Genomic DNA, 57671 nt, shown 5'->3' on the forward strand with positions numbered 1-57671 from the left:
TTCATTGGTGCACCTGTGTTGTTCTGAGGTGAGCATATCACCTCTGTTCAGGTGGCCAAATTCAGTAAACCACTTCAGAGTGCATAGAGCAGCACTCCAGTAAATTGCTTACCTCTCTTGATTTTTTGCATGCCTTTCATTTGTATTTCTCCAAAAAGTTGAAGGGAGTAGAAGAGTGCGTAGTGTCTGTACCTGCCGTTTGATTACATGCATTTCTGTCAGGGTTGGATCGCTGTCAGGACTTTTACTGTCGAGGTAGGTCAGCAGGCGATTTAAGTCTTGCGAAAGGCGACCAAGCTCTACCCATGCACTTTTATTAATTTCTGGTAATACCAAAGGAAGTTTATTCAGCGAAGCCATCCTGAGCCATTCTCCTTTTTTATAAGAACCTCTTTTTTCTTCTAAAATAGATAATTCATTTTCATTTAATCTGACACTTACACAGTATGATCTGATTTCATCCTCTGGTAGTCGTTCAGTATGAAATTTTCCCCTTCTTGATGTTTTTGTTAAATCAGGCTGTTGTTTTTGAGGATTATAATGCATATAAATACCTAAATTTTAATTGTGTCATAAACCATATATAAAAGATAATAATAAAACGTCAAGTGTGTAATGTTGTAAATATAATATTTGGTAAGCTGGATTTTATAAAATGTAAGTTTTATTTGTCATGCGGAAGTGATTATTTCTAACAGGAGTGTCGCTGTCATTCCAATTTTGTAATGTGCACAAACTGGTTGATATTTTCATGTTTTATAATATAATTTTTATAGAGTAATATGAGATGGATTTAGAAGGAAGAACAATGAAAAAAGACATTAAAGAAATGGAAAGGATGATTGATATCATTAATGCATGTTCTATGGACATAAATTCATATGGTGATATATCTTATAATTTGTTAGTGCATAAAGAAAATTCTTCGAACGATTTATTTAAAAAAATTAATACAATATTGAATACTCGGATACATCTTAAAAAGAAAAATACATTTTATGTAGAACCATCTACTGGGAAAAATTTATCTGACTTGTTAAACGAAGATGATTTAGATAATATTGCTTTTTTGGCAGAAAAGATAACTCATTTACCTGTACGTGGCCGATTATATGATGTGTTGTGGCTTTATAAGAAACCAAGGCAACGTAATTTTGCTTCAGAGGCATTAAATGCTTTTTCATCCTTAGATATCAAGGAAGATAATTGGTATGGATACGTAAAGGATGTTTTCTACAGAGCTCTTTATTTACCAAAGTTCACTCAAGAGTTCTCGGCGTATGATGTGATTGAATCAAAAATAATGGCTTGTTTTCATGAGACTAATAATCCCTACTTGTTCTGTGAAATGGCGGATATAATAACATCAAATAGCATCAAAAATGAAGATGATGTCTTAATCAATAAAGTTATAAGGAAATTTATCTATAAATCAAAAAAATCAAAAGACTATGTGTCTGCTTATCGTTGTCTAACAATATTATATGAGCGGTATAAAAATGATATCTTCCAAGGAAATGGTGATCATAAATGCCAATTAGTGAATTTATACCATGCAAGATTGTTAGATGAAGAAGGAAGGGAGTATCAAGGCCTGCATGCAGTAAATTGCTTTAATGAATCCTTGAAAAAATATAAAGCATCAAAAATTACACTTCGTGGGATCTTTGATGTAGATGAAGCTATTACAGCATTAAAAGCTATGATTAGAAAAGAAGGTAAACATGCATATGAGTCTATGGCAATAATAAAAACAGAACCATTAGACATTTCCGTTGAGGTAAATCGAGCTATAGAACTTGTTTCAGAACAAAAGGATATAATTCATTCTCTTTACAATTTTTGTTTTATTGCCCATCCAGTCAATAAAAAAAGAATGATTAAAGATGCGGTTGACAGTATTAGGAATCACCCATTTCAAAGTATATTTCCTTCCATAGTAACTGATAGAGATGGCAGAGTTCTTGCTAAAACAAACGGTGTTGAAATTGATGAATTGAAAGATGAGGATTATAGCTTAGAGAATATTATAATTCCATTATCACAAGGTTTTTCAATATATATATCGCTACAAATACAGGCAAGAATTGCTCCTGCACTTAAACAAATTTGTGAAGAGTATTATATTGATTATAAAGTTATTAAAGATCTTTGCGAACATTGTGGATTTATACCCGATAGTAAAATAGCCCTTTTCTCGCAAGCCCTGCATTTTGGCTTTGAGTACAATTTTTCTGCATCAGTGCACCTATTAGCCCCTCTTTTAGAAGATATAATTAGAAAGATACTTTATGATCAAGGTGAATACTCTGCAATTATAGATAAGAATGCAAAAAGCACTGAAGTATCTATATCAACTCTTTTAGATAAACCAAAAGCTAAGGAAGTTTTTGACGAGAATTTCCTTTTTGAGTTAAAAATGCTGTTAACTAATAACATTGGCTCTAATCTGAGAAATGCAGTAGCACACGGGTTATTAGATGACGATACTGCCAGTGGGGGGGATGTTGTTTATCTCTGGTGGAGAATATTAAGATGGGTAATGCTATCTGTCGTGATTGGTCATAATGAATATCAGGATCTAAAAAATGCTCCTGTCATTGAGGAATCTGAATGATCAACAGTTAAATTTTATGTTTATATTAATGTTAACCTAAGTTAAATATAGATGGCTATTGTTAAAGCGGTAGCCATATTTATGTGTTTTTGATGGTTGGCTATAGTTCGGTTGACTTTTAATTATTTAGTTAACTGGCTATTGAAGGCGTTTATTTTATTATGGGCTGTAGTATTAAGTAATTAGAATGTCGGATATGTGGCTATTCTTCCTTTTCCAACCAAAGGGCGGAAAAGCAAGGTCAACCCGAAGAAGCATACGCAGTAGCTTCGTAGGGTTAGCCCTTGCTTATGTTATAATTGGCATTACTCATTAAAGAACAATAAGACCTTCGCTTGCACAAGCGAAGCTATAATATAAATCTGGCGATTAATTATTATAAAAATATTTAACCAAAATCTATTGACATAAATATAAAATAAGTTATTTATTAAGTATGCCATAAATAAAAGAGTTTTTATGTCATACGTCTCCTGCACAATGTGCAGTTAATATACTACTTGCCCCATATATGGGGATATTGGAAAGGTTACTTTGTTTTTGAAGTAGCCTTTCGTCCTTCAAGGCTCACCATCGCTTCTTGCTCCCACCGAAGCCAGCCAAGTCGAAGAACTTTTTCTATCTGAAGCGACTTCGAACACCCGGTTAAAGTCCAAAAAATGTATCCCATACGTAGGCCAATGAAAACTACAAGATAATTACTGTATGTTTTTCATGGCATTAGGATGATTTCTCAGGTGCTGCTGCATCATGGGGGTATGAGAATCTAAATTTGCTATTGAAGTCATTGGTTTGTGATGTCCATTTTCTTTAATTTTAATGAGTGAGTGATTTTTATTGTTCTCATTAAGTTTCACGGCGTCTCATTGGATCTCATGAACGTCTGCATATCAGTTCATGACTACATAGAGAGCATGATAACGGACTCTTTATGGCAGGAAAACAAGCGGCAGAGTCTCTGTCGTTTAAAACGCCAGAAATGATGACGTCAGGTGATAAGCGCAACATTGTGATTAGCGAAAATCGGGGCTTGTACATTTCTCGCGGTACAACTGGAGTAGCGTCTTTCATTTGCCGTTACAGCCGCCCTACAACTGACCATCAGATTATATGAAGTCGTGTAGAAACCTTGGTATAATGGTTAGAGATTACACATTCGATAGCTGAGGAACCGCGATGAGCAATAGCAAAAAAACGCAGGCGTATTATGTTAAGCCGTCTCGTGCCGACATCGTTCGCTCGGTAGCTACGTCAACCGCAGTTGAAACGGGTCAATCCTCTGAGAAGATCGAAGCTTCGCTTGAAGCTACGCGCAAAAAATTCGCCCATCTTCGCCTTGCCGTTTAGTCACTGCGCAACGCCGTTTTGACCCAATAGCACATTGGGTTGTAGTCCATCGACATACCTGCATGGATAGCCGAAATGTATTTGGCTTTGTTTTGCTCCCAACTTTGATAATCCAGTGGTTTGTATCCTCCCTGAACCGCCATCACATCGGCTAAAAGTCGCGATAAACGTCCGTTGCCTTCCCTGAATGGATGGATGAGTATCAACTCTACATGGGTTACAGCAATAGCCTCAATGAGTTGTTCCTTGCTCATGTCGGTACAGGGTGTATATCGGGCCAGGTACTTAGTGTCGAATTCGTGTAGTAGTTTTGGCAACTGTGCAGAGGGGGCGAACATAAAGCTACCCTTGCTGATGTTTACCGCTCTTTCTTGCCCAGCCCACTCGTAGATGTTCCCCAGCCAGCGGCGGTGCCAGTTTTTCAGCAGAGCAATGGTGAGCTGTCCTGATGGAAACTGTTCTTCAAAAACAAACCGATAGAGTTGTTCTAACAGGACAAGTTCTGCCTCATCCATCTCATCAGAATGAGTAATCCCCAGCTTGTTTGCCAGAATTTGCTCGCCAGAGTTTTTCTCATACTGTCCTTCACTACCGGAGACATGGTATCGGCTCATGGGAACATCCTGCGTTAATGAGGGAAGAAATCGTTGGAAAACCAGAAAATTATAACGCTGGACGCGTAGGACAACAATTTTTCATAATCAGCTAGTTACAAGATCTCCGGTTAAAATATAGTTTTCTATTTTAATAGAAAAAATCGTTAAAAATCAGTATTAACAGAGTAATGCATCATGGGAGATTTAAAATCTAAATTTGCTATTGAAGCCATTGGTTTGTGATGCCCATAGCCGTTCCCCCCCGCCCAATTTACGGATTAACTGATCCGAATTAATAATCTGCATCTCTCGGTACACCGCTGCATCGGGAAACATTTCGCCATGGCATGATGTTATTTCAGGTCGCAAAATTAATATCGCTGACTATTAATTCCAATTGCATTAATAATAATAGAAGCAAGAATCAAACATGCCCTTAAAATGCAACAAACGGTTCGTTTGAAATATATTCTTTAGCTACCATGATGGGTAATTCTACTAATTATGGTAGTAGAAGTGATTGCCGGGATGGGGTAATGAAATTTATCGCTATTTTAATTTTATTTCATGTAAATCAATGCGATAGGTGTATTTGGTTGCAATGTAAAATGCAAAGAAGACCTTTTAAAAGCCTTTGCCAGGATTAATCCTATAATAGCCTGAAACCCTCTAAATATGGTGGGTAATGGCCAGATAATATTGAATTGACGAAAAGCTTATGTACACTTGTTTCCTGTTTGTTAAAAATTCCAGGATAAAATAGGGCCTTATTCTGTAAGGCTATTGCGGTAGCTATACCCAAATGATAGTAACCCCTATAAAGTATCTGGAATATTCTTAACGATAGCATTCAAATCAAATTTACCTCTCATGTTGATCATTATCTAAATATCGCTACGGAAAAGCATATGAAAATGCGCGTACTGTTTTCACTTCTGTTTGTAATGGCAGTGGCGGGCTGTAAAGCGCCGCAGAAACCTGTGATTACCGACGATACCATTGTTACCAGCCAGGTGAATGGCGTCACGTTAACCCACCGACATGTTGTTGTTCCGCCTGCGGAATTTACGCCAGTGAACGAACCTTATCGCGCAATGTATCCGGCTTCTCTGATGAGCCGCCCAGACTACAGCGGAAAGGTCATCCGTACCCTTGAGACCGGTAAAACCTACACGGTACTGGGACAGGTAGAGTCCTTCTGGATGGCGCTCGCCGACGAGGGCAACGATCAACTGATCGGTTATGTGCCAATGCGGGCCGTGATTAAGGCCGACCAGTATGAGGCGACGGTACGTAAGCAAGCCATGCGACCAAAAGCGCGTAAGAAAACGACCTGCGTAGACGTAGACGGTAACAGCAAAGCCTGCAAAGACAACGCCAACGGGACCTGGATCCTGAACTAAACGGGCTTCACGAGCTTATTTTTATGAATAATAAAAATTTTCACAGGATGTGGTTGGCGTTTTTCGTGGTGCTATTCACCCTGGTTAGCGGTTGTTCATCGTCTTCACACAGCGATCCCTCCCGCTACAATCTGCAGTTTCAGGCCCATCCGCAAATCAATGATTCGGCGCCGCTCAAAGTGAGAGTGCTGCTGCTGAAATCTGATGCGGATTTCATGTCCAGCGACTTTTATTCCCTACAGAACAACGCGTCGGCCACGCTTGGCGCGAATCTGCTTAACAGCGATGTGTTCTTTCTGATGCCTGACCAGCTTTCGAAAACCCTGAGCGGACAAAGCTCGCCTGAAGCACGCTACATCGGTGTGATGGCGGAATACCAGATGCTGGATGGAAAAAAGTGGCGCGTCTCTCTCCCGTTGCCTGTCCCTGGCGAAAATCATCTTTACCAGTTCTGGAAAGGGTCCGCAGACGAACTGCAGGCCAGCGTCTTTCTTGACGTAAACGGGATCCGGGTCATCAGCCAGTAACGCGCTTCATAACAGGAATCACATCATCATGACGAAAGCAGAAAAGGTCGTCTGGACCGAAGGGATGTTTCTGCGTCCACACCATTTTCAGCGGACAGAAAGTTACCTGCTCAACCACGTGCGTGAATGGGGAGCGCTGCAACGATCGTATCTGTGGGGATTTCTCGATGTTGAACTGGACGAGGCGATGCTCCGTCAGGGATGCATTGCGCTGAGCTACGCGAGTGGGCTACTTCCCGACGGCACCTTTTTCCACCTGCGTAATGGCCGCAACGCGCCGCCGCCGCTGAAAATCCCTGACAACCTCACCAATGAAAAGGTCGTGCTGGCATTGCCGGTTCGCCGGGGTGAGCGTGAAGAAGTCATTTTTAGTGAAGAGCAGGCTTCGCTGGCGCGCTTCATGGCCTATGAGCAAGACGTTGAAGACGATAACGCGATGTCGGTAGGCGACGCCACGGTACAGTTTGGTCGGCTGCGCCTGAAGCTGATGCTGGAAAACGATCTGACGGCGGAATGGACCGCTATCGGCGTGGCGTTCGTCACTGAGAAGCGTAACGACAATCACGTGCGGCTGGATAACACCTATATTCCGCCGATGCTGAATGCCAACAACAGCCCGCAGCTTTACAGCATGATTAACGATCTCCACGGTTTACTGGTTCAGCGCAGCCAGCAGATCGGGGGACGTTTGCGCCAGCCTGGGCGTTTTAACACGTCTGAACTGATTGAATTTACGCTGCTGTCGCTGGTGAATCGCCATCTTGGCGAGGTGTCGCATTTCAAAACGCTCCCGCTGCTGCACCCGGAAACGCTCTGGCGCAGCTGGCTGCCGTTTGCCACTGAACTCGCTACCTGGACGTCGCAGCGCACCGCAGAAAGCATACTGCCCGTATACGATCATGACGATCTGGCGGGCTGCTTTAGCAAGCTGATGCTGATGCTCCGTCAGGGGCTGTCGCTGGTGATGGAAGACCATGCGATTCAGTTGCCGCTCAACGAACGCTCCCACGGCCTGAATATTGCCACCGTACCGGAAACGAGCATGGTGCGTGAGTTCGGTTTCGTGCTGGCCGTGAAAGCCAACGTGCCGGGCGAGCAGCTGCAAACCCATTTCCCTGCGCAAATGAAAGTGGCGCCCGTCTCTAAAATCCGCGATCTGGTTCAGCTTCAGTTGCCGGGCATTATGCTGCGCGCTATGCCCGTCGCGCCGCCGCAGATCCCCTGGCACGCTGGCTACAGCTACTTCGAGCTGGAAAAGGGGGGAGAGTTGTGGAACGAGATGGATAAGTCCGGCGCGTTCGCCCTGCATCTTGCGGGGGAGTTCCCTGGACTCGATATGGAGTTTTGGGCTATCCGTAGCCCGACAGAATAATAAGGCGAGCGCTTACTATGCAGGAACGACAGGATCCCGGCAGCGATGCCGCGTTTACCACAGCGAGTGGGAATAACCCGCTGGTGGCGGCCGCCAATCCGCTGCTCAATGCGATTGCGCAAATCCGTCATTCGGTTTCTCACGATGATCAATTGGCGTTGCGCCAGCGCTTAATTGACGAAATTCGCCGCTTCGAAGTGCGCTGCCAGCAGGTAGGATTGCCGTATGAAGTGATCGTCGGCGCACGCTACTGCCTGTGCACGGCGCTGGACGAAGCCGCCGCGCTCACCCCCTGGGGCAGCAGCGGCGTCTGGTCCAGCAGCGGACTGCTGGTGACCTTTCATAACGAAACCTGGGGCGGGGAGAAGTTCTTCCAGCTGTTGGCGCGTCTGTCGCAGAATCCGCGTGAACACCTCCTGTTGCTGGAGATGATCAACTACTGTCTGCTGCTCGGTTTCGAGGGGCGCTATCGGGTGCTGGATAACGGTCGTACCCAGCTTGAAACCATCAAGCAGCGGCTGTGGCAGATGATCCGTGGCGTGCGCGGTAGCTATCCGCCCGCGCTCTCTCCACATCCGGAAGATCGTCCTGTGCTGCGCAAACTCTGGCGGCCGATGGTGCCGCTGTGGGCCTGCGTGGCGCTGGGCGGTTTTATCGCCTGCCTGTTCTATATCATTCTTAACTGGCGCCTTGGTGACAGCACCAATCCGGTGCTGGCGAAGATCTACCAGTCTCAACTGCCGGAAACCACGATTCAACATCCGGCGCCACAGCTGCCTGCGGTGCTGAACCTGCGCGGTTTCCTGAAACCTGAAATTGATGCCGGGCTGGTGGTGGTGAAGGATGAAGCGGATCGCAGCGTGGTGATTCTGAAAGGTGACGGTCTGTTCGCTTCCGCCTCCACGGTGGTGCGTGACCGCTATGAACCGGTCATCGACCGCATCGCCCAGGCGATGAATAACGTCAGCGGCAAAATTCTGGTGGTGGGGTACAGCGACAACCTGCCGATTCGCAGCGCGCGCTTCGCCTCCAACTATGAACTTTCGCTGGAACGCGCACGCTCAGTACAAAAACAATTGCAGGGAAGACTCTCGCAACCTGAACGCGTGAAAGCGGAAGGGCGAGGCGAGATCAATCCCGTCGCGCCAAACAACACGCCAGAAAACCGCGCCCGTAACCGCCGTGTGGAAATTACTCTGCTGGTGTCGCCTGAAAATACCCAGGCTGAGCTGAACGGATTGCCGCAAGGAAACTAAGGATGCTGACAACTCTTCTTTCCATTCTCACCAATCGCGTGCTGTGGAGCCTGCTCGGCGTAACGGCGCTCGCTGCGGTGATCTGGATGATTGGCCCGCTGCTCTCCATCGTGGATACCCGGCCGCTCGAATCTGAACAGAACCGCATCATCAGCATCGCGGTGGTCTACCTGATTTGGGCCCAGAGCCACATTCTGCCGCGTTTGTATAACGCCTGGCTAAACCGCAAGTTGATGGACAAGCTCAATGAGAACACCACCAGCCCGGAAGCGGCGGATCCCCAGAAACGGCTGAACAGCGAGGAGCAGGTCCTCGCAGGACGTTTCGACGAAGCGGCGCAGATGCTGAAAAAAGCCCACTTCAGCAAAGCGGGTAACCGCACCCAGTGGACCCAGCGGTTCAGTACGCAATATCTCTATCAGTTGCCGTGGTATGTGATCATCGGCGCGCCGGGTTCCGGCAAAACGACAGCGCTGGCCAATTCCGGGCTGCAATTCCCGCTGGCGGATCGCTTCGGTAAAACCGCGCTGCGGGGCATCGGCGGCACCCGTAACTGTGACTGGTGGTTTACCAACGAGGCGGTGCTGCTGGACACCGCCGGGCGTTACACCACGCAAGAGAGTGAACAGGTGCAGGATGCCAGCGAATGGCTGGAGTTCATCGCGCTGCTGCGTAAATACCGCCGCCGCCAGCCGATTAACGGCGTCATTATCACCATCAGTATTTCTGACCTGCTGACCCAGTCCGCCGAGGCGTCCCGCCAGCAGGCGGTAAACCTGCGCCAGCGTCTTTCTGAACTGCATGAGCAACTGGGTATTCGCTTCCCGGTCTATGTGATGGTGACCAAGGCCGACCTGCTCAAAGGTTTCCGCGCCTGGTTTGCTGATTACGACAAAGTGCAGCGCGATCAAATTTGGGGCTTTACGCTCCCCTGGGAGCAGACCAAACACGCCGACTTTGATCTGATGGGCAACTTCACCCGGGAGTTCTCGCTTCTGCAACAGCGTCTGGATGCGGGGCTGCCGGAAACCATGCTTAAAGAGCACGATGCGAAAACCCGCGCCGATGCGTATCTCTTCCCGCAGGAGTTCGCCGCGCTGCGGCCGCTGCTGGCGGACTACCTGAGTACGGTCTTCGCCCGTTCTAACTTTGAAACTGAGTTCTCACCGCGCGGGATCTACTTCGCCAGCGGGACTCAGGAGGGGATGCCGTTCGACCGCGTGATGGGCGAACTGAACCGCGCGCTCTCGTTACCGGAAGGCGAGGAAAGCGATAGCTGGGATTCTGTCAGCAAGGCGTCGCCGATCCCGGGCGCGAAAGGCCAGAGTTTCTTCATCAAAAACCTGCTGCAAAACGTCATTTTCCAGGAAGCGGGTATCGCCGGGGAAAACCGTTGGTGGGAACTGCGCAATCGTGCCGTTACCTGGTCTGGCTATGCGGCGATCCTCGCCCTGCTGGTTATCCTTAGCGGGCTGTGGCTCATCAGCTTTAACCGGAACAAAGCGTATCTGGAAGAGGTGGATGCAAAAGTGCCGCACCTGGAGCAGCAGAGCAAAGCGTTGCAAAACCAGCCACAGCGCGATCTGTTTGCCCTCCTGCCACTGCTCAACGATCTGGTGGAACTACCAAAAAGCAACGCATTTGACGTCAACGATCCTCCGGTGACTCGCCGTATGGGGCTTTATCGCGGTGATGACGTCAGCGACGCTTCGCAGTCTCTGTATCAGAAAGCGCTGGATCAGATGCTGTTGCCTGCCGTGGCGATGCACATCACCACCTGGCTGCGTAACGATAACGGCAGCGATGTGGAATACAGCTACGAGGCGCTGAAGGCGTATCAGATGCTCTATCAGCCGAAGCATTACGACGGCAAGTTTTTGCACTCGTGGGTGATGCTGAATTTACAACGCAATCTGCCGCAAAACGTCACGCAGGCGCAGCTTCAGCAGCTCGAATGGCATCTGACGCAACTGCTGGAGCCGCAAATTCAGTCTTCGCCGTATGCCCAGGACGAGACGCTGGTGGCGCGCGAGCGGGCACTGATCAACCAGCAGCCGCTCTCCACCCGTGTCTATGGTCGCCTGAAACGTCTGCTTGAGCATGATGAAAATCTGCAGCCGGTTTCGCTGACGGATCTGGGCGGCCCGCAAAGCGAACTGGTCTTTTCACGTAAAAGCGGCAAACCGGTGAGTGAAGGCGTGCCGGGCCTATACACCCCGGACGGCTACTGGAAAAGCTTTAACGGTCAGATTGACAACGTGACCACCGCTCTACACGAAGATGACGTTTGGGTGCTGGGCGCGACGTCATCGCAGGAAGACAAACCGCAGATCGATAACGCCGTACGCCAGCTCTACATGCGTGACTTTATCGCGAACTGGGATCGCTTCCTTGCTGATATTCAGCTCAACAACAGCGCCGATCTTTCTCAACGCATCAATACGGCGCGCCTGCTCTCCAGCGCTAACTCGCCGCTGCGCCGTCTGGTTCAGAATCTGAGCCAGGTGCTGGATCTGTCGCACAATGCGCCTGCGCCCGAGGATGCCGGGAAAGCCCAGGAGCAGGGCAACCGGGCCACCCGCACGCTGGAAGCGCTGTTTAGCAACAATGACGCAGCGCCGACACAGAGCGCGGTCATGACGCAAACCCCTGAACAGCGGGTTACCGAGCATTATGCGCCGATGATTGAGCTTGCGCAGCCGCTGGAGAAGGGCGGTAAAACGCTCGTCTTTGATGATTTTCTCAAGCAGGTTGATGAGCTTTACCGCTACCTGACGGCCGTCCAGGACGCCGCTAACAGCGGCATGCCGGCACCGGGCGGCGAAGCGATTAGCCGTCTGCAGGCCAGCGCGGGTCGTCTGCCTGGCGGACTGCAAACCATGTTCAGCAATATGGCAGTGGGTGCCAGCAGTGACACCCAACGCCGTGACCTGGAAAATGTCCGCAAGCGGATTAACGTTGAAGTCGGCGGTTTCTGTCGCCAGGCGATTGCCGGTCGTTACCCGCTGGTTCGCAGTGCCGGCACAGAGGTCACGCCTGACGATCTCGCCCGCATGTTCGCGCCGGGCACCGGGCTGATGGACACCTTTTTTCGCGACAATCTGACCAACAAGGTGGATACCACTCAGGCGAACTGGCGCTTTATGCCGGGCATCGATGGCAAAACCCTGCCGGGGAGTGAAGGGTTGCTGCGCCCGTTCCAGCAGGCGCAGTCAATCCGGGACGCGTTTTTCGCCAACGGTGCAACCACGCCCTCTTTCAAGGTGACGGTGCGCACTGTGCGGATGGACAACACCATTCTGAACCTGACCCTGGACGTGGACGGGCAGCAATTGCGCTACAGCCATGGACCCCAGGCGGTGCAGATAATGAACTGGCCGGGACCGGGCGGCACAAATCAGGTGCGTATGCAGTTAGGGCTGGCGAATGGCAGCACGGCCACACTGGTGACTAACGGTGCCTGGGCGCTGAACCGCTTTTTCGATAAAGCGCGCACCAGCCCCGGCGCGGGCAGCCTGAGCCGTCAGGCTACCTTCAGCGTGGACGGTCATCAGGTCACGCTGGAGTTTGCGCCAAACAGCATTCGTAATCCGTTCCAGCTTCCCCGTTTCTCATGCCCATAACCGCAAGGACAGCCGTATGACGAATCCCCCTGCGATGAACCTCTACAGCTGGTATGGCAAATTACCCAGCGCAGGCGACTTTCTGCAGCGTCGTTTTCCTGACGCGTTACAACGCCAGTGGTCCCACTGGTTTCAGGTCGGCCTGCTGGCCTGGCAACAGGAAGAGCAGCGCAGCGGCGAGCGCCAGTTCGCCAAAGCCCCGGTATGGAATTTTGTCGTGCCGCCGATGCTGGGTAGCCAGATGATCCAGATGGGCTGCCTGCTGCCAGCACGAGACAGCGTAGGGCGGCAGTATCCGGTCTGCGCCCAGCTTAGCTTTACGCCTGCTGAGTGGTCGCCGCGTCTGTTGGGGCAGGCCGAAAGCTGGTATCAGCAGCTTGGCCGGGTGGTATTACACGCGGTGCGCAACGGTTACTCCGCCGCGCAACTGGAGGAGGCGTTGATGATGATTCCGCCGCCGCAACCCGTTGAGCCGCAGATGCGCTCCGACATCCTGGATGTGATCGGTTATGCCGAAGACGACCCGATAACCCTGGGGTGGCCGCAGGCGGCAGAGTGCTTCGACCCGCAGCGTCAGGCCAGCTTCTGGTGGACCAACCGCTGCGATGGTTACCCGCTTTACACCCACGTTCACAGCGGAAACTTTACCGGGCAGCTTTTTACGCTGCTGTTCGATCCGGCAGGCGGTGCCCGGCCAGGTCGTCACGGCCTCTATCCGCCGATGTTTGAATAAGCAGGGACTCCATGAATATTGATGAAATTCTCGCGCCGATTAGCCACGAAAACCCCTGCGGCGAAAATCTTGAGTACGACGCTGACTTCCAGGCCATGGGGCAGGCAAGCCAGGGCAAAGCCGAACAGCAGTTCGGCGACACCATTATTCCAGCGGAACCTGCCGACTGGAATACGGTGGAAAAGCTCGCCACCCGCCTGTTGGGGCGTACCAAAGATCTGCGCGTCATGCTGGCGTTAACCCATGCCTGGACACGGCGTCGGGGGCTATCGGGATACGCAGATGGGCTGTTGCTGGTAGAGCAGGCGCTTTCCCGCTACTGGGAACCGCTGTACCCACGGCTGGAAGAGTATGGCGAAACCGATCCGTTCTACCGTATTAACGCCCTCGCGGGGCTGGGCGATAAATCCGATCTCACTTTCGCGCTGCGTAATGCCTCGCTGTTGCGCTCAAACGGCGACGAGATTTCGCTGCGCGATGCCCAGGCGCTGCTCGATGGCAGCAAAACCGAATGCCCGGATTATCCCGGTGGCCGTCCAAGGCTGATTGATGAACTGGCCCGCGGTGGCCAGCCCGGCACCGAGGCGGTTTTCTTGATTAACGAACGGCTACTGGCGATCCGCGATCGGCTGGTCGGGCACCTCGGGGAGAGCGGCGTACCGGAAATGGAACAACTGCTGAAAACCGTTGGGTTGGTGGCCAGCGCCTGTCAGATGACCGATATCAGCACGTTGTTGCCGGGCGCTGAGGCGTCGGTTGAACAAAGCGCAACGCCGCCGACCGCCGCAGTTGCGCCCGTTCAGCAGGTCACGGACTGGCGCAGCGTGCAGGTCACCAGTCGCGCCGACGCGCAGCTGATGCTGGAGAAAGCGAAGCAGTATTTTGCGCAGTATGAACCGAGTCACCCCGCGCCGTTGATGATTGAACGGGTGCAGCGGCTGTCTGAACTCAACTTTATGGACATTATTCGCGACCTGGCGCCGGACGGCGTAAATCAACTGGAAAACATTTTTGGACGCCGCGAATGACGCGTCCAGGCATTATGACGACAGGCACGACGTCTGCCGTTTCACCTTCACCGCGCATCTTTGACGGAGAACATCATGGCATTGAGTAACAGTGGGCAGAAATTCATCGCACGTAACCGTGCCCCCCGCGTGCAGATCGAGTACGACGTAGAGATCTACGGTGCAGAACGTAAAATTCAGCTGCCGTTTGTGATGGGCGTAATGGCCGATCTGGTGGGCAAACCGGTTGAAAGCCTGCCGGCGGTTGACGAGCGTAAATTCCTTGAAATCGACATCGATAACTTCGACGAACGTATGAAAGCGCTGAAGCCGCGCGTCGCGTTCCACGTGGACAACACGCTGACCGGCGAAGGTAAGCTCAACGTCGATCTGACCTTCGACAGCATGGATGACTTCCTGCCGGATGCGGTGGCCCGCAAAGTTGAACCGTTGAACAAGCTGCTGGAAGCGCGTACTCAGCTCTCCAACCTGCTGACCTATATGGACGGCAAAAACGGTGCGGAAGAGCTGATCGCTAAAATTCTGCAGGATCCGACGCTGCTCAAATCCCTGAGCCAGTTGCCGAAAAATGACGATAGCGCGAAAGGTAGCGAGGAATAATCGATGAGCAACCAGACTCAACAACAAGAGCTGCAGGCAGATCAGGCGTTCAGCCAGGACGAATTCAGCGCGCTGCTGAACAAAGAGTTTCGTCCTAAAACCGATCAGGCGCGTTCGGCGGTGGAGAGCGCGGTAAAAACGCTGGCGCAGCAGGCGCTGGAAAATACCGTCACCTTCTCAAACGACACCTACCGCACCATTCAAAATCTGATTGCCGGTATTGATGAGCAGCTCTCGCAGCAGGTGAATCAGATTATTCACCATGACGAGTTTCAGAAACTGGAAAGCGCCTGGCGTGGCCTGAGCTATCTGGTCAACAACACTGAAACCGACGAGATGCTGAAGATCCGCTTTATGAGCATCTCCAAACAGGAACTGGGCCGTACCCTGAAACGTTACAAGGGCGTGGGCTGGGACCAGAGCCCGATCTTCAAGAAAATCTACGAACAAGAGTACGGGCAGTTTGGCGGCGAACCGTTTGGCTGCATCGTCGGTGACTACTATTTCGACCATAGCCCGCAGGATGTTGAGCTGCTGGGGGAAATAGCGCGCATCGGTTCTGCGGCACACTGTCCGTTCATTACCGGTACTGCACCTGGCGTGATGCAGATGGAGTCCTGGCAGGAACTGGCCAACCCACGCGATCTGACCAAAATCTTCCAGAACACCGAATATGCCGCCTGGCGTTCGCTGCGTGAATCGGAAGATGCCCGCTATCTGGGGCTGGTGATGCCGCGTTTTCTGTCTCGTCTGCCGTATGGCATTCGGACTAACCCGGTCGACAGCTTTGATTTTGAAGAGCAAACCGACGGCGCTAACCACAACAATTATTCCTGGGCGAACGCCGCCTACGCGATGGCCGCCAACATCAACCGCTCGTTCAAAGAGTACGGCTGGTGCACCTCGATTCGCGGCGTGGAGTCCGGCGGGGCAGTCGAAAATCTGCCGTGCCATACCTTCCCAAGCGATGATGGCGGCGTGGACATGAAATGTCCGACCGAAATTGCCATCAGTGACCGTCGTGAAGCTGAACTGGCGAAAAACGGTTTTATGCCGCTTATTCATCGCAAAAACTCCGACTTTGCGGCGTTTATTGGCGCGCAGTCGCTGCAAAAACCGGCGGAGTACCACGATCCGGATGCCACCGCCAATGCTCGTCTGGCGTCACGTTTGCCCTACCTGTTCGCCTGCTGCCGTTTCGCGCACTACCTGAAGTGTATCGTGCGCGACAAAATCGGTTCCTTCCGCGAGCGCGAAGAGATGGAACGCTGGCTGAATGACTGGGTGATGAACTACGTGGACGGCGACCCGGCCAACTCCTCCCAGGAAACCAAGTCCCGTAAACCGCTGGCAGCGGCCGAAGTGCAGGTGCAGGAAATCGAAGACAACCCGGGCTACTACGCCGCGAAGTTCTTCCTGCGCCCACATTATCAGCTGGAAGGCCTGACCGTTTCGCTGCGTCTGGTTTCTAAACTGCCGTCGCTGAAGACGCAGGACGCGTAATGAAGATTACCGGCTCTACGGGGCCGGTAATCTATCTGGTAGATATTACCGCCAGTAAATAAGGACATACGATGAAAAGTAATATTTTAATCGCAGCCAGTTTGCTGGCCGCCTCTACTCTGGCGATTGCTGATAGCGAAACCTATTCTTATCCGCGTGCTGATGCGCTACCTCAGGATGACACGTCTAATTTTCTCCGTGATCCCGCTTTATTAACCGGTTTTGATTTGAACCTGAGTGCTGAACGTTTTGCGAAAGCATGGCTTTCAAAAACTAACGAGCGTGAACGTATTAAGGCTGACATGTATCTTCTGGGTGTGGTTGATGCATCAGAGGGCATTGCGTGGTGCAAGGGTAAGCCATTTCTTCCCAATACTCTCCATGAATATCTTTATGCTCGTTTTGCCAGCCTGTCGAAGCAGGAGGGAGAACAACGTGCTTCTAAAGTTATCACTGACGGTATGAAAGAGTTGCGGCCCTGCAAACGGGAGAATAATAAATGAGACCATTATATGAGCAGTTGAAACGCCAGCATTACTCTGCAAACCAGACCCGTGCTGGATTTACATCCGCAGAACAACTTTTTTCAGAAATTGGCTACGATTACTCAACGATAATTAAACAGCAACCCGCTTACGAAAATACATGTGCAGTCCGGATGAGTCTGGCATTATTGAAATGCAATATCGATTTTACGGGGCGCTTACCTGTAAAGTCAGGTCCGTATAAAGGCAAGGCAATTGAGGCTGGTGCAAAATTGCTGGCTGATCAGTTGTATAAGTCACATGTGTTTGGAAAAGCTGAAATTTATACTGACCGTCAGGCGGGCGCGCGATCTATGCTTGGAAGAAAGGGCGTCGTTTTCTTCAATAAGATTGACGGTTACGGTGGTGGACATATCGATCTTATAGAGCCTCTAAGTAGTAATTCGTTTATTTGTAACTCCGATTGCTTTCCTTATTGTAAGGAAATATGGTTCTGGGAATTGGCATGATTCCCGATGTTATTTTTAAATGGAGTTGTCTGTTTCTGGTTTTTATAAGTTTTGTGGCTAATGGCGGCAATAACAATCTATTATCTTGCTGAAAAAATGAAGTCAAGACTTTGACGTGCACCAGCATTTCAGTGAGAAACGAAGACCAAAAATAATTAGAATTAGAAAAGCGATTTTCCCAAAAAGAAGACCAGCAGACATTGCAGTAAATGTCTCAAGTGTAATGACATACCATGCTGACTGAAAAATATCGATAACAGTGAAAATCCCAATAATGAAAAACACGACTGTTAATATTAATGAGGCAATCTTTTTCATTCACTAATTCTTTCTTGTTAAAACGTAATTGAAATTATTCTAGATGATGCAAAGGTTGGTTGTCTAGCACTTAGTCACCGTCATGAATGGCTGGGTATCATTTAGGGTGGTTGCAATCGCTGCCACTCTGGATATTCTGATCGAATATGATTTCGTCAGATTAGAGGCAGAGGTAAAATATGGACGGTTTTATTCAGCCCCATGCTTTCCTGTTTGCCATATAAGTGCTTTTTCGAAAGCAATAATGTTAATCCACGAAGAGTAGATATTATGGCTATTGATATGTTTCTGAAGGTCGAGGGTGTTACGGGCGAATCTAAAGATTCTAACCACACTGGCTGGACTGATATTACCTCCTTCTCCTGGGGCGCGTCCCAGCCGGGAAATATGAGTGTCGGCGGCGGTGGTGGTGCAGGTAAAGTTAATTTTAACGATCTGCACGTCAATGCACTTATCGACAAATCTACCACCGCCGTTTTGAAACACTGCGCGAGCGGTAAGCACCTGAGCAAAGTTGAACTGTCTGTCTGTAAAGCGGGCGGCCAGCAGGTTGAATACACCCGTATCACGCTGGAAGATGTGCTGGTGACTGCGGTTCAGTACACCGGCGCAGACAACGGCGATACCGTTGGCGTGACCTATGCATTCCAGGCTGCGAAAGTGAAACAGCAGTACTGGGAGCAGACCACTGCGGGTGGTAAAGGTGCTGAAAGCAGCGCTGGCTGGAATATCAAAGAGAACAAAGAAGCATAATTTCGCATGTGGCCGGGGAGTAATCCCCGGTCATTTAAATCGTTACCAGAAATTAAATTATTCAAATTATAGGAGGTCTGATGACTGGGCAGTCAAGAGTTGCACCGGGTTACTGTGTGGTTCAACAGCCTGGTACCTTAGATTTTCAGGCTCGTTTATTGTTCAATAATAGCAATAGTGACGCTGCACGATATTTCATGCAGATTAACAAGGATACACCTTGGTTAAAACCAGGCCAGTTACTCATCGTTGCTGATCCCGACAACCAAAATCAGTCCCTGCAACTGAATCACCTCGCTGTAGCTAAGCAAAAAGTTAATACATCATTAGCTTCTGCTAGTCCAACTGTTGCCGACTATCTTAGCGCGAATTACGAAAACATTGCTGCGTTAACTTCATTAGGGGATAAATTAGCTGGTAATGTAGGTGATTTTGGTGAAAAATATTTCAAACAAATAGAAAGCATTCTGATTAAGATTGAAAAGACTTACCAAAATCAGTTTATTACGCAAGGTTCCCTCATCGGCCAGCAGTTTTACGCGGAAAGAAATGCTTTATTTTCGCAGCTAAAGCCCTTACTCAATAAGATAAGTAAGTTAACTCTTAATATTCAGGCTTATGAAAGTATAAAAAAAGCATTAGGGCTTTCTAGTCGCTCCATTGTTCATGAGTGGAGTACGGTTGGTGTTGGTGGAATACCAGGGTATTCGGATTACATAATGCGGTCAGCACGTGCCGCAAGCATTATGAAGGCAGGAGGCTGGATCTCTTTAGGTTTCGCCTTTTTAAATACTTCTAATGAAGTCTATAATGCGTGTACAACAGGTCGTGAAAATGAATGTGGCAAGGTTGCTGTGACTGAATACAGCAAGTTTGGTGGTGGTACACTCGGTGCAGCCGGAGGTGCATGGGCCGCGTCGTTGGGTACAGGAGCGCTTTGTGGTGCAATGGGAATACCTACCTTAGGTACTGGTGCTCTCGTATGTGGAATTGTTGTAGGGCTTGGCGCTACTTCTGCGGGGGCATGGATAGGTACAGAAGGAGGGGCTCAATTAGGTGAAGAGATCAGCAACTTGATATTTTCAGGGGATGAGTGAATGTTTGAATATTTACGTTTAATCTTGCTTTCTTTTGTTTTTTTGGGATTGCTTATTTCTTTGTTTTTTTACTTTTATTTTTATCGTAAATATTCTGCAGAGCTATCAAAATCATTTCATTTTTTGAGTGATAGGCAATGCTTAGATGTAAATGATTATCTATTTTATGAGCAACTTGGCCTGCCCGGCTTTGCGCATCGAGTGTTATTAATGAAAAAGATTCTGTCCGGCAAAGCCACCACAACAAAAGGTAAAATAATTCTTTCTCCGGAGGTAAGTCAGTTAATAGCATCGACTTACAATTTTTCATGGATAAAAACGTTTTACAAAATGACAATTTTTGTAGCATTTTTAATGCTGCTATTGCTTTTAATGGTTGCCACAGGAAAATAAAGGCATGCCATGCTTAAGCTTAACAAATGTAACGTTATTGGCTCTTGTGATTTTGTTTGCCGCTCTTGTTATCATGGACTTCTACAGTTCTTGTTATTTTAGAAAGCACGAAAATGATTATAAATTACTTCTTTCAGAATATCGGCAAAGAGGCTACGATCTCGATCTGATGACAAATTATGCATCATTTTTTGGTTCGCTGGCGAATTATCAAAAAATAATCTGGTTTGTTCGTCTTCGCAAAGGCGTGAAGATGAAGTTTTCCAAAGACAGAAATGTACAGGTTGAAGCCTATCAATTCGTTCAGTCTTTACCGGAAGAGAGAATCAGCTGGATATTGAAACTGCATCGACGCTATAAAGCTCAGGCCTTACTTTTTACATTATGGCTCCTTACCGGCATTATTTTTCTAAATATAGTCAAATAGCTTAAATCAGCTATTAACCCCCAAACGCCGCCGTTCTCACCCTGAGAGCGGCAGCGTTTGAGCGCTAATCATACCAGCAGGAATACGCCATGCGATTCACGATTATTTCGACAAAACCCGGTCATCAGCCGCCGCAGAGCCGCTGTGATTTTTACGCCCCGGGGGGCACCATTGGTCGCGGTACGGATAACAATCTGGTGCTGCCGGACAATGATCGCACCATCTCGCGTCTGCAGGCCATCGTCCATGTGGATGCGCAGGGCGAATGCCGCATGACCAATCGCGGCAGCGTCACCCGCGTGGTGCTGAACGATATTCCGCTGGAGCGGGGCCGTCAGGTTGAGCTTCAGGATGGCGATATTCTCGGTATTGATGATTATCGTATCGAAGTGGCCGATCTTATTCAGGATACCCAGCCGATTAGTCGGATGGCCGCGAGTATCGCTTCCCGTCCAACGGTGACGCCTGTTTCAGCGGCAGAACCGAAGCCGGTCAGTGCGTTGCAACGTGTTGACGCGGCGCCAACCGCCGTACCGACGGAAATCTGGGACAGCCTGATGCAGGAGTTTTCCATCTCCGACAGCATCTCCAGCGGCCGCGCGAAACCGCAACCTGCCGCATCTCACGATCCGTTCTCACAGCCCAGCGAGCCGGAGCGCAATGACGAAGATCCGCTGGCGCTGTTCAGTGACAGCAATCCACAGCTTGAGCGCAAAAACGTCAACACCGATGCGCTGTTTAGCGATGAAGCGCTGTTTAAAACTGAGAGCATCTTTAACGACGTCACGCCAACCACGCTGGTGGCGCCAGAAGACAACAAACCGACATTGCCAAAAGAAGAGGCGTTGGATGAACTCGATCCGCTGGCGCTTTTTGGCGGTTCAGCCAGCGCACCCGCCGCGCGCAATGACGATCCGCTCGGGCTCATGGGCGGCGCGCCGTTAACGCACCCTGACGAAATTATCCCTGAGCAGCCCGTTATGGAGCAGGAAGAAGACGCGCTTGCGGAATCACCGCTGTTTGCGCCAGACGTGCAGGAGGAACCGCGCGCTGAAGAGGAGGCGTTAGGGCGTCAGGATTACGCCGGGTTCACAATGCCGACGCCGCAGGCCGTCGCACGCAGCAACGCCCAGCCGCCAAAAGGACGGTTGCGTATCGACCCGGTAAAAAACGCCGCGTCACCGTCGGCCATCGCCCATAACACCGGGAAGGGCGACGTCCTGCAGGGCGAATTACTGGACGCGTTGCTTGAAGGCATGGGGCTGAGCGAAATGCAGCCGGTGCCGCAGTTCGACCGTGAAAATATGCGCCAGCTTGGCCAAATCCTGGGCATGTTCTCGCAGGGGACGGTGGCGCTGCTCTCATCGCGTTCCATTCTTAAGCGCGGCGTGAAAGCGGATATGACGATGGTGCTCGACGATGCGAACAACCCTTTCAAGCTGCTGCCTTCCGGTAAAACGGTACTGATCCAGATGTTCGGTACCCCGATGCCGGGCTTTATGCCGCCGACAAAATCGGTGCGTGACGCGCTCATCGATTTGCAGGCGCATCAACTGGGGATGATCTCCGGTATACGCGCCATTATTGCCGCCATGCTGCAATCCTTTAACCCGGAGCAGCTTGAAGAGCAGGCAAAACAGAATGGCGTGAGCTCCCGCCTGGCGCTGCCGGGCAGCCGTAAAGCGGCGCTGTGGGACTATTTTGTTCGCAGTTATGGCGAGACGGCCGGTGAAATTGAAGATGACTTCCACACCCTGTTTGGCGAAGCCTTCCTTCATGCTTATGACATGGAGGTGAATCAATACAAAGACTCACAGAGTGGATCGGAAGAAAAATGAAGATCGCAACGGCTTCTCTCTCCCGCCAGGGAACGCGCGCCAGCAACCAGGATCAGACGGGAGAAACCATTGGGGAACGTTCAGCCTGCTTTGTCGTCTGTGACGGCATCGCCGGACTGCCCGGCGGCGAGATGGCCGCTGAGCTTGCCCGTAACAGCATTATCTCCCGCTTTGATGGCGACAAACATCTTAACGCCCAGCATATCCGTGACTACGTACAGACGGCGAACCGCACCATTCTCAGTGAACAGCAGGCTGTGCAGGATTATCACCGGATGGGCACGACGCTGGTCAGCCTGTTTATCGACAGAGATTATCGTCTGGCTTACTGGGCGCACGCCGGGGACAGCCGCCTGTACCTGTTTCGCCGTGGCTGGCTGTGGCAGGTGACAACCGATCACAGCCTGATTCAGCAGATGAAAGACGCCGGTCATCAGACGGAAAACCTGAACAGTAATCTGCTTTATCTGGCGCTGGGTATTGAGAACGGCGGCCCGGAAGCCAGCTACAGCGACGTGGTGCCGGTTGAAGACGGCGATGCCTTTTTGCTCTGCACCGATGGCTTCTGGCATGGCGTCAGCGAAGAACAAATGCAGCAGTCGCTGCATATGGTTAATACGCCGCAGGAGTGGCTGACATTAATGCAGCAAATTATTCAAAAGAACGGCGAACAGGAGGGCAATGCACAGGATAACTACACCGCGATTGCGGTGTGGATGGGAAGTCCTCAGGACACCACCTTGCTGCATACGCTCTCTGACGCAACTCAATTTCTTCCCTGCGGAACTGATTAGACATACAAGGATTGATATGAAAATTTGGCTATCGGGTTTGGCGCTTCTGGCGGTGGCTACCACTGCGCAGGCTGAAAACTACCGCATCGTACAGTCGCCTGCGCAAAAGCTGGATATCTGGATCGACGACATTAAAGACAAAACGCCGCAGAGCTGGTGTAAGTCAGAGGTGGCGTTGCGCATTGTGGCGAACGGCAATAAAGAGGTCACTATCCTCGAAAACTTTGTCCCTCGTCTTGGCGCGTTGCTGAAAAACCAGTGCGGCAAGCTGGATAAGCTGACGTGGAAACTGAACGATCCCGCAGGCGTCACGCTGGCGCGGGGCACGGCAAGCAAGGTGCAGGACTGGGCATTGGTGGTCAAACAAGAGAAGACGGCCGCCGCCCGCGTCGAACTCGTGCCGCCTGAGCTAAACCCGGAGTCGAACTCGGTTGCCGCAGACCGTACGCCGTGGCAGGAATTTACGCTGCAGGATGGCTGTCATCTGCGTACTTTCTGGCAGGGCGGCACCTCCGCGCCAGCGTTGTTTATTCCGGACTCCGACAAAACCCGTTGTGAAAACGGCAGCTGGCTGAGCGGTCATACGGTCATCTCTCAGACCCGTAATGGGGCTAAAAAAGAGATGCCCGTTACCTGGATCCACGGTTTCCCGGTGATGGGATTGAGTGAGAAGGTCGATCCGGAAAAGGCGCTGATCACCTCCGTTAATAAAGAACGCATGGTGTTCAGCACCCAAAACAGCAACCAGAGCTGGATGCTTTTGCCTTACGACCCGGCGCTGGGCGGCTGGAAGATAGACGGCACGGTCGCGGTAGAAATTTCCCGCGAGATGGCCAGCGACGATGCGAAGCTGCAGGCGCGTATTAAAGCGGTCAAGCAGACCTGGAGTCCGTGGCTTGCCCCAGGGACTTCTCTCAATATTGTCCTGATCGACACGCTGCGCCCTCAACTGCGCGATCCCGCTATTGGCGCCTGGCGCGCGGTGAATTAAGGAGCGGCTATGAATACGCTTTATCGACATCTGGCGGGCGAGTTCCTTAACGACGCACTGCTACGCCTTGAATCACAGATCAAAGCCCGACCCGCAGACGCCGACCTGCGAGCCGCCTTCGTGCAGTTTTTAACGCTAAGCGGAAACTGGGCGCGCGCATTGACCCAGCTTAAGAGCTGGCTGGCGCTGAAGCCTCAGGCGAAGCCCACCGTGACGCTGCTTGAACAGTCCATTCAGGGCGAACAGCAGCGTGCGCAGGTACTGGCAGGTATGGCCGCTCCCGCAATGCCACACGCGCAGTGGCCGTGGCTGACCACGCTCGCCGCCGCGCTCACGGAAAGCGGCGAACACGCCCACGCGCTACGTCTGACGGCGCTGGAACAGGCGCAGGCGAGCGCAGGTCAACTCGCATTCGACAATGAAGAGACGCAGGACTTCGAATGGCTGATGGACGGCGATGCCCGGTTGGGTCCCGTGTGCGAAACGATCGTCAACGGCCGCTATTTCTGGCTACCGTTTAGCGCCATTGCGAAGATCCAATTTCAGGCGCCCGCCAGCGTCACGGATCTGGTCTGGCGCCACGCGCTGGTATGCCTGACCGACGGCAGCGAACAGGTCTGCCAGATCCCTGCGCGTTATCCCTTTGCCAATGAGGCGGCAGATGCCGTCAAGCTGGCACGCACCACCGAATGGCGACCGCTGGATAACGACGGCCTGCTTTATCTGGGGCAGGGGCAGAAAGCCTGGCTGAGCGAGCAAAGCGAAAATCCGCTGCTTTCACTGAGTCTCGTGACGTTTGCCCCGGACGCGGCAAATGAGTAATCCCGCAGGTGAAGGCGATCTGCAGCGCAGCGGCTGGCGTGCCCGTAGCGGGCAGGAAAACGTCGGCGCACGCGACAAAATGCAGCCCTCGCTGTTGGATCGCCTGACGGATAACGCGCCGGAACAAAAACGCGAGTCGGCCAACAGCAATCTGATTACCCATGCCGCGCTGCGTCGCCATGTGCTGCGGGATTTGCAGTGGCTGTTTAACACCATCAATCACGACTCGTCATACAACCTGAGCGCGTTGCCGCAGGTGAGTCGTTCCGTCGTGAACTTTGGCGTCGCCCCGCTGGCGGGCAAGCGGATGTCGGATATTGAATGGCACGATATCCAGCGCAAGCTGACCGAAGCCATCATTCATTTCGAGCCGCGTATTTTGCCTCAGGGGCTACAGGTACGCTGCGTCTCTGACACCTCCTCGCTGGATCTGCATAACGTTTTATCGATCGAGATAAAAGGGCGACTGTGGTGTGTGCCGTATCCGCTGGAGTTTCTGTTTCGTACGGACGTCGATCTGGAAAACGGCCATTTTGAACTCAAAGACGCGGGGTAATCATGGAAAGTAAACTGCTCGAGTATTACAACCGCGAACTGGCCTACCTGCGCGAGATGGGGGCGGAGTTTGCCGAACGTTACCCGAAGGTCGCAGGGCGGTTGGGCATGCGCGGCATTGACGTGGCGGACCCTTACATCGAGCGGCTGATGGAAGGCTTCGCCTTTCTGACCTCGCGCGTGCAGCTGAAAATGGACGCGGAATTTCCGCGATTTTCCCAGCGTATGCTGGAGATGATCGCGCCGAATTACCTGGCCCCCACGCCGTCAATGGCGATTGCAGAGCTACAGCCCGACAGCAGTCGTGGCGATCTGAGCAACGGTTTCCTGGTTCCACGCGGCACTATGATGGATAGCCTGGCGCTGAAAAAAAACGGCGTCACGTGCAGTTATACCACCGCGCATGAGGTCAATCTGCTGCCGCTGAAAATAGAGAAAGTGGCGCTGGGCGGTATTCCCGCCGATCTGCCGCTGGCGCAACTTGGCCTGAGCCAGCGCGGTGCCTGTAGCGCATTGCGTATTCGCATCGCCTGCGATGGCCCGCAAAACCTAGGACACCTCGATTTTGACCGACTGGCGTTTTTCCTCAGTGGCCCGGACATTGAAGCGCTGAAGCTGCTGGAGCTGGTGATGGAGCATCACGTCGGCATCGTCTGTCAGACCCTGAGCGAGCAGCCATTGCGCGAGGTGCTCCCGCCAGACGGCCTGCGCCAGGAAGGTTTTGAGCCGGAACAGGCGCTGCTCCCGGACGATCTGCGCAACTTTGACGGGTATCGCCTATTGCAGGAGTACTTCGCGTTTCCGGCGCGTTTCCGGTTCATTAGCCTGAGCGGGACAGGCAAGCTGATTCAACGCTGCGAAAGCGAAAAAGCCTTCGATATTTTCATTCTGCTGGGTAAAACCGATGAGCAACTGGAGCGGGTGGTTGATGCCAGCCATCTGGCTATGCACTGCACCCCGGTCATCAACCTGTTCCCCAAAGTGGCAGCGCGCCAGAAGCTCAGCGAAGGCCAGCACGAATACCATCTGGTGGTGGATAACATCCGCCCGCTGGATTATGAAATCTACGCGGTAAAGGCGATTTACGGCAGCGCCGACGGTCAGCGTGACGACCAGACGTTTCGTCCGTTCTGGAGCACCTGGAGCCAGGACGCGGGCAACTACGGCGCCTATTTTTCTCTGCGCCGCGAACAGCGCGTACTCTCTGAACATGCCCTGCGCTACGGCACGCGAACCGGCTATGTCGGCTCGGAAGTGTTTGTTTCGCTGGTGGACGAGCGGCACGCGCCGTGGCAGGACGCCCTGCGCTATATCTCCGCTGACGTCCTGTGCACCAGCCGCGATTTACCCCTGATGCTACAGCAGGAGCTGGGGCAATTCATCATGGCGGACTCCATGCCGGTCAAATCCCTGAACCTGCGAAACGGTCCAACGCCGCCGCGCCCGGCGCTGGCGGAAGGGTTTAGCACCTGGCGACTCATCAGCCAGCTACAGATGAACTACCTCAGCCTGATGGACAGCGAAAACGAAGAGGGCGCGGCGGCGCTGCGTCAGTTGTTAGGCCTCTATGCAAACCTGGCGGAGACGCCGGTTGCACGCCAGGTGGACGGTGTTCGCCACTGCGTGCTGGAGCCGGTACACCGTCGCGTACCGGAACCCGGCCCGGTGGTGTTCGCCCGCGGGATCGGCATTACGCTGACGGTGGACGAGCGCGCGTTTTCCGGGGCCAGCCCGTGGCTTTTCGGCAGCGTGCTGGAGCGCCTGTTTGCCCGCCTGGTCTCCATCAACAGCTTCACGGAGTTCACTCTGAAAAGTCAGCAGCGCGGTGAGATTGGCTACTGGGCGCCGCGAATGGGGAAAAGGGCGCTGATATGAGCGACGTGACCCCCGCACCGCTGCGCGTGCATCGTCTGACGCCACTGCCGGAGCCGTTCTGGCGTGACGTCAGAGAGACACCGTGGCGCTACGATCTGTTTCAACTGTTACGGCGTATTGATGCGCAGGGTGGCGAACGTTACCCGCTGGGACGTGCGCCGCTGCCCAAATTTGAGCCGTTACGTATTGGTCAGCAGCCGTCAATGGGGTTTGCGCCCTCGACGGTCGCGCACGTGCGCCAGCGCGAAGATCAAGGCCTGCATGAGGTCTCGATCCTGAGCTTCGGCCTGTTTGGCCCCAACGGCCCGCTGCCGGTTCATATGACGGAATATGCCCGTGAGCGTATTCATCATCACCAGGACGATAGCCTCAGCGCATTTGCCGACCTGTTTCACCATCGCCTGACGCTGCTGTTTTATCGCGCCTGGGCGGATGCGCAGCCTGCCGTCTCGCTCGACCGCGCCGACAACAGACGCTTTGAGGGCTATCTGGCGTCGCTGATCGGTATGGGGCAGCCCGGTCAAATGGAGAAAGGCAGCCTCAGTCCGCACGCCCGCTTTACCCACGCCGGGCACCTGACCCGCCACGGACGCGATCCGGAAGGGCTGGAGAAAATCCTGCGCGACTATTTCAAGGTTCCGGTGAAGCTGGTTAGCAATGTGCCGCAGTGGATGCCGCTTACCCGGCGTGAACAGGCGCAACTGGGTGAAGGGCGTCGCCTGCCGCGCATGGGCGAGTCCGCATTTCTCGGGATTGCGGTACGCGACGTGCAGCACAAGTTTCGTCTCGAGATAGGCCCGCTGAGCGCACAAGAGTACAACCACTTCCTGCCCGGTACGGCCCAGGTGACGGCGCTGCGCGACTGGGTTCGCCAGTACGCCGGCCTGGAATATGAATGGGAAACGCGCGTGATACTGCGTGCTGAGGCGGTGCAGGGTGCCACCCTCGGTCGCGACGGGCGGTTAGGCTACAACACCTGGCTGGGTATTCAGCCTGAGCCCATACCGCGTGGCGATCTGCTCTATCCCGCAGAGCGGTAGTTTCTTCTACAACATTGTTATCAACGGAACCGAACATGTCAGAAATCAGCCGTGCCGTTCTTTTCGGCAAACTGGACACGCTGTTATTTACCTCTCTGGAAAGCGCTACCGCGTTCTGCAAGCTGCGCGGCAACCCTTATGTTGAGCTGGTGCACTGGCTGCATCAACTGATGCAACAGCAGGATGGCGATTTGCAGCAGGTGATCCGTCACTTTTCACTCGATGAACAACAGCTGACGCGGGATATTGTCGCCGCGCTGGATGCGCTGCCGCGCGGGGCAAGCTCGGTCTCCGATCTCTCCGAGCATATCGATAGCGCCGTTGAACGCGCCTGGGTGTATGGCTCGTTGAAATTCGGCGTCAGCCGTATTCGTGGCGGGCATCTGCTGATCGGCCTACTGAAAACCTGGAATCTGGCGAACGTGCTGAAGAGCATCTCTGCCCAGTTTGGCCGTCTCAACGTTGAGGTGTTGATCGCGCAGTTCGACACCATCTGTGCGCAGAGTAAAGAGGCGCAACAGGCCGCTGCCGCTATTGATGCGCCAGCCGGTACGGTGCCTGCCGCCCAGGGGACCCTGGCCCAGTATGGGCAGGATCTGACGGCGCGGGCCAGGGAAGGCAAAATCGACCCGGTGGTTGGGCGTGATGAAGAGATCCGCCAGATGGTCGATATTTTAATGCGCCGCCGTCAGAACAATCCGCTGCTGACCGGGGAAGCCGGGGTTGGTAAAACGGCTGTGGTTGAAGGGCTGGCCCTGCGTATCGCCGAAGGTGACGTGCCGGAGCCGTTGCAAAACATTCAGCTGTGGCTGCTGGACATCGGCATGTTGCAGGCGGGCGCAGGGATGAAAGGCGAATTTGAGGCCCGTCTCCAGGCGCTGATCAATGAGGTTCAGTCGAGCGCGACGCCGATCATCCTGTTTATCGATGAGATCCACACCCTGATTGGCGCCGGCGGGCAGCAGGGAACCGGCGACGCCGCTAACCTGCTGAAACCTGCGCTGGCGCGTGGGCAACTGCGCACCATTGGCGCCACCACCTGGGCGGAATACAAAAAGTACATTGAGAAAGATCCGGCGCTGACCCGCCGCTTCCAGACGGTGCAGGTACACGAGCCGGACGAGGCGAAAGCCGTCCTGATGCTGCGCAGTACCGTGTCGCCGCTGGAGACCCATCATCAGGTATTACTTCTTGATGAAGCGGTCAGCGCGGCGGTGAAGCTTTCGCACCGCTACATTCCGGCGCGTCAGTTGCCGGATAAAGCGGTCGCCCTGCTCGATACCGCCTGCGCCCGCGTGGCGGTCAGTCAGAGCGCACCGCCGCCTCAGCTTGAAGACTGTCTGCGACACCTTGCCGCACTGGAGGTGGAAATGGAGATTGCAGAGCGTGAAGCGCGCGTCGGCGCGGGCGAGCCTGAACGCGTCACAGCGTTAAAAGCGGCGCGCGATGACTACGAAGCGCAGCGCGACGTCCTGACCCGTCGCTGGCATGAAGAACGCAGTCTGGTCAGCGAGATCGTGGGCCTGCGCGCCGCATTGTTTGCCGCCGGGGAAAGTGATACGACTGAACTGCGCAGCCAGCTTGCTGAGCAGCAGCAGGCGCTGAAAACGTTACAGGGCGATGCGCCACTGCTGTTCGCCGCAGTGGATGAAAACGTGGTGGCGGCGGTGGTGTCTGACTGGACCGGCATCCCGCTTGGCCGGATGGTGAAAAATGAAATCGACGCGGTGCTGAACCTGGCCGACACGCTGAATCAGCGGGTGATTGGACAGCGCCACGGTCTTGACCTGATTGCCCGTCGCGTCAAAACCTCGCGGGCGAAGCTTGACGATCCGAACAAACCGGTCGGCGTATTTATGCTCTGCGGCCCGTCCGGCGTGGGGAAAACGGAAACCGCGCTGGCACTGGCGGAGTCGCTGTACGGCGGTGAACAGAATGTCATCACCATCAACATGAGCGAATTCCAGGAGGCGCACACCGTTTCTACCTTAAAAGGTGCGCCTCCGGGTTATGTGGGTTATGGCGAAGGTGGCGTGTTAACCGAAGCCGTACGCCGTCGTCCTTATAGCGTGGTGCTGCTGGATGAAATTGAAAAAGCGCATCCGGACGTGCATGAGATTTTCTTCCAGGTCTTCGACAAAGGCTGGATGGAAGACGGCGAAGGGCGACACATCGATTTTCGCAACACCATAATTATTCTCACCTCCAACGTCGGCACCGATCTGATAGGCGCCATGTGCGCCGATCCCGAACTGATGCCGGAGCCGGACGCGCTCGGCGCTGCGCTGCGCCAGCCGCTGCTGCAGGTGTTTCCGCCTGCGCTGCTGGGACGTCTGCTGGTGGTGCCGTATTACCCGCTCAGCGACGAGATGCTCGGGCAGATTGTTCGCCTGCAACTTCGACGCATCCAGCGTCGTCTCGAAGAGAATCACACTATCCTCTCGACGTTTGACGACAGCGTCGTGGAACAGATTGTTCAGCGCTGTACCGAGGTGGAGTCCGGCGGACGTATGGTGGACGCGATTCTGACCAACACCTTACTGCCCCAGATGAGCCAGATTTTACTTACCGCCAGCCGCAGCGACGCGCAGTACCGACGTCTGCATGTCACCTGTGAGCAAGGCGAGTTTCACTGTCAGTTTGCCGCGTAATGCAATCATCAAGAGAACTGTTAAAGATGACGGATAATGATAACAATCGGACTGTCCCCAATGCGCTCCCTGTCGGGTACCGTTTCAATGAGTTTGAAATTAAAGAAGTAATTGGCGGTGGGGGATTCGGCATCGTTTATCGCGCCTGGGACCATCAGCTCGAACGCACTATTGCGATCAAAGAGTTTATGCCCGCCTCCCTGGCGTTGCGCGGCGATGATATGACGCTGGTGCTGCGCAGCGAGCGATTCAGCAAAGCGTTTTCTGCGGGCCTGAACAGCTTCATTCAGGAAGCCCGTCTGCTGGCGCGTTTTAATCATCCCAACTTGCTGCACGTGCTGCGATTCTGGGTGCAGAACGACACCGCGTATATGGGCACGCTGTTCTACAGCGGCACCACGCTCTCGCGCTTGCGCGAGGAGAAGCCGGAGCAGATTAACGAAGCCTGGATCCGTCGCATGCTGCCGATGCTGTTTGGGGCGATCAAGACTATCCACGACGAGGGCTATCTTCACCGTGATATCTCGCTGGATAACATTCAGATTCAGGAGAACGGTCTGCCGGTGCTGCTCGATTTTGGCTCGGCGCGCCGCACCATTGGCAATCTCTCCGACGAGACGGAAACCATGCTGCGTCCCGGCTTTGCGCCGATCGAGCAGTACACCGACGATAACGAAAGCGAGCAGGGGCCATGGACCGATATTTACGCTCTCGGCGCCGTCTTGCGCACCCTGATCGTGGGTTCGCCGCCGCCGGTCAGCGTGGTGCGTTCGATTCAGGATACCTGTCAGCCGCTGGTGGAATTGCAGCCACAGGGATACTCGCTGTCGCTGCTGCAGGCCATTGACCGCGCGCTGGCGCTGCGCATGGAAGACAGACCGCAGTCGATCGACGAATTTGCCGCGCTTATTGAGATGCCGGTCGCGGGTATCGATGAGGTGATGAGCGCAAAAAAACCGGGCACCATGCTGGTGCCGGTCGAAGAGAAAAGCGTATCGACCACGGCGTTTGACTGGCGACGTTACAGGATCCCGGCGATTGGCGCCGCAGGCGTACTCGTGGGGATTGTTACGGGGGCGATGCTGTTCAGCGGCGGTCACGAGACGGAAAATCAGACCGCGGAAGTCCGCCCGGCTGAAGCTCCGCCAGCGACCGCCGTCAGCGAACCGGTCGCGGCTCAGCAAACCACCACCGCGCAGATTCAGACACCTGCCGCTGCGGATTCCAGCCCGTCGCCAGTAGTAGAAGCCAGCCCTGTCGCGTTGATCTATATCCGTATGCTGGAGGGGGAAAACCTGCGGGTAAATGGCGAGCGTAAAGCGCTGCGTCCAGCAACCAACGGCTACGCCTCACTTAAACTCCCGGCAGGACAATTCACGATTGAATTGCAGGGAAGCGGTAAAACGCGGGCCCAAATCCTCGATATCGCGAAACCTGGCACCTGGCTGGTGAACCCGTAAACGAAGCAAGGCAGGGACTGGTCACAGGACGGAGCGCATGTATAACATCAAATTTATCTACCTTTTTAACGAGAATGTATCGCCCGCGTTATTTGCAAAAATCATCCGCCCGTCCGTCGCCGGACAGTGGATTATGTCGGTACCGGATAATTCGTTACGCTCGCTGTTTACGCGCTACGATCTCCTCCACTCAATAACCGGGGCGAATCCGTATCAGTCAGGGCGAAATACCCGCACGCTGATCGTGCAGGATTTAGACATGGGCAGGGTCGTCGCGATTGATGAAAGTCATCGTAACTGGTCGTCGGTGACGGAAGTTTTTTATATCAATGAAAAAGGCAGGCTTCAGCCTGCCTCTCTCACCGGACTGGGCTGGTATCCGGTGAGCACTATCGTCGACCGATACGAAACCATGGTGAGAACCTACGGTTCCCGCCCTGAGCCTACGGTGCTGCCGACGCAGGTCGTGAAAGCCAAAACGGCGCAGGTGCCGGACCAGCCGACGCCGGGCAAAGAGGGCAAAACCTATGCCGCACAGTTGCAGGAGATGACGAAGGCACAACGCTGGCAGGCGCGTAAGGATCTTATCGCTAAGGGCAGTCATAGCCTGTACCCGGATGCGCAAATCGCGGCTAAACGGCTGGCGGCCAATAATATCGCCGTGGAAAAAGCGAAGCTCGCGGGGAATGTTTACAAGACCGTTAATCCGCTGGAAGCGACGCCGAACGTGCCGGAAGGGTGGAAAGATATTAGTAATGACAGTGCGTTACTGAATAAATTTGGTCTTAAAAGCAAAATGCTTTACGACAATGAAACGTCACCGGATTTTCTGGCGCGTGTCTATCAGCCTGATCCTGACGTCTTTGGCAATGATATGAATCCTACGCTGGTATTCAGGGGATCACGTGAACCCGGACTTGCGTCATTAAAAGACAACGTCTCTTCGCTACTGAGCAAAGGAGAATTGGCTCCGGTTAAAAACGGCGCTGACTGGGCAAACAATGGCGCGCAGGGCATGGGGATGGAGTCTGCCTATTATCGAAATGCAGTAGGCATGGGGAATATATTGGCGAGCTCGGGCCAAAACATCGATATCGCCGGACATTCGCTCGGCGGCGGGCTCGCATCTGCAACGTCAATGGCCAGTGGTAAAGCGGGTTGGACATTCAACGCTGCGGGGCTTAACAGTGACACGGTTGAACAATATGGCGGGAGTGTGCTGGGAAACACGGACAATATTCAGGCCTACCGTGTTGAAGGTGAACTGCTGACCAAAATTCAGGAAGTGAATCTTTGGGAAGATTTAAAAACGGTGAAGGGACATGTACCGGCATTAATTCTCAAAGAAGAAATCTCTGCCCTCAGTCCTAACGCGGCCGGGATTGCACACGATCTTCCGGGCGGGACCGGAAGCGCCCTGGACCGTCATGGGATCGATCAGGCAATTAACTGTATTGAGCAGCAGAAGGACGAGGACATCTCAATCATCAGGAGTCGCTTGTGAAAACGTTTTTAGTAGGCTGCTTCGCACTGTGTTTTACGTTCATGATTCAGGGGTGTAAACAAGATATGGATTTAAATCCGCAGGATTACTTTAGCGGCCAGCAACTCACATTAGCCAATGCGATTGAACACGGCGACGTCGATGACGTTGTTAAACTGGCTTCAGAAACTGATTTAAACAAACCCGGGAAAGAGGATATGACGCTCCTGTTCTGGGCCATCATGAATGCGATCTACGATAAGAAAACGCCCACACAATTAAAGATGATGACCGTACTGGTTAAGGCTGGTGCCGATCCGCTCCAGCCGCGCCCAGCGGGAAAAAGCAGTCCGGCGGAATACGTTTTAAAAGCTGACAGCGGTGACTGGATTAAGGCGTTGCTTGACGGCGGTTTATCGCCAGATGCGAAAGATAAAACGTATAAAGAGCCCATCATTTTTGAAACGATCAAGGCCAAAAATACCGAGACTCTGGCGGCGATGCTCGATATGGGAGCCAATATCAATATCACTGACTCGTTAGGTAATACGCTTCTCATTGAGGCGCTAAATTTTGGCAAATACGATCATGTGTTGTTATTGCTAGAACGCGGAGCCGATGCTGAAATTCGAGGCCACGGTGGCTTGACGATGGGAAGCCTGCTTCAACGCCTTTTGGATGGCGCAAAAGAAGGTAGCGACCAATATCAAACGTTGACCAAAATAAAAGAGACGCTGATCAAGCACGGAGGGACGTGGCCGCCTGCGCCAGTGAAATAACGTTCTTATTGAATATCAATGTTGCCTGCATGGATACCTGGGGTCAGAGAACAAGATTGTGAATCTAAAAAACCAGCTGTGGTATTTTTGGGGAAGCATGGACGTGCTTGCTATTTTGTCATACTGCGTGAATTCTGTGCGGTTGGGCAGGATCCCGTTTATCTCAGATATGATTGCCTTTAGCCATTTAGCCGATACTGTTTCAGGTGACGGCGGGTATAGCGCATTGGTCATATTGTTTTTTATCCTTGATCTATTTTTAGTTTTGTCACTGTTCGCTACCGCCTGGTATTTTTTCCAAAAAAAGTCTGTTGCGATAAGATTTGCATTTATCCAGGAAGTTTTTCGCCTTATTTCATTCCGCTGTTCAGTTTCTCTTTTTCCGCTGTTAGCCAGTCTATTCGGCATAACTGGCGTATGGGTAAATTTATTTTTATTTGTTTTATCTGAAATATTAAAGGTGGCTTCTTTGTTGTATTTGATGAAATCAAATAATGAACGAACCGCAGTTTGACGAAAATATTGAATATATAAAAAGGCAAAAAATAGCTCACAAATGCTATGACGATAACAGGCGAATACCTTGAATGACGTTGTCAGAGATCACCTCTTCGTTATCACTCTCTCTCAGCATAAAACAATTACGGAATAAACATTATGCTTAACCGAATTACCGTCCAGCTCCCGGTTGAGGGGCTGCTGTTCTGGAAACTGTCCGGCCGTGAGGCGATGTCCGAGTCGTTTGCTCTGACGCTGACGCTGCTTGGCACGGACGCGCGCATTGACCGCAGTAAGCTGCTGGGACAGCCAGTGACGGTGACACTCCCAACGCAGAGCCTGCTCACGCCGCGCTACATCAACGGCAAGGTGACGCGGGTGGCGGTCAGCGCCGTGGAGCTGACGGGAACCCGTTACGCGGTCTACCAGCTGACGGTGGAGCCGGATCTGTGGCCGATGAAGCGTGACCGTAACCTGCGTATCTTCCAGGGCCAGACGGTACCGCAGATTGTTAAGACGCTGCTGGGGGAACATCAGGTCAATGTAGAAGATAAACTGACCGGCAGCTATCGGGTATGGGACTACTGCGTGCAGTATCAGGAGTCGAGTCTGGACTTTATCAGCCGCCTGATGGAGCTGGAGGGGATTGCTTTCCACTTCCGCCACGAGGCGGACAAACACACCCTGGTGCTCACCGACGCTGCGACGCAACATCTGCCGTTCAGTGGTTATGAGATTATTCCCTACCATCAGACGCCGTCGGGTGGCAGCACGGACGAAGAAGGTATCAGCCAGTGGGCGCTGGAGGACAGCGTGACGCCGGGGATTTACAGCCTGGACGACTACGACTTCCGCAAACCGAACGCGTGGCTGTTCCAGGCGCAGCAGAACCCGGCCTCACCCCAGCCTGGCAGCATTGACGTGTACGACTGGCCGGGGCGTTTTGTGGATCATGGTCACGCCGAGTTCTACGCCCGTATCCGTCAGGAGCGCTGGCAGGTGGAACACCAGCAGATACAGGCGACAGCGACGGCCGCTGGCATCGCTCCGGGGCACACCTTTACCCTGAGCAACGCGCCGTTCTTCAGTGATAATGGTGAGTATCTGACCACGGCGGCGAGTTACCACTTTGAGGAGAACCGTTACGCGAGCGGAGAGGGGGAAACTATTCACCGCACCGACTTCACCGTTATTCCATCATCGGTGGCGTATCGTCCGGCGCAGACCACGGCGTGGCCGCGCACCTACGGCCCGCAGACGGCAAAAGTGGTGGGGCCGCAAGGGGAGAGTATCTGGACCGACAAATACGGCCGGGTGAAGGTGAAATTCCACTGGGACCGCCTCGCGAAAGGCGATGACACCAGCTCGTGCTGGGTGCGAGTCTCCAGCGCATGGGCGGGTCAGGGGTACGGCGGGGTGCAAATTCCGCGTGTGGGTGATGAAGTGGTGGTGGATTTCATCAACGGTGATCCGGACCGCCCGATTATCACCGGTCGCGTGTACAACGAAGCGAGTATGCCGCCGTGGGCGCTACCGGCAGCGGCCACCCAGATGGGTTTCATGAGCCGGAGCAAGGACGGCGCGGCGGACAACGCCAACGCCCTGCGTTTTGAGGATAAGGCGGGTGAGGAACAGGTGTGGATCCAGGCCGAGCGTAATCTGGATATTAACGTTAAAAATGATGAATCCCATTCGACAGAAAAAAACCGTACCCAATATGTGGGGGAAAATGAAACCCTGCGGGTAGCCAAAGATCAGCAGGCGGGGATCAAAGGGGACGTCATTTGTCTGGCAGGAAAAAGTCGAAGCGATAAAGCCGTGAACAACTATACGCTTTCTGCGGGCAATACGTTACGGCTGGAGTGTGGTGAAAGTGCGATTGAATTATCGAAAGATGGCAGCGTTAATATTATCGGTAATAACTTCAATTTCACCGCGAAACAGCAGGCACAAATTAATACGCTTTCTGGCGAACTGCATTTAAATCCGAATGGTGGCAGCAATGCTATCGATCCCCCAGGGGCTGCCCATCAGGCCGATCTCCAGCATGAAGTGGACAGTTTCTTTGTGTTTAATGCCAGCAAGTAAGAGTAACCGGGTAGCGTTGACCACAGCGAAGGCGATAGTTACGTAATGAAATGGATAGGTTTTACTCTATTTATAATAATCACACTGATTTATATCTGGGATGGAAAGGATCTGTTTACAAAAAAAGAGTGGCGTGGCTTTGGAATGAAATTTATCTCAGTGCTGATTGGCGCATTTGCCTTGGTGTTTATTCTGGTTGGCATTTAAAAGTTTATCCCCATAATTACTAAAGAAACAGCGCGTGCGTTATCTGCAATTATACCAGTTTCATTCATGGCAATATTAGTGTCAAAGTTTTCCGTCGTTATGCTTAGTGCCATCTTTGATATTATTATACGTTTCCATGAACGCTATAATACTGCTGCGAACTATTCAAAGTTATCATCATTGTTTAACAAGTATGGGCCAAAATTACGTGTTCTGGCAAAATGTCTGGCATCGTTTGGCTGTATCCTTATGTTCTATGGTATTTGGATTGGCAGTACGGTCTGAGTTGAAGAGGTTTTATGAACACCTGGAATAACTATGCTTTTCCCGTAGCTTATCAGCGTGGGAAAAGACGGGTGCTATCCAGAGTGGGTCGGTAGACACCGCAATCATCATGATGACCACTTCGAGGCAAATAAACGCAGCCTTGTAATTATCCTGGCGACGCTGAATATTGAAAAAAGCTAAGTCAGGGTAATATTGACCTCTTATGTATAAACAACCTGATATTACCCCGGATAAAGCCATGCTTCAGCCATAAGTTTCAGAACGCCGGTCTCGCATTGTTGTATAGACAAAGGCCATGATAAAAATCACCGTAAATAATACGACGATGGTGGGGGCGGGGGCGCTGTCGATAAAAAACGACAGATAGACGCCCAGAAATGAGGTGATGACTGAAAGCACGGTGGCCAGCATCAGCGCCTGGGCGAAACGGCGGGTGAGTAAAATGGCTATCGCGCCTGGGGCAATCAGCAGAGATATCGACAAAATGATGCCCACGGATTTTAGCGTGGCGACAATGGTCAAGGCGATCATGCACAGCAGCCCGTAATGCAGCAACGTGGTGTTCAGACCGCTGGCTCTGGCCTGATTTGGATCAAACGCGTGCAGCAATAAATCCTTCCATTTCAGACCGATAACCAGCGCTATCCCCAGCGCAATCAGTGCGGTTTGCAAAATATCGGTCAGCGAAACGCCCAGCATGTCGCCAAACAGAATGTGGTCCAGATGAACGTCTGACTGGATAGAGACATACAGCACCAGTCCCGCGCCAAACATGCCGGAAAAAACAATCCCCATGAGGGTGTCGCGCTTAATACGGCTGTTGTCGTCGAGATAACCTGTCGCAACGGCGCAGAACAATCCGGCGATAAACGCGCCGATAGCCAGAGGAATGCCGGCCATCCAGGCAAGGACGATCCCCGGAAAAACCGCATGGCTCATCGCATCGCCCATCAGCGCCCAGCCTTTCAATACCAGGAATACCGAAAGCAGTGCGCAGGGCACGGCGACAATGGCGGAGACGGCCAGCGCATTGAGCATAAAGTCGAACTGGAAGGGTTCCAGCAACGTGGTTAAGAACATGAGGACTCCTTGTTCATTCGCGCGCGGCGACGGTTTGCCAGCAGGCCATGTTTCGGCGCGAAGACAAACGCGGTCAGGAACAGCAAGGTTTGCAGCACGACGATAATGCCGCCCGTTGCGCCATCCAGCCAATAGCTGAGCCAGGCGCCAAAAAAGCTGGTCAGGCTGCCGATAGCCACGGCGATGACCAGCAGGCGAGGGAAGCGGTCGGTCAACAGCCAGGCGGTTGCGCCGGGCGTAACCACAAGGCAGATAACCAGAAACGCGCCGACCGTTTGCAGTGCCGCGACGGTGGAGACGGAGAGCAGCGTGAAGAATAATAACTTTAAGCGACCCGGATTGAGCCCAATGGAACGGGCATGATTTTCATCGAAAAAGGTCACCATCAGATCTTTCCATTTCAATAGAAGGATCGTCAGAGAAACGGCGCCGATAATGGCCAGTTGCACAATATCTTCCGGCGCGATGGCTAACACGTTGCCAAGAATAATGGTCTGAATGTTGACCGACATGGGATTGAGCGAAACCATAAACAGCCCAATGCCAAAGAACGACGAGAAGATCAGACCAATAATGGCGTCTTCTTTCAGACGCGATCGCTGGTTGAGAAACAGCATGCAGCCTGCGGCGAGTCCCCCGGAGAGAAACGCGCCGAGCGAGAAGGGCAATCCCAGCATATACGCCCCCGCCACGCCGGGGACGATAGAGTGCGATAACGCGTCGCCAATCAGCGACCAGCCTTTGAGCATTAAATAGCAGGAGAGAAAAGCGCACAACCCGCCGACCATCGCTGACACCCACATGGCATTGAGCATGTACTGGTAACCAAAGGGTTCCACAAGCCAGTTCATGATTAATCTCCCTCGTTGGCGGTTCGGTGCGAGATAAACGGGCGCTCGTCATCGGTAATGATGTGCTCTTCGCTGCCACTCAGCGCCACATGGCGCAATACGCCGCTGAACGCCAGTTCGAGATTTTCTGCCGTGAAGGTGGTTTCAGTGGGGCCGCTCGCCAACACTGTCCCTTTGATCATCACCGTGTAATCACAAAACTCCGTCACCGACCCCAGGTTATGGGTGGATACCAGCATGGTGCGGCCTTCATCGCGCAGTTCACGTAACAGGGTGATGATTCGCGCTTCGGTTTTCACATCCACGCCGGTAAAGGGCTCGTCCAGCAGGATTACCTGACCATCCTGGGCAATTGCTCTGGCAAGAAAAACCCGCTTTTTTTGCCCGCCGGAGAGTTCGCCTATCTGGCGATGGCGGTACTCCAGCATGTCCACGCGCGCCAGGGCGGCGTCAACGCTCGCGTGGTCGTGTGCCTTCGGACGACGTAGCCAGCCCATGTGACCGTAACGCCCCATCATCACGACATCTTCCACCAGCACTGGAAATGACCAGTCCACCTCTTCTGACTGGGGGACATAGGCGATCAGATTCTGCTTCAGCGCTTTGTTCACCGGCTGCTGCAAGATCGATATCTCTCCGGCCGCCAGACGGACAAATCCCATCAGCGCCTTAAACAGTGTGGATTTACCCGAGCCGTTGACGCCCACCAGGGCGGCAATCGAGCCGCCGGGGATCTGAAACGTGGTGTTCCGTAGCGCAGTGTGACCGTTGCGATAGGTCACCGTGACACTGTCGGCGGTAATGGCAGCGTGGCTCATTTCTGACTCCTCAGACCGTCATTGATACCGCTGACGATGGTTTCGGTGGTGACGCGCAGTAAATCCAGATAGGTCGGTACCGGGCCATCGGCAGTACTCAGGGAATCGACATACAGTACGCCGCCGTAGTGCGCGCCAGACTCACGGGCGACCTGACGAGCGGGTTTATCAGAGACGGTACTTTCACTGAAGACGGTGGGGATCTGATGCTGTCTGATCGCGTCGATCACTTTGCGTACCTGTTTCGGCGTGCCCTGCTGATCGGCATTGATCGGCCACAGATACAGCTCCCTGAGATTGTTATCCCGCGCCAGGTAGGAGAATGCGCCTTCACTGGTGACCAGCCAGCGTTTATCGGTGGGGAGTGTTGCCAGTTCGTCGCGCAGCGGATCAAGCGTCTGGCGAATCTTCACCTTATAGCTCTCGGCATTTTTTTGATAAACCGCTGCGTTTTGCGGATCGTACTTCGCCAGCGCATCGCGAATATTATCGACATAAATGAGCGCGTTTTCTGCCGACATCCAGGCGTGCGGGTTGGGTTTGCCATTGTACGGACCTTCGCTAATGCCCATCGGTTGCACGCCCGCAGAGACCGTGACTTCCGGTACGCCAGAAAGATGCTGATAAAATCGGGCAAACCACAGCTCCAGGTTCATGCCATTGGAGAGAATAAGCTGCGCGCCTTGCGCCCGTTTGATGTCGCCGGGGGTGGGCTGATATTCGTGAATCTCGGCCCCCGGTTTGGTTATCGAACTGACTTCCGCCGCGTCGCCCGCCACATTTTTTGCCATATCAGCAATGACCGTAAAGGTGGTGATTACCTTGAATTTCTCTGTGGCCCAGGCGGGCGTCAGTGTTAGTGATGCCAGGACACCAGTAAGGAAAAAGGACGTCAAACGAGGCAGGTTCGGCATAGTATCCCTCATGGAAAAGTGGTTAATTATTCTTCAAATATAGCCTTTGCTATGTTATATAGCACACAGCATAGTTAAATGAAAATAATTCTTATTTGCGTAGCTGGCTAAGCATGTGTCACCTTCGGGTGATAGTCTGCAGGGGGAATAAGTTGTAAAATAAATGCACTTTAATGTGGTGGAGGCACTATGTCCGGCAAGCGAATCGCGCGTGAAAAACTGACGATCAAAAAAATGATCGCGCTATACGAGCGCCAGTGTCCACAGGCGTTAGATGAACCAGGGCATTACGCCGCGCTGTTCGCCTATGCACAAAAACGGCTGGACAAGTGTGTGTTTGGTGAGGATAAACCGGCCTGTAAACAGTGTCCGGTGCACTGTTACCAGCCAGCAAAGCGTGAAGAGATGAAACAGATTATGCGCTGGGCGGGGCCGAGAATGCTCTGGCGTCACCCGATGTTGACCGTGCGTCATCTGATTGACGACAAACGCCCTGTCCCGGAATTACCGGAAAAATATCAACGTAAAAAGTGAGTGTGAAATGCCTGATGGCACTGCGCTTATCAGGCCTACGGACAAACCCCACCTGTAGGCCGGATAAGGTGCTTGCACCGCCATCCGGCAACGCTTCGTTTACACCAACGCATCCTTATCAATACCCAGCCGCTTCATCCGTGAAAGCAGCGTGGTTCGCTTAAGCCCCAGACGTTGGGCTGCGCCTTTCGGTCCTGCCACGACGCCATTCGTCTCTTTCAGCACACGCAGAATCAACTGAAATTCATCTTCGCCATCCTGTGCAACTTCGGTGGCGACCGGCGGCGTGGTCTGCGTGAATATGCCGACATCCGGAAGCGAGAGTTGTAACACATTGCCCCGGGTCAGCAGCACGGCGCGCTCCACCACGTTTTCCAGTTCGCGAACGTTACCAGGCCACTCCATATTGCTCAGGGTACGTAGCGTTTCTGCGGGGATGCTGTCGATGTTACGTCCCATCCGACGGGCGATTTTAAAGGTGAAGGCTTTTACCAGCAGTGGAATATCTTCCGGGCGTTCGCGCAGCGGTGGGAGCTGGATCGGGAAGACATTCAGGCGGTAATAGAGATCGTTGCGGAACTCGCGATCGGCCACCATCTTTTTCAGATCGCGGTTGGTGGCGGCGATCAGTCGCACATCGGTCTGGATCAGCTTATTGCTGCCCAGGCGTTCGAACTCCTGCTCCTGCAGAACGCGCAGCAGTTTGGGCTGCAGCTCCAGCGGCATGTCGCCCACTTCATCGAGAAACAGCGAACTTTTATCCGCCAGCTCAAAACGCCCAATGCGCTGGGCGCTGGCCCCGGTGAACGCGCCACGCTCATGACCAAACAGATCGCTTTCCAGTAGTCCGGCAGGCATCGCGGCACAGTTCATTTTCACCATGCGGCGCGAGTTACGCCCGCTCAGGTTGTGAATCGCGCGGGCGATCAGTTCCTTACCGGTTCCGGTTTCTCCCAGAATCAGGACCGTACTGTCGCTTTGCGCCACCATCTCGACCTGCTTGAGGACGTTGTACATCGCCTCACTGCGTCCAATGATCTCGCCAAAATCACTGTCGACATTATTCAACTGTTCGGTCAGCGCCAGGTTTTCGTCCACCAGGCGTTCCTTGAGACGGTGGATTTCCTGATAGGCGAGGGCATTATCGACGGCAATCGCCACGCGTTCGGCGATTTGACGCAGCAATTTCAGGTTGGTGGTGGTGAAGATTTTTTCTTCGCATTGTGCCAGTTTCAGTACGCCGAGCATGGTGTTGCCGGACATCAGCGGCAGCAGGCACAGCGTTTGCAGTTGATTACCCCAGGTGTCGAACAGCATACGTTCGTAAGGGGCAAGCGCATCCCTTTCATTCAGGTTAATCAGCAGCATCTCTTTGCTTCTGAACACCCGTTCAGTGAGGGTGCCTGCTTCATCCACCTCACTTTGCTGGTGAGCGGGATGCGTTTTATCCAGATAATGGGTAGACCAGATATTCAGTTTATTTTTGTGATGGCTGCGCAGAACAATACTGATTGCGTCGATGTTGAAGTAGTAGTGGATCTCTTTAGCCACTTCGCTGACCAGCTCGTCGATGTCGAGACGCGAGAGCACCGCATTGGTGATCGCCACCAGAATACGGAAGTTATCGCGCTCGCGGCACAGCAAATCGTAATCGACGTTGTTCGAAACCCGACACTGAATTTGCTCGGCAACCACCGAGACAATCTGCGTAATGGTTTGCAGGCGTTGGTACTCTTTTTCGCTCCACGGGCGGTCTTCATTGCGGATAAATTCACAGCCGCCAAAGATACGCCCGTCTGCCGCCAGCGGTAGCAGGCAATAGTGGCCAAATTCACCGTATAACCCGGAGGAGGCCAACTGGGGCCAGGTTTCCGTAAACTCATGGAAGTTACAGTGCAATGCGTCGGGACGAGACAGAATACGGCGAACGGGGCCGTGCGCCAGCACCGTTTCGTCCTCATATTCGATCGGCTTACTGTTTTCTTCGCGCGTCGCGTAATAGCGTGCGCGCTGTGTTTGTGCCTGCCATAACACAATAGCCGCGCTGTCGGCTAATGCCGAACGCCTGACCAGTTGGGAAAGCGCTTCACTGAGCGAAGCCAGATCGGGCTGCTGCAATAATGTACGAGTAATATCAAACAACCCTTGCTGTCCGAGATCGCTCATCGGTGTATACGACATGTTGCTTTTCCAGGAAAGTACCGCACTGCGGCAAGAAAACAAAATTATAGGTTTTGTAGGCCGGATAAGCGTAAGCGCCATCCGGCATGATTACAGAATTAACAAATACGTGGCAGAGGTTCGGAGTGCGGCAAATCAAGGGTACGTTTGACGCCATATAAACCTGCGAGACGAACGCCTTTACGCTCGACCACTTCGCCAATCAACGCGGCATCACGTCCCAGAGGATGTGAACGGAGCGCTTCCAGTACCTGTTCAGCCGCCTGACGTTCAACGGCAATCACCAGCTTACCTTCGTTGGCAAAGTTAAGGGCATCCAGTCCCAGCAGTTCGCACACGCCACGCACCGCCGGTTTTACCGGGAGGGCAGTTTCAGACAACTCAATACCGCAACCGCTGGCAGCGGCGAATTCATGAGTGACCGCGTTTACGCCACCACGAGTGGCATCGCGCAGCGCCTTCACGCCGGAAATATTGCGTAACGTCTGAATCAGCGGGGTGAGTACGGCGCAGTCGCTCACCAGTTCGCCATCCAGCCCCAGCTGTTCGCGTAGATTGAGAATGGTCGCGCCATGATCGCCCAGCGTACCGCTTACCAGCAGAACGTCGCCTGGGGTCAGGGTTTGCGCGCCCCAGTGAATATCGGCCGGAATAGCCCCCATTCCCGCAGTGTTGATGAACAGCTTGTCTGCCGCGCCGCGCTGAACGACTTTAGTGTCGCCGGTCACAATGGCGATACCCGCTTCGCGAGCTGTTGCCGCCATACTGTTCACCACGGTTTTCAGCGTCTCCATCGGCAACCCTTCTTCAAGGATAAAACCGCAAGACAAATAACGAGGGATCGCACCGCTGACCGCAACGTCGTTCGCGGTGCCGCAAATGGCCAGTTTGCCAATGTTGCCGCCCGGGAAAAATAACGGGTCAATAACGTAGCTGTCGGTCGAGAAGGCCAGACGATCGCCTTCTGCCATTAATTGCGCCAGATCCAGACGCGCCTGATCTTCTTGTTCCGCCAGCCACGGGTTGGCAAATGCTTCCATGAACAGACTGTTGATCAGCTGCTGCATGGCCTGTCCGCCACTTCCGTGGGCGAGTTGTACGCTATTCATGCTTCACACTCCTGCTGACGATACTGATACCAGGCGGCACATGCGCCTTCGGAAGAGACCATCAGTGCGCCAAATGCGGTTTGTGGATTACAGGTGTTACCAAACAACGAGCATTGATTCGGCTTGCATTTGCCGGTCAACACTTCTCCGCAACGTGCGCGCGGATCGTCGTATACCTGCTGCGGCGCTGGTTGGAAATGAGCCTCGGCATCAAACCGTTGGTAGTCCGGCATCAGATGAACGCCAGATGATTCAATCACGCCAAGACCGCGCCATTCGCTGTCACCAGTCACGCAGAACACCTCGGCAATTGCCTGTTGCGCCAGGGCATTACCGGCATCCGGCACCACACGGCGATACTGGTTTTCGACCAGACTATGGGCCGCGATTTTCTGCTCAACCAGCATGGCGACGCCTTGCAACAGATCAAGCGGTTCGAATCCTGCGACTACCAGCGGACGGTGGAACTCGCTGGCAATAAAGTTATAGGCATCGGTGCCAATTACCATGCTGACGTGACCCGGTGCGAGGAAGGCGTCGATGCCGCTGTCCGGCTGTTCCAGCAGGCAGCGCAGCGTGGGGATAAGCGTGATGTGCTGGCAGAAAAAGTAAAAGTTCTGCACGTCTCGCGCTTTTGCCTGTTGCAGCGTAATGGCGGTGGTCGGCATGGTGGTTTCAAAACCCAGCCCGAAGAACACGACTTTACGCGTCGGGTTTTCCTGCGCCAGTTTGAGCGCATCCATCGGGGAGTAAACAATGCGGACATCGGCGCCGCGCGCTTTGGCCTGCAGGAGAGAACCCTGCTTGCCCGGTACGCGCATCGCATCGCCAAAGGTGCAGAAAATCACTTCCGGGTGGCTGGCGATTTCGACACAGCTATCAATTCTGCCCATCGGCAGTACACAGACCGGGCAGCCAGGACCGTGAATAAACTCCACGTTCTCGGGCAATAACTGATCGAGGCCGAATTTGAAGATAGCGTGGGTGTGGCCGCCGCAGATTTCCATGATACGCAGCGGGCGTTCGGCAGTGTAAGGGAGATGGACCGCGCGCTCACGCAGATGGTCAATTAACTGCATCACCTGTTCCGGTGCGCGATATTCGTCAACAAAACGCATTATTTTTCCTCACCAAACAGCAAAGCGCCGACGTCCGGCTCAACTTCAAACATGTTTTGTAGCGCATCGAGGGTATCGCGCGCTTCGGCTTCATTAATCACACTCATGGCAAAACCGACGTGGACCAGCACCCACTGGCCTAAACGCGGCTCACCGTGTTCATCGCAGCTGCCGACCAGCGTCAGGTCGACGTCGCGCTGAATGCCGCAAACGTCGACTTTCGCCTGGTTACCGTCAATGGTACGGATTTGACCCGGAACGCCTATGCACATCGCTGTGACTCCAGCCAGTTCAGCCACTGATCCATCCCTTCACCGCTGGTGGCGGAAATCAGAATGATTTCAATCTCCGGGTTCACTTCACGTGCGCTGGCGATGCACTTCTCAACATCGAAGTTGAGGTAGGGCAGCAGGTCGATTTTGTTGAGCAGCATCAGCGAGGCGGCAGCAAACATGTGGGGGTATTTCAGCGGCTTATCTTCACCTTCGGTGACGGAAAGCACCGCCACTTTATGACGTTCGCCGAGATCAAAACTGGCCGGGCACACCAGGTTGCCGACGTTTTCAATAAACAGAATGCCGTTGTCTTCTAAAGGCAGACGCGGCGCGGCATCGGCAATCATCTGCGCGTCAAGGTGGCAGCCTTTACCGGTGTTCACCTGGATGGCCGGCGTGCCGGTGGCGCGAATACGGGCTGCATCGTTGACGGTCTGCTGGTCGCCTTCAATCACCGCACACGGCACGCGCTCTTTCAGCTTCATCAGCGTTTCGGTGAGCAGCGTGGTTTTGCCGGAGCCAGGGCTTGAGACAAGGTTAAGCACCAGATGCTGGCGGGCAGCGAAGCGAGCGCGGTTACGTTCTGCCAGGCGGTTGTTTTTGTCCAGCACGTCGATTTCAACTTCCAGCATACGGCGCTGGCTCATGCCTGGCGCATGGGTTCCGGCTTCGCCGTGCCCATAATGCAGGTCGCCTTCTTCCGTCTGGCTGGGGGTAAAACTGGACGTCTTCACGCCGGTAATATTGAGCGCCGGGCGAGCCGCCGGGGCAAATGGCGCACTACGAAACGCCGAATGAGGGTTATGTTCATCGCCCTCGATATAAAGGTTGCCTTCAGCGCAACCGCATGTTGTACACATCGCTCACTCCTGGTCTATTTCTATTCTTCTAATCTGTAAGCCGTCATCGGCCACGATTCTCAGTGTGTCGCTGTTGCATTGCGGACAACGGCGGACGCGCTGTGTCAGCAGCGTGACGTATTGCTGACAAGACTCGCACCAACATTCGGCTTCTTGTTCTTCGAGGTGCAGTTTACAACCTTCCGCCAGGGTGCCGCGGCATACCAGATCAAAACAAAAGGCGAGAGCACTGGTTTCGACACAAGAAAATGCGCCAATTTTGAGCCAGACCCCAGTTACCTTTTGCGCACCGTGTTGTGCGGCCTGTTGTTCGATCAATTCCAGTGCCCGTTGGCAGAGGGTTATTTCGTGCATATCGCCTCCCATCATCTATTGCTGCGGTAAAAGCAATAAACATGCCAGTTATTGTTTTTGGCACGCTGACACTGACGACGATGACGAAATGACATGTCGTCACTGCATTATTTTCTTGTATATATATGAAAAATAAACAATTTAAAGTTGGCATGGAACGTGCTTAAGGCAGGCTATCTCACGTAAACGGGTAACCTGACATGACAATTTGGGAAATAAGCGAAAAAGCCGATTACATCGCTGAACGGCACCGTCGCCTACAGGACCAGTGGCGTATCTACTGTAATTCGCTGGTTCAGGGGATCACCCTGTCGAAAGCGCGCCTGCATCACGCAATGAGCTGCGCGCCGGACAAAGATCTTTGCTTCGTTCTTTTTGAACACTTCACGATCTACGTCACCCTGGCTGACGGTTTCAACAGCCACACCATTGAGTACTACGTTGAAACGAAAGATAGCGAAGAAAAACAACTCATTGCGCAAGCGCAGCTGACCATCGACGGCAAAGTCGACGAGCATGTCAGCAACCGCGATCGCGAGCAGGTGCTGGAGCACTATCTCGAGAAAATCGCCAGCGTTTACGACAGCCTGTATGCCGCCGTGGAAACCAACACTCCGGTAAATATGCACCAATTGGTAAAGGGACAAATCCCGGCGGCGTAAGCCAGAGGTTTTGCCCGTTTTGTTCGCGATGCGGTCTGAAGCCGCGTCACGACTGTTTTGGGGATGGGAGTGTCGACGAGTGTCGAAAATGACACTTGATGGACATGTTTTCGTCAAAAATGACTATCACCTGAGGAATGCCTGGTGAATCGTTTTGTAATTGCTGACTCCACGCTCTGTATTGGCTGCCACACTTGTGAGGCCGCCTGTTCAGAGACGCATCGCCAGCATGGCCTGCAGTCAATGCCGCGCCTGAAAGTGATGCTTAATGAAAAAGAATCCGCGCCACAACTTTGCCATCATTGCGAAGATGCGCCGTGCGCGACCGTGTGTCCTGTCAACGCCATCAACCGCGTAGATGGCGCTGTACAGCTGAATGAAAGTCTGTGCGTAAGCTGCAAACTGTGTGGGATTGCCTGCCCGTTCGGCGCGATAGAGTTTTCCGGCAGCCGTCCGCTGCATATTCCGGCTAACGCCAATACCCCGAAAGCGCCGCCTGCGCCTCCTGCCCCGGCTCGCGTCAGCACGCTGCTGGACTGGGTGCCGGGTGTTCGCGCCATCGCTGTGAAATGCGATTTGTGCAGTTTTGATGAACAAGGTCCTGCCTGTGTACGGATGTGCCCAACCAAAGCGCTGCACCTGGTTGAAAACACCGATATCGCCCGCGCCAGCAAACGTAAGCGTGAGCTGACGTTCAATACCGATTTTGGCGATCTCACCTTGTTTCAGCAGGCTCAGAGTGGGGATGCAAAATGAGCGTAATTTCACTGATTAATAGCGGCGTGGCCTGGTTTGCCGCCACGGCGGTTCTGGCATTTCTGTTCTCCTTTCACAAAGCGTTGAGCGGCTGGATTGCGGGCGTGGGTGGGGCCATTGGCAGCCTGTTCACGGCGGCAGCGGGTGCTCTTGCGCTGACTCACGCATTGGCGGTCAGCGGTGTGATGCCGTTTATCGGACATACCCTGCAAGTGACGCCGTTAAATGCTATCTGGTTGATTACGCTCGGTCTGTGCGGACTGTTTGTCAGCCTGTACAACATTGACTGGCATCGTCATCCGCAGGTTAAAGCCAACGGTTTGTTGGTGAATTTATTAATGGCGGCAGCGGTCTGCGCCGTGGTCGCCAGCAACCTCGGCACGATGGTGGTGATGGCAGAAATTATGGCGCTGTGCGCCGTGTTCCTGACCGGTGGCAGTAAAGAGGGCAAGCTGTGGTTTGCGCTTGGCCGTATTGGCACACTGCTGCTGGCGGTTGCCTGCTATCTGGTGTGGCAGCGCTATGGCACCCTGGAGCTACGTCTGCTCGACCTGCGCACGCAGGCATTGCCGCTCGGTTCCGACATCTGGCTGCTCGGCGTTGCCGGTTTTGGTCTGCTGGCCGGAATTATCCCGCTGCACGGCTGGGTACCGCAGGCGCATGCCAACGCCAGCGCACCTGCTGCGGCGCTGTTCTCGACTGTCGTCATGAAGGTCGGTTTGTTAGGGATTCTGTCTCTGTCGCTGATTGGCGGCAATGCGCCGCTGTGGTGGGGTATTGCACTGCTGGTGTTGGGCATGATCACCGCGTTTGTCGGCGGTCTGTATGCGTTGATGGAGCATAACATTCAGCGTCTGCTGGCCTACCACACTCTGGAAAACATCGGCATTATTCTGCTCGGCCTTGGGGCTGGCGTGACCGGTATTGCGCTGCAACAACCGGCGCTGATTGCGCTCGGTCTGACGGGCGGTCTCTACCACCTGGTGAACCACAGCCTGTTCAAGAGCGTCCTGTTCCTGGGGGCTGGCAGCATCTGGTTTCGTACCGGTCATCGCGATATCGAAAAACTGGGCGGCATCGGCAAACGTATGCCGGTGATTTCTATCGCCATGCTGGTTGGGTTGATGGCGATGGCCGCGCTGCCGCCGCTGAACGGCTTTGCCGGTGAGTGGGTTATCTACCAGTCTTTCTTCAAACTGGGTAACAGCGGCACATTTATTGGCCGTTTGTTAGGGCCGTTGCTGGCCGTTGGGCTGGCGATTACCGGTGCGCTGGCGGTGATGTGTATGGCGAAAGTCTATGGCGTTACCTTCCTCGGCGCGCCGCGGACCAAAGAGGCGGAGAACGCCTGTTGCGCGCCATTCCTGATGTCGGTGAGCGTAGTGGCGTTGGCGATTTGCTGCGTGTTGGGCGGTGTTGCCGCGCCGTGGCTGCTGCCGCTTCTCGCCTCTGCCGTTCCTCTGCCGCTGGAAACCGCGAATACCACGGTTTCTCAGCCAATGATTACCCTGCTGTTGATTGCCTGTCCGCTGCTGCCTTTCATTATCATGGCGATTTTCAAAGGCAACCGTCTGCCGTCGCGTTCACGCGGTTCGGCATGGGTGTGCGGTTACGATCACGAGCAGTCAATGGTGATCACTGCACACGGTTTTGCCATGCCGGTGAAAGAGGCCTTTGCTCCGATACTCAAACTGCGTAAATGGCTCAATCCGGTCTCACTGGTTCCGGGCTGGCAGAACGCGGCCGCGCCGGTGCTGTTCCGTCGCCTGGCGCTGATTGAGCTGGCGGTGCTGGTGGTGATTGTGGTTTCACGAGGAGCCTAAGAATGAGTGTTTTATATCCGTTAATTCAGGCGCTGGTGTTGTTTGCCACTGCGCCGTTGCTGTCTGGTATTACCCGCGTGGCGCGGGCCCGTTTGCACAATCGTCGCGGACCGGGCGTTTTGCAGGAATATCGCGACATTATCAAACTGCTGGGTCGCCAGAGTATTGCGCCTGCGGATTCCAGCTGGGTTTTTCGCCTGACGCCATTTGTGATGGTGGGCGTGATGCTGACCATCGCGACCGCGCTACCGGTGGTGACCGTCGGTTCTCCGCTGCCGCAACTGGGCGATTTGATCACCCTGATTTACCTCTTCGCGATCGCCCGTTTCTTCTTTTCTATCGCCGGTCTGGATACCGGTAGCCCGTTCACCGCGATTGGCGCCAGCCGTGAAGCGATGCTCGGCGTACTGGTAGAGCCGATTCTGCTGCTTGGCCTGTGGGTCGCGGCGCAGGTGGCCGGTTCCACGCACATCAGCAATATCGCCGACACGATTTACCACTGGCCTGTGGCCCGCAGTATTCCGCTGATTCTGGCGCTGTGCGCCTGCGCATTCGCCACGTTTATTGAGATGGGCAAACTGCCGTTTGACCTCGCGGAAGCGGAGCAGGAGTTGCAGGAAGGTCCGCTGACCGAGTACAGCGGCAGCGGTTTTGCGGTGCTGAAGTGGGGCATCAGCCTGAAACAACTGGTGGTGCTGCAAATGTTTGTCGGCGTGTTCCTGCCGTGGGGACAGATGGAAACCTTTACTGCGGGCGGATTGCTGCTGGCGCTGGTGATTGCCGTCGTCAAGCTGGTTGCTGGCGTACTGGTGATCGCGCTGTTCGAAAACAGCATGGCGCGTCTGCGTTTTTGCGCCACTTCACGCGTGACCTGGGCCGGTTTTGGGTTTGCGTTTTTAGCATTCGTCTCCTTGCTGGCGGCGTGATTAAGAGAGTTTGAGCATGTCTGAAGAAAAATTAGGTCAACAATACCTTGCGGCGCTGCACCAGGCATTTCCGGGCGTAGTACTGGACGAAGCCTGGCAGACCAAAGATCAGCTGACGATTACGGTGAAGGTGAACTACCTGCCGGAAGTGGTCGAGTTCCTGTATTACAAGCAGGGCGGATGGTTGTCCGTGCTGTTCGGTAACGACGAACGCCAGCTGTGCGGCCGTTATGCCGTGTACTACGTACTGTCGATGGAGCAGGGCGTTAAATGCTGGGTCACCGTCCGTGTTGAAGTGGATGCCAATACTCTAGAATTCCCGTCTGTTACCCCACGTGTTCCGGCTGCGGTCTGGGGCGAACGTGAAGTCCGCGACATGTACGGTCTTATCCCGGTAGGTTTGCCGGACGAGCGTCGTCTGGTATTGCCGGATGACTGGCCGGATGAACTCTATCCGCTGCGTAAAGACAGCATGGATTACCGTCAGCGTCCGGCGCCGACTACCGACGCTGAGACTTACCAGTTCATCAACGAACTGGGCGACAAGAAAAACAATGTGGTGCCGATTGGCCCGCTGCATGTGACCTCCGATGAGCCGGGTCACTTCCGTCTGTTCGTTGACGGCGAGAACATTATCGACGCCGACTACCGTCTGTTCTATGTCCACCGCGGCATGGAGAAACTGGCGGAAACCCGTATGGGGTATAACGAAGTCACTTTCCTGTCGGATCGCGTCTGCGGGATTTGCGGCTTTGCCCACAGCACCGCCTATACCACCTCCGTTGAAAACGCGATGGGCATTGTGGTGCCGGAACGTGCGCAGATGATCCGCGCCATTCTGCTGGAAGTGGAGCGTCTGCACTCGCACCTGCTGAACCTCGGCCTGGCCTGTCACTTCACCGGCTTTGACTCCGGCTTTATGCAGTTCTTCCGCGTGCGTGAAACCTCCATGAAAATGGCGGAGATCCTCACCGGGGCGCGTAAAACCTACGGTCTGAACCTGATCGGCGGGATTCGCCGCGATCTGCTGAAAGAGGACATGATCCAGACTCGCCAGCTGGCGCAGCAGATGCGCCGCGACGTGCAGGAGCTGGTGGATATGCTGCTCAGTACGCCGAACATGGAGCAGCGTACCGTCGGTATTGGTCGTCTGGACCCGGAAATCGCCCGTGACTTCAGTAACGTTGGTCCGATGGTTCGCGCCAGCGGTCATGCCCGCGACACCCGCGCCGATCACCCGTTTGTGGGTTACGGTCTGCTGCCGATGGAAGTTCACAGCGAGCAGGGCTGTGACGTGATCTCCCGTCTGAAAGTGCGCATCAACGAAGTCTATACCGCGCTGAATATGATCGATTATGGCCTCGACAATCTGCCGGGCGGCGCGCTGGCGGTGGAAGGCTTTACCTATATTCCGCATCGCTTTGCACTGGGCTTCTCGGAAGCACCGCGTGGGGATGATATCCACTGGAGCATGACCGGCGACAACCAGAAGCTGTACCGCTGGCGCTGCCGTGCGGCGACCTACGCCAACTGGCCGACGCTGCGTTACATGCTGCGCGGCAACACCGTTTCCGATGCGCCGCTGATTATCGGTAGTCTCGATCCTTGCTACTCCTGTACTGACCGTATGACCGTCGTCGACGTGCGTAAGAAGAAGAGCAAAGTCGTGCCATACAAAGAACTTGAGCGCTACAGCATTGAGCGTAAAAACTCGCCGCTGAAATAAGGAATCGCCATGTTTACCTTTATCAAAAAAGTCATTAAAACCGGCACACCGACCTCGTCTTATCCGCTGGAGCCGATCGCGGTTGATAAAAACTTCCGTGGTAAGCCGGAGCATAACCCGCAGCAGTGTATTGGCTGCGCGGCCTGCGTGAATGCCTGTCCGTCAAATGCGCTGACGGTCGAAACCGATCTGGCCACCAATGAACTGGCCTGGCAATTCAACCTCGGTCGCTGCATCTTCTGTGGCCGTTGTGAAGAAGTCTGCCCGACGGCGGCGATCAAACTGTCGCAGGAATACGAACTGGCGGTATGGAAGAAAGAAGACTTTCTGCAGCAGTCTCGCTTTGCGCTGTGTAACTGTCGCGTGTGCAATCGTCCTTTTGCTGTTCAGAAAGAGATCGATTACGCCATTGCGCTGCTTAAGCACAACGGCGACAGCCGTGCGGAAAATCACCGTGAAAGCTTTGAGACCTGCCCGGACTGTAAGCGCCAGAAATGCCTGGTGCCGTCCGACCGTATTGAACTGACTCGCCATATGAAAGAGGCCAGCTGATGAGCAATTTATTAGGCCCACGTAATGCCAATGGTATTCCGGTACCGATGACGGTGGACGAATCCATCGCCAGCATGAAAGCGTCGTTACTGAAAAACATCAAACGTTCGGCGTACGTCTACCGTGTGGACTGCGGCGGTTGCAACGGTTGCGAAATTGAAATTTTCGCCACCCTCTCTCCGCTGTTTGACGCCGAGCGTTTTGGCATCAAAGTGGTACCGTCGCCGCGCCATGCAGACATTCTGCTGTTTACCGGCGCGGTGACCCGCGCAATGCGCTCACCGGCGTTACGTGCCTGGCAATCTGCGCCAGATCCGAAAATTTGTATCTCCTACGGGGCCTGCGGCAACAGCGGTGGTATATTCCACGATCTTTATTGCGTCTGGGGCGGCACCGACAAAATCGTACCGGTGGATGTCTACATTCCTGGCTGTCCGCCAACGCCTGCGGCAACGCTGTACGGCTTTGCGATGGCGCTGGGTCTGCTGGAGCAGAAAATCCATGCGCGTGCGCCAGGTGAACTGGATGAACAGCCCGCTGAGATCCTGCATCCGGAGATGGTGCAACCGCTGCGCGTGAAGATTGATCGCGAAGCGCGTCGTCTGGCCGGTTATCGCTATGGCCGCCAGATTGCCGATGATTACCTGCGCCAGTTAGGGCAGGGCGAGCATCAGGTGGCGCGCTGGCTCGAAGCAGAGAACGATCCGCGTCTGACCGAGATCGTCACTAATCTTAACCATGTTGTTGAAGAGGCGCGTATCCGATGAGTGAAACGGTGGTGTTCAGTCAACTGAGCCGTAAATTTATTGATGAGAATGATGCAACGCCCGCCGAGGCGCAGCAGGTCGTCTATTACAGCCTGGCGATTGGCCACCACCTGGGGGTCATTGATTGTCTGGAAGCGGCGTTGACCTGCCCATGGGATGACTACCTGGCCTGGATCGCCACGCTTGAAGAGGGCAGTGAAGCCCGCCGTAAAATGGAAGGCGTACCGAAGTACGGCGAAATCGTCATTGATTTTAGCCATGTGCAAATGCTGGCGCGCGCGTTTGATAACGCGCTCGCCGTGCAGACGCCGCCGCAACAGGCGTGGAGCAAGCTGATGCTCAGCATGCTTCATGATATTCATCAGGAAAGCGCCATCTATCTGATGGTGAGGAGACACCGTGACTGACGTTTTATTGTGTGTCGGCAACAGTATGATGGGTGACGACGGCGCAGGCCCGCTGCTGGCGGAGATGTGTGCCGCAGCGCCGAAAGGCGACTGGATTGTCATTGACGGCGGCAGTGCGCCGGAAAACGACATCGTGGCGATTCGTGAATTACGCCCAAGCCGCCTGCTGATTGTTGATGCCACCGATATGGGGCTCAATCCCGGCGAGATCCGCATCATCGATCCTGACGACATCGCCGAGATGTTTATGATGACCACCCATAATATGCCGCTCAACTACCTGGTCGATCAGCTCAAAGAGGATGTTGGCGAGGTGATTTTCTTAGGGATTCAGCCGGATATCGTCGGGTTCTACTATCCAATGACCCAGCCGATCAAAGATGCCGTAGAAACGGTTTACCAGCGGCTGGAAGGCTGGGAAGGGCACGGTGGATTTGCGCAGTTAGAGGCTGAGGAATGACAACGCCGGATGGCGGCTTCGCCTTATCCGGCCTACAAAACCACGTAATCGTGTAGGCCGGATAAGCGTTAACGCCATCCGGCACTGCCCGTTACGCTAAATCTTCCCCGTTACTGGCGATCACTTTCTTATACCACCAGAACGATTTTTTCCGCGTCCGTTCCAGCGTACCGTTTCCGGCGTCATCTCTGTCGACATACACAAATCCGTAGCGTTTACTCATTTCGCCGGTAGACGCCGAAACCAGATCGATACAACCCCAGGTGGTGTAGCCCATCAGCGGTACGCCGTCTTCGATAGCGTCGGCCATCGCCCGAATATGCTCGCGCAGATAGCTGATCCGGTAATCGTCATTAATCTCGCCATTTGCGTCGATTTCATCTTTCGCGCCGAGACCGTTTTCCACCAGGAATAACGGTTTCTGATAGCGGTCGTACATCATGTTCATAGTGATGCGCAGACCGAGCGGGTCAATGCCCCAGCCCCATTCGCTCACCGTGATGTGGGGGTTACGCAGGGACTTCACCACGTTGGCTGCGGTGGTGTTGTTGGTGTTCATCTCCGCCGAGGCGCAGCGTGACGCGTAATAGCTGAAGGAGACGAAATCGACGGTATTTTTCAGGATCGCATCATCTTCCGGGGCTTTCTCAATCACCACCCCTTTTTCGCGGAATACGCGAGCGGAATAGGCGGGATACGCGCCGCGTGCCTGCACATCAATAAAGAACAGGTTTTCGCGATCTTTTTCCAGCGCTGTCCAGACATCTTCCGGTTTGCAGGAGTACGGATAAAAGTTACCGCCCGCCAACATACAGCCGACCTGGTTTTGTGGGTTAACCTCGTGGGCGATTTTGGTCGCCAGCGCGCTGGCGACCAGCTCATGGTGCGCGGCCTGGTATTTCACCTGATCCTGGTTTTCTCCCTCTTCAAACACCAGACCGGCACCGGAGAACGGGCTGTGCAGCATAATGTTGATTTCGTTGAAGGTGAGCCAGTATTTCACCAGACCATCAAAGGCCTCGAAGCAGGTACGCGCATAACGGGTGAAAAACTCGACCATTTTGCGGTTGCGCCAGGAGCCGTACTCGGTGACCAGATGCATCGGCACATCGAAGTGACACAGCGTGACTAACGGTTCGATACCGTACTTTTTGCACTCAGCAAACACCGCGCGGTAAAACGCGATGCCTTCCTCGTTCGGCGTCAGTTCGTCGCCGTTAGGATAAAGGCGACTCCAGGCGATGGAGGTGCGAAACACCGTGAAGCCCATTTCCGCCATCAGCGCGATATCATCTTTATAACGATGATAAAAATCAATTGCCTCGTGGCTTGGATAAAACTCGTCATCCCGCAACTGGAAACGCTTTTCCTGACCCAGTTTCACCGGCATACGGCGCTCGCCGTGTGGGATCATATCGACGGTGGTCAGCCCTTTGCCGCCCTCCCGGAATGCCCCTTCAGACTGGTTGGCGGCCAGTGCGCCGCCCCATAAAAATCCTTGCGGAAATACAGACATAGTAAACCTCAATTAATGCCAGTCAG

Annotated in this window: 55 protein-coding genes (1 of these 55 running past the window's edge); 41 read left to right on the forward strand and 14 right to left on the reverse strand. The window is 53.5% G+C overall.

Translation table 11 applies throughout. The features are described from left to right. Window positions 1-108: 108 nt before the first annotated feature. The gene (locus tag AC07NP_RS13785) at window positions 109-546 is read right to left on the reverse strand and encodes an ATP-binding protein (RefSeq protein ID WP_494660810.1); all 438 of its coding nucleotides are present in this window, start codon (window positions 544-546) and stop codon (window positions 109-111) included. A 262-nt stretch (window positions 547-808) separates the two neighbouring features. Between AC07NP_RS13785 and AC07NP_RS13790 the strand changes: the two genes are divergently transcribed. Both AC07NP_RS13790 and AC07NP_RS13795 read left to right on the forward strand, forming a co-directional pair. Then, window positions 809-2617 (forward strand): DUF7380 domain-containing protein, encoded by a 1809-nt coding sequence (locus tag AC07NP_RS13790; protein WP_494660811.1) that lies wholly within the window; start codon window positions 809-811, stop codon window positions 2615-2617. A 1176-nt stretch (window positions 2618-3793) separates the two neighbouring features. Then, window positions 3794-3964, forward strand: coding sequence for a hypothetical protein (locus tag AC07NP_RS13795; protein ID WP_192613263.1), 171 nt, complete (start codon window positions 3794-3796; stop codon window positions 3962-3964). Here the strand turns inward: AC07NP_RS13795 and AC07NP_RS13800 are convergent. After that, a complete protein-coding gene (locus tag AC07NP_RS13800) occupies window positions 3961-4578 on the reverse strand; it encodes a Fic/DOC family protein (protein ID WP_494660812.1) in 618 nt (205 codons plus the stop codon). The genes AC07NP_RS13795 and AC07NP_RS13800 overlap by 4 nt on opposite strands. Before the next feature lie 890 nt (window positions 4579-5468). Between AC07NP_RS13800 and AC07NP_RS13805 the strand changes: the two genes are divergently transcribed. The 29 genes from AC07NP_RS13805 (at window position 5469) to AC07NP_RS13945 (ending at window position 37668) form a co-directional block, all read left to right on the forward strand. Then, complete coding sequence (locus AC07NP_RS13805; RefSeq protein WP_494660813.1) at window positions 5469-5963, forward strand: SH3 domain-containing protein; 495 nt, start codon at window positions 5469-5471, stop codon at window positions 5961-5963. A 23-nt stretch (window positions 5964-5986) separates the two neighbouring features. Continuing rightward, window positions 5987-6490 carry a type VI secretion system lipoprotein TssJ gene (tssJ, locus tag AC07NP_RS13810; protein ID WP_203360202.1) on the forward strand — a complete coding sequence of 168 codons (504 nt, stop codon included), beginning with the start codon at window positions 5987-5989 and terminating at the stop codon, window positions 6488-6490. A 28-nt stretch (window positions 6491-6518) separates the two neighbouring features. Then, window positions 6519-7862: a type VI secretion system baseplate subunit TssK gene (gene tssK, locus AC07NP_RS13815; RefSeq protein ID WP_203360203.1), complete on the forward strand. Its 1344-nt coding sequence runs from the start codon at window positions 6519-6521 to the stop codon at window positions 7860-7862. A 17-nt stretch (window positions 7863-7879) separates the two neighbouring features. After that, window positions 7880-9118: a DotU family type VI secretion system protein gene (locus AC07NP_RS13820; RefSeq protein WP_494660814.1), complete on the forward strand. Its 1239-nt coding sequence runs from the start codon at window positions 7880-7882 to the stop codon at window positions 9116-9118. 2 nt (window positions 9119-9120) lie between these two features. Beyond that, window positions 9121-12741, forward strand: a complete 3621-nt coding sequence (gene tssM, locus AC07NP_RS13825; protein ID WP_494660815.1) for a type VI secretion system membrane subunit TssM — start codon at window positions 9121-9123, stop codon at window positions 12739-12741. A 16-nt stretch (window positions 12742-12757) separates the two neighbouring features. Continuing rightward, a complete protein-coding gene (gene tagF / locus AC07NP_RS13830) occupies window positions 12758-13474 on the forward strand; it encodes a type VI secretion system-associated protein TagF (protein WP_203360206.1) in 717 nt (238 codons plus the stop codon). An 11-nt stretch (window positions 13475-13485) separates the two neighbouring features. Continuing rightward, window positions 13486-14502, forward strand: a complete 1017-nt coding sequence (tssA, locus tag AC07NP_RS13835; protein ID WP_494660816.1) for a type VI secretion system protein TssA — start codon at window positions 13486-13488, stop codon at window positions 14500-14502. 75 nt (window positions 14503-14577) lie between these two features. Next, entirely contained in the window at window positions 14578-15102 is a 525-nt protein-coding gene (tssB, locus tag AC07NP_RS13840) for a type VI secretion system contractile sheath small subunit (protein WP_494660817.1), read from the forward strand. A gap of 3 nt (window positions 15103-15105) precedes the next feature. Further along, the gene (tssC, locus tag AC07NP_RS13845; protein WP_494660818.1) at window positions 15106-16605 is read left to right on the forward strand and encodes a type VI secretion system contractile sheath large subunit; all 1500 of its coding nucleotides are present in this window, start codon (window positions 15106-15108) and stop codon (window positions 16603-16605) included. A gap of 71 nt (window positions 16606-16676) precedes the next feature. After that, a complete protein-coding gene (locus tag AC07NP_RS13850; RefSeq protein WP_203360210.1) occupies window positions 16677-17108 on the forward strand; it encodes a Rap1a/Tai family immunity protein in 432 nt (143 codons plus the stop codon). Beyond that, a complete protein-coding gene (locus tag AC07NP_RS13855) occupies window positions 17105-17599 on the forward strand; it encodes a T6SS effector amidase Tae4 family protein (RefSeq protein ID WP_494660819.1) in 495 nt (164 codons plus the stop codon). The genes AC07NP_RS13850 and AC07NP_RS13855 overlap by 4 nt, the downstream gene beginning before the upstream one ends. A 588-nt stretch (window positions 17600-18187) precedes the next feature. Next, window positions 18188-18670 carry an Hcp family type VI secretion system effector gene (locus AC07NP_RS13860; RefSeq protein ID WP_203360212.1) on the forward strand — a complete coding sequence of 161 codons (483 nt, stop codon included), beginning with the start codon at window positions 18188-18190 and terminating at the stop codon, window positions 18668-18670. Between the two features lie 80 nt (window positions 18671-18750). Then, window positions 18751-19767 (forward strand): hypothetical protein, encoded by a 1017-nt coding sequence (locus AC07NP_RS13865; protein ID WP_494660820.1) that lies wholly within the window; start codon window positions 18751-18753, stop codon window positions 19765-19767. Beyond that, window positions 19768-20160 (forward strand): hypothetical protein, encoded by a 393-nt coding sequence (locus AC07NP_RS13870; RefSeq protein ID WP_301699653.1) that lies wholly within the window; start codon window positions 19768-19770, stop codon window positions 20158-20160. A 4-nt stretch (window positions 20161-20164) separates the two neighbouring features. Next, a complete protein-coding gene (locus AC07NP_RS13875) occupies window positions 20165-20587 on the forward strand; it encodes a hypothetical protein (protein WP_203360215.1) in 423 nt (140 codons plus the stop codon). Window positions 20588-20676: 89 nt separating this feature from the next. Then, entirely contained in the window at window positions 20677-22425 is a 1749-nt protein-coding gene (gene tagH, locus AC07NP_RS13880; RefSeq protein WP_494660821.1) for a type VI secretion system-associated FHA domain protein TagH, read from the forward strand. After that, complete coding sequence (locus AC07NP_RS13885) at window positions 22422-23219, forward strand: PP2C family protein-serine/threonine phosphatase (protein WP_203360217.1); 798 nt, start codon at window positions 22422-22424, stop codon at window positions 23217-23219. Before tagH ends, AC07NP_RS13885 begins: the two co-directional genes overlap by 4 nt. 16 nt (window positions 23220-23235) lie before the next feature. Then, complete coding sequence (locus AC07NP_RS13890) at window positions 23236-24210, forward strand: hypothetical protein (protein ID WP_494660822.1); 975 nt, start codon at window positions 23236-23238, stop codon at window positions 24208-24210. A gap of 9 nt (window positions 24211-24219) precedes the next feature. Further along, complete coding sequence (locus tag AC07NP_RS13895; RefSeq protein ID WP_494660823.1) at window positions 24220-25032, forward strand: type VI secretion system accessory protein TagJ; 813 nt, start codon at window positions 24220-24222, stop codon at window positions 25030-25032. Beyond that, window positions 25025-25588: a type VI secretion system baseplate subunit TssE gene (gene tssE / locus AC07NP_RS13900; RefSeq protein WP_494660824.1), complete on the forward strand. Its 564-nt coding sequence runs from the start codon at window positions 25025-25027 to the stop codon at window positions 25586-25588. The genes AC07NP_RS13895 and tssE overlap by 8 nt, the downstream gene beginning before the upstream one ends. Window positions 25589-25590: 2 nt before the next feature. Continuing rightward, entirely contained in the window at window positions 25591-27462 is a 1872-nt protein-coding gene (tssF, locus tag AC07NP_RS13905; RefSeq protein WP_494660825.1) for a type VI secretion system baseplate subunit TssF, read from the forward strand. After that, entirely contained in the window at window positions 27459-28502 is a 1044-nt protein-coding gene (gene tssG / locus AC07NP_RS13910) for a type VI secretion system baseplate subunit TssG (protein ID WP_494660826.1), read from the forward strand. Before tssF ends, tssG begins: the two co-directional genes overlap by 4 nt. A 35-nt stretch (window positions 28503-28537) precedes the next feature. Continuing rightward, on the forward strand, window positions 28538-31153 hold the full coding sequence (gene tssH / locus AC07NP_RS13915; RefSeq protein WP_494660827.1) for a type VI secretion system ATPase TssH: 2616 nt from the start codon (window positions 28538-28540) through the stop codon (window positions 31151-31153). A 26-nt stretch (window positions 31154-31179) separates the two neighbouring features. Next, on the forward strand, window positions 31180-32613 hold the full coding sequence (locus tag AC07NP_RS13920; protein WP_494660828.1) for a serine/threonine protein kinase: 1434 nt from the start codon (window positions 31180-31182) through the stop codon (window positions 32611-32613). A gap of 37 nt (window positions 32614-32650) precedes the next feature. Then, window positions 32651-34117, forward strand: a complete 1467-nt coding sequence (locus tag AC07NP_RS13925) for a Tle-like phospholipase domain-containing protein (RefSeq protein ID WP_494660829.1) — start codon at window positions 32651-32653, stop codon at window positions 34115-34117. A gap of 41 nt (window positions 34118-34158) precedes the next feature. Beyond that, a complete protein-coding gene (locus AC07NP_RS13930) occupies window positions 34159-34875 on the forward strand; it encodes an ankyrin repeat domain-containing protein (RefSeq protein ID WP_494660882.1) in 717 nt (238 codons plus the stop codon). Between the two features lie 58 nt (window positions 34876-34933). Further along, the gene (locus tag AC07NP_RS13935; protein WP_494660830.1) at window positions 34934-35389 is read left to right on the forward strand and encodes a hypothetical protein; all 456 of its coding nucleotides are present in this window, start codon (window positions 34934-34936) and stop codon (window positions 35387-35389) included. Between the two features lie 143 nt (window positions 35390-35532). Further along, complete coding sequence (locus AC07NP_RS13940; RefSeq protein ID WP_494660831.1) at window positions 35533-37461, forward strand: type VI secretion system Vgr family protein; 1929 nt, start codon at window positions 35533-35535, stop codon at window positions 37459-37461. Between the two features lie 45 nt (window positions 37462-37506). Beyond that, window positions 37507-37668 carry a hypothetical protein gene (locus tag AC07NP_RS13945; protein WP_494660832.1) on the forward strand — a complete coding sequence of 54 codons (162 nt, stop codon included), beginning with the start codon at window positions 37507-37509 and terminating at the stop codon, window positions 37666-37668. A 531-nt stretch (window positions 37669-38199) separates the two neighbouring features. Here AC07NP_RS13945 and sitD read toward each other — a convergent pair. The 4 genes from sitD to AC07NP_RS13965 are packed head-to-tail and all read right to left on the reverse strand — an operon-like array spanning window position 38200 to window position 41619. Beyond that, window positions 38200-39036, reverse strand: a complete 837-nt coding sequence (gene sitD, locus AC07NP_RS13950; protein WP_494660833.1) for an iron/manganese ABC transporter permease subunit SitD — start codon at window positions 39034-39036, stop codon at window positions 38200-38202. Then, the gene (gene sitC, locus AC07NP_RS13955; protein WP_203360232.1) at window positions 39027-39887 is read right to left on the reverse strand and encodes an iron/manganese ABC transporter permease subunit SitC; all 861 of its coding nucleotides are present in this window, start codon (window positions 39885-39887) and stop codon (window positions 39027-39029) included. The genes sitD and sitC overlap by 10 nt, the downstream gene beginning before the upstream one ends. Window positions 39888-39889: 2 nt before the next feature. Beyond that, window positions 39890-40705, reverse strand: coding sequence for an iron/manganese ABC transporter ATP-binding protein SitB (gene sitB, locus AC07NP_RS13960; protein ID WP_494660834.1), 816 nt, complete (start codon window positions 40703-40705; stop codon window positions 39890-39892). Continuing rightward, complete coding sequence (locus tag AC07NP_RS13965) at window positions 40702-41619, reverse strand: metal ABC transporter substrate-binding protein (RefSeq protein WP_494660835.1); 918 nt, start codon at window positions 41617-41619, stop codon at window positions 40702-40704. Before AC07NP_RS13965 ends, sitB begins: the two co-directional genes overlap by 4 nt. 189 nt (window positions 41620-41808) lie before the next feature. Here AC07NP_RS13965 and AC07NP_RS13970 point away from each other — a divergent pair, with 189 nt between their 5' ends. After that, window positions 41809-42153 carry a nitrous oxide-stimulated promoter family protein gene (locus tag AC07NP_RS13970; RefSeq protein ID WP_494660836.1) on the forward strand — a complete coding sequence of 115 codons (345 nt, stop codon included), beginning with the start codon at window positions 41809-41811 and terminating at the stop codon, window positions 42151-42153. A gap of 99 nt (window positions 42154-42252) precedes the next feature. Here the strand turns inward: AC07NP_RS13970 and flhA are convergent, their stop codons facing one another. The 6 genes from flhA to hypA all read right to left on the reverse strand — a co-directional run bounded on the left by flhA (window position 42253) and on the right by hypA (window position 48050). Beyond that, window positions 42253-44334 carry a formate hydrogenlyase transcriptional activator FlhA gene (gene flhA, locus AC07NP_RS13975; protein WP_494660837.1) on the reverse strand — a complete coding sequence of 694 codons (2082 nt, stop codon included), beginning with the start codon at window positions 44332-44334 and terminating at the stop codon, window positions 42253-42255. 98 nt (window positions 44335-44432) lie between these two features. After that, window positions 44433-45443 carry a hydrogenase maturation carbamoyl dehydratase HypE gene (hypE, locus tag AC07NP_RS13980; RefSeq protein ID WP_494660838.1) on the reverse strand — a complete coding sequence of 337 codons (1011 nt, stop codon included), beginning with the start codon at window positions 45441-45443 and terminating at the stop codon, window positions 44433-44435. Continuing rightward, entirely contained in the window at window positions 45440-46561 is a 1122-nt protein-coding gene (gene hypD / locus AC07NP_RS13985; RefSeq protein WP_203360238.1) for a hydrogenase formation protein HypD, read from the reverse strand. Before hypD ends, hypE begins: the two co-directional genes overlap by 4 nt. Next, a complete protein-coding gene (gene hypC / locus AC07NP_RS13990; protein WP_192613227.1) occupies window positions 46561-46833 on the reverse strand; it encodes a hydrogenase 3 maturation protein HypC in 273 nt (90 codons plus the stop codon). Before hypC ends, hypD begins: the two co-directional genes overlap by 1 nt. Next, window positions 46824-47696 (reverse strand): hydrogenase nickel incorporation protein HypB, encoded by an 873-nt coding sequence (gene hypB / locus AC07NP_RS13995; protein ID WP_490469924.1) that lies wholly within the window; start codon window positions 47694-47696, stop codon window positions 46824-46826. Before hypB ends, hypC begins: the two co-directional genes overlap by 10 nt. Before the next feature lie 3 nt (window positions 47697-47699). After that, window positions 47700-48050, reverse strand: coding sequence for a hydrogenase maturation nickel metallochaperone HypA (gene hypA, locus AC07NP_RS14000; RefSeq protein ID WP_162381912.1), 351 nt, complete (start codon window positions 48048-48050; stop codon window positions 47700-47702). Window positions 48051-48250: 200 nt separating this feature from the next. Between hypA and hycA the strand changes: the two genes are divergently transcribed. The 9 genes from hycA (at window position 48251) to hycI (ending at window position 56129) form a co-directional block, all read left to right on the forward strand. Next, window positions 48251-48712: a formate hydrogenlyase regulator HycA gene (gene hycA / locus AC07NP_RS14005; RefSeq protein ID WP_203360240.1), complete on the forward strand. Its 462-nt coding sequence runs from the start codon at window positions 48251-48253 to the stop codon at window positions 48710-48712. Window positions 48713-48856: 144 nt separating this feature from the next. Beyond that, on the forward strand, window positions 48857-49468 hold the full coding sequence (gene hycB / locus AC07NP_RS14010) for a formate hydrogenlyase subunit HycB (RefSeq protein ID WP_192613224.1): 612 nt from the start codon (window positions 48857-48859) through the stop codon (window positions 49466-49468). Continuing rightward, window positions 49465-51291 (forward strand): formate hydrogenlyase subunit 3, encoded by a 1827-nt coding sequence (hycC, locus tag AC07NP_RS14015; protein WP_494660839.1) that lies wholly within the window; start codon window positions 49465-49467, stop codon window positions 51289-51291. Before hycB ends, hycC begins: the two co-directional genes overlap by 4 nt. Window positions 51292-51293: 2 nt before the next feature. Beyond that, a complete protein-coding gene (locus AC07NP_RS14020) occupies window positions 51294-52217 on the forward strand; it encodes a respiratory chain complex I subunit 1 family protein (RefSeq protein ID WP_494660840.1) in 924 nt (307 codons plus the stop codon). Between the two features lie 16 nt (window positions 52218-52233). Continuing rightward, window positions 52234-53943: a formate hydrogenlyase subunit HycE gene (gene hycE, locus AC07NP_RS14025; protein ID WP_494660841.1), complete on the forward strand. Its 1710-nt coding sequence runs from the start codon at window positions 52234-52236 to the stop codon at window positions 53941-53943. Between the two features lie 9 nt (window positions 53944-53952). Then, the gene (hycF, locus tag AC07NP_RS14030) at window positions 53953-54495 is read left to right on the forward strand and encodes a formate hydrogenlyase subunit HycF (RefSeq protein ID WP_203360244.1); all 543 of its coding nucleotides are present in this window, start codon (window positions 53953-53955) and stop codon (window positions 54493-54495) included. Further along, window positions 54495-55262, forward strand: a complete 768-nt coding sequence (gene hycG, locus AC07NP_RS14035) for a formate hydrogenlyase subunit HycG (RefSeq protein ID WP_494660842.1) — start codon at window positions 54495-54497, stop codon at window positions 55260-55262. The genes hycF and hycG overlap by 1 nt, the downstream gene beginning before the upstream one ends. Further along, window positions 55259-55669 carry a formate hydrogenlyase maturation HycH family protein gene (locus tag AC07NP_RS14040; protein ID WP_162381904.1) on the forward strand — a complete coding sequence of 137 codons (411 nt, stop codon included), beginning with the start codon at window positions 55259-55261 and terminating at the stop codon, window positions 55667-55669. The genes hycG and AC07NP_RS14040 overlap by 4 nt, the downstream gene beginning before the upstream one ends. Continuing rightward, window positions 55662-56129 (forward strand): hydrogenase maturation peptidase HycI, encoded by a 468-nt coding sequence (hycI, locus tag AC07NP_RS14045; RefSeq protein WP_494660843.1) that lies wholly within the window; start codon window positions 55662-55664, stop codon window positions 56127-56129. Before AC07NP_RS14040 ends, hycI begins: the two co-directional genes overlap by 8 nt. 91 nt (window positions 56130-56220) lie before the next feature. On the opposite strand, the gene AC07NP_RS14050 is transcribed toward hycI, so the two are convergent. After that, on the reverse strand, window positions 56221-57645 hold the full coding sequence (locus AC07NP_RS14050) for a 6-phospho-beta-glucosidase (protein ID WP_494660844.1): 1425 nt from the start codon (window positions 57643-57645) through the stop codon (window positions 56221-56223). 22 nt (window positions 57646-57667) lie between these two features. After that, on the reverse strand, window positions 57668-57671 hold the 3' end of the coding sequence (gene ascF / locus AC07NP_RS14055) for a PTS cellobiose/arbutin/salicin transporter subunit IIBC (protein WP_203360248.1). The gene runs 1451 nt beyond the window's last position; the window shows 4 of its 1455 coding nt (coding positions 1452-1455); its start codon lies beyond the right edge, outside the window; the stop codon is at window positions 57668-57670.

Source organism: Citrobacter sp. GW821-FHT07H02, from assembly GCF_059418505.1.

Coding starts and splice junctions, on each gene's coding strand:
- AC07NP_RS13785 (WP_494660810.1), bottom strand. CDS start 546: ATGCATTATAATCCTCAAAAACAACAGCCTGATTTAACAAAAACATCA.
- AC07NP_RS13790 (WP_494660811.1), top strand. CDS start 809: ATGAAAAAAGACATTAAAGAAATGGAAAGGATGATTGATATCATTAAT.
- AC07NP_RS13795 (WP_192613263.1), top strand. CDS start 3,794: ATGAGCAATAGCAAAAAAACGCAGGCGTATTATGTTAAGCCGTCTCGT.
- AC07NP_RS13800 (WP_494660812.1), bottom strand. CDS start 4,578: ATGAGCCGATACCATGTCTCCGGTAGTGAAGGACAGTATGAGAAAAAC.
- AC07NP_RS13805 (WP_494660813.1), top strand. CDS start 5,469: ATGAAAATGCGCGTACTGTTTTCACTTCTGTTTGTAATGGCAGTGGCG.
- tssJ (WP_203360202.1), top strand. CDS start 5,987: ATGAATAATAAAAATTTTCACAGGATGTGGTTGGCGTTTTTCGTGGTG.
- tssK (WP_203360203.1), top strand. CDS start 6,519: ATGACGAAAGCAGAAAAGGTCGTCTGGACCGAAGGGATGTTTCTGCGT.
- AC07NP_RS13820 (WP_494660814.1), top strand. CDS start 7,880: ATGCAGGAACGACAGGATCCCGGCAGCGATGCCGCGTTTACCACAGCG.
- tssM (WP_494660815.1), top strand. CDS start 9,121: ATGCTGACAACTCTTCTTTCCATTCTCACCAATCGCGTGCTGTGGAGC.
- tagF (WP_203360206.1), top strand. CDS start 12,758: ATGACGAATCCCCCTGCGATGAACCTCTACAGCTGGTATGGCAAATTA.
- tssA (WP_494660816.1), top strand. CDS start 13,486: ATGAATATTGATGAAATTCTCGCGCCGATTAGCCACGAAAACCCCTGC.
- tssB (WP_494660817.1), top strand. CDS start 14,578: ATGGCATTGAGTAACAGTGGGCAGAAATTCATCGCACGTAACCGTGCC.
- tssC (WP_494660818.1), top strand. CDS start 15,106: ATGAGCAACCAGACTCAACAACAAGAGCTGCAGGCAGATCAGGCGTTC.
- AC07NP_RS13850 (WP_203360210.1), top strand. CDS start 16,677: ATGAAAAGTAATATTTTAATCGCAGCCAGTTTGCTGGCCGCCTCTACT.
- AC07NP_RS13855 (WP_494660819.1), top strand. CDS start 17,105: ATGAGACCATTATATGAGCAGTTGAAACGCCAGCATTACTCTGCAAAC.
- AC07NP_RS13860 (WP_203360212.1), top strand. CDS start 18,188: ATGGCTATTGATATGTTTCTGAAGGTCGAGGGTGTTACGGGCGAATCT.
- AC07NP_RS13865 (WP_494660820.1), top strand. CDS start 18,751: ATGACTGGGCAGTCAAGAGTTGCACCGGGTTACTGTGTGGTTCAACAG.
- AC07NP_RS13870 (WP_301699653.1), top strand. CDS start 19,768: ATGTTTGAATATTTACGTTTAATCTTGCTTTCTTTTGTTTTTTTGGGA.
- AC07NP_RS13875 (WP_203360215.1), top strand. CDS start 20,165: ATGCCATGCTTAAGCTTAACAAATGTAACGTTATTGGCTCTTGTGATT.
- tagH (WP_494660821.1), top strand. CDS start 20,677: ATGCGATTCACGATTATTTCGACAAAACCCGGTCATCAGCCGCCGCAG.
- AC07NP_RS13885 (WP_203360217.1), top strand. CDS start 22,422: ATGAAGATCGCAACGGCTTCTCTCTCCCGCCAGGGAACGCGCGCCAGC.
- AC07NP_RS13890 (WP_494660822.1), top strand. CDS start 23,236: ATGAAAATTTGGCTATCGGGTTTGGCGCTTCTGGCGGTGGCTACCACT.
- AC07NP_RS13895 (WP_494660823.1), top strand. CDS start 24,220: ATGAATACGCTTTATCGACATCTGGCGGGCGAGTTCCTTAACGACGCA.
- tssE (WP_494660824.1), top strand. CDS start 25,025: ATGAGTAATCCCGCAGGTGAAGGCGATCTGCAGCGCAGCGGCTGGCGT.
- tssF (WP_494660825.1), top strand. CDS start 25,591: ATGGAAAGTAAACTGCTCGAGTATTACAACCGCGAACTGGCCTACCTG.
- tssG (WP_494660826.1), top strand. CDS start 27,459: ATGAGCGACGTGACCCCCGCACCGCTGCGCGTGCATCGTCTGACGCCA.
- tssH (WP_494660827.1), top strand. CDS start 28,538: ATGTCAGAAATCAGCCGTGCCGTTCTTTTCGGCAAACTGGACACGCTG.
- AC07NP_RS13920 (WP_494660828.1), top strand. CDS start 31,180: ATGACGGATAATGATAACAATCGGACTGTCCCCAATGCGCTCCCTGTC.
- AC07NP_RS13925 (WP_494660829.1), top strand. CDS start 32,651: ATGTATAACATCAAATTTATCTACCTTTTTAACGAGAATGTATCGCCC.
- AC07NP_RS13930 (WP_494660882.1), top strand. CDS start 34,159: ATGATTCAGGGGTGTAAACAAGATATGGATTTAAATCCGCAGGATTAC.
- AC07NP_RS13940 (WP_494660831.1), top strand. CDS start 35,533: ATGCTTAACCGAATTACCGTCCAGCTCCCGGTTGAGGGGCTGCTGTTC.
- AC07NP_RS13945 (WP_494660832.1), top strand. CDS start 37,507: ATGAAATGGATAGGTTTTACTCTATTTATAATAATCACACTGATTTAT.
- sitD (WP_494660833.1), bottom strand. CDS start 39,036: ATGTTCTTAACCACGTTGCTGGAACCCTTCCAGTTCGACTTTATGCTC.
- sitC (WP_203360232.1), bottom strand. CDS start 39,887: ATGAACTGGCTTGTGGAACCCTTTGGTTACCAGTACATGCTCAATGCC.
- sitB (WP_494660834.1), bottom strand. CDS start 40,705: ATGAGCCACGCTGCCATTACCGCCGACAGTGTCACGGTGACCTATCGC.
- AC07NP_RS13965 (WP_494660835.1), bottom strand. CDS start 41,619: ATGCCGAACCTGCCTCGTTTGACGTCCTTTTTCCTTACTGGTGTCCTG.
- AC07NP_RS13970 (WP_494660836.1), top strand. CDS start 41,809: ATGTCCGGCAAGCGAATCGCGCGTGAAAAACTGACGATCAAAAAAATG.
- flhA (WP_494660837.1), bottom strand. CDS start 44,334: ATGTCGTATACACCGATGAGCGATCTCGGACAGCAAGGGTTGTTTGAT.
- hypE (WP_494660838.1), bottom strand. CDS start 45,443: ATGAATAGCGTACAACTCGCCCACGGAAGTGGCGGACAGGCCATGCAG.
- hypD (WP_203360238.1), bottom strand. CDS start 46,561: ATGCGTTTTGTTGACGAATATCGCGCACCGGAACAGGTGATGCAGTTA.
- hypC (WP_192613227.1), bottom strand. CDS start 46,833: ATGTGCATAGGCGTTCCGGGTCAAATCCGTACCATTGACGGTAACCAG.
- hypB (WP_490469924.1), bottom strand. CDS start 47,696: ATGTGTACAACATGCGGTTGCGCTGAAGGCAACCTTTATATCGAGGGC.
- hypA (WP_162381912.1), bottom strand. CDS start 48,050: ATGCACGAAATAACCCTCTGCCAACGGGCACTGGAATTGATCGAACAA.
- hycA (WP_203360240.1), top strand. CDS start 48,251: ATGACAATTTGGGAAATAAGCGAAAAAGCCGATTACATCGCTGAACGG.
- hycC (WP_494660839.1), top strand. CDS start 49,465: ATGAGCGTAATTTCACTGATTAATAGCGGCGTGGCCTGGTTTGCCGCC.
- AC07NP_RS14020 (WP_494660840.1), top strand. CDS start 51,294: ATGAGTGTTTTATATCCGTTAATTCAGGCGCTGGTGTTGTTTGCCACT.
- hycE (WP_494660841.1), top strand. CDS start 52,234: ATGTCTGAAGAAAAATTAGGTCAACAATACCTTGCGGCGCTGCACCAG.
- hycF (WP_203360244.1), top strand. CDS start 53,953: ATGTTTACCTTTATCAAAAAAGTCATTAAAACCGGCACACCGACCTCG.
- hycG (WP_494660842.1), top strand. CDS start 54,495: ATGAGCAATTTATTAGGCCCACGTAATGCCAATGGTATTCCGGTACCG.
- AC07NP_RS14040 (WP_162381904.1), top strand. CDS start 55,259: ATGAGTGAAACGGTGGTGTTCAGTCAACTGAGCCGTAAATTTATTGAT.
- AC07NP_RS14050 (WP_494660844.1), bottom strand. CDS start 57,645: ATGTCTGTATTTCCGCAAGGATTTTTATGGGGCGGCGCACTGGCCGCC.